Here is a 57671-nt window from a genome sequence, read left to right as displayed (position 1 = left end):
AGCGCGGCCTGGATCGCGGGACGCAGGCGGCCATCGCCGCATTGCGCGCAATGGCAAAGCCCGTGAAATCCAGAGCGGAGAAAGCGCAGGTCGCCACCATTTCGGCCCACAACGATCCGTCGATCGGGGAGCTCGTAGCCGATGCGATCGAAAAAGTCGGCGGCGACGGCGTGATATCGGTCGAAGAGTCCAAGACGACCGAGACCCTTCTCGACGTCGTCGAGGGCATGAAGTTCGATCGGGGCTTTCTTTCGCCCTATTTCGTCACCGACGCCGACCGGATGGAATCGGTCTTGCAGGATCCCTACGTCCTGCTCTGCGATCACAAGATCGGCGCGCTGCGCGATCTGGTTCCCCTTCTCGAGCAGGTCGCCAAAAGCGGCCGGCCGCTTCTGATCGTCGCCGAGGACATCGAGGGCGAAGCATTGGCCACGCTCATCGTCAACCAGCTGCGCGGCGTCCTCAAGGCGTGTGCCGTGAAGGCCCCCGGATTTGGCGACCGGCGCAAAGCCATGCTCGAGGACATTGCGATCCTGACAGGCGCCCAGGTGATCTCGGAAGAAATCGGCCTGAAACTGGAGAACGCCACCCTGCAACAACTCGGCCGCGCCGCACGCGTGGTCGCCGACAAGGAGAATACGACTTTGATCGGCAGTGGGGGCGATCGTACCCGCATTGATGCCCGACTGGCGCAGATCCGGGTCGAAATCGATAAAGCGACCAGCGATTACGACCGCGAGAAACTCGAAGAGCGCCTCGCCAAGCTGTCGGGCGGGGTCGCAGTGATCCGGGTGGGAGCGCCGACCGAGGCTGAAATGAAAGCAAAGAAGGAAGCTTTGGACGACGCCATCAGTTCGACGAAAGCTGCAGTATCGGAGGGTATCGTGCCCGGTGGCGGGCTGGCTCTGCTCCGCGCCATCGCCGCCGTAGCCAAGGAGGAAGCGGCCTGTGAGGGCGACGAGCGGACGGGCGTGCAGATCCTGCGGCGAGCGCTCGAGGCGCCTGCCCGCCAGATCGCCGAAAATTCCGCTGCCGACGGTGGCGTCGTGGTTGCCCGGATGCTCGAAAGTCAGGGCAACTTCGGCTTCGATGCCGCTCGCAAGATCTACGTCGATCTCGTCGAAGCTGGCATCGTCGATCCGGTCAAGGTGGTACGGACGGCCCTCGAAAACGCGGTTTCCGTTGCAAGCGTGCTCCTTCTGACCGAAGCGACGATGACAGAAATCCCGGAGTCGAAACGCGAGCGGCTTCCAGAGCAGGAGATGGCGATGCCGTGACAGCCTGAGCGATGCCTTATCGGTCAAACGATGATCTTCCCGCGAGATTGCAACGTCACTTGCCGTCGCACGCCCTCGACATCTACAGGGAAGCGTTCAATCACGCCTTTGACTCGCATGCCGGAGATATCCGCCAGGAAGAGATCGCTCACCGAACGGCGTGGTCCGCGGTCAAGCGCTCCTACGTGAAGCTCGCAGACCGCTGGGTACCAAAATCGGTGGCATAGGATCGAACTTGGCGCGTGCCAACGGACAAGAACGTCTGCCTCCCTGCCGCATCGTGGACGAACCCACGAAATAAGTTCGCAACACGCCGGGCCTGCAATTCAGCAAGCGCTTCCTCACATCGCCGCCTGCCAAAGCGAAGAATTTCGACGGCCCAACAGCAGGTTTTGAGCGAAATCAACTTTCCAACCAGCACCCATGGCTACTCTTTCCGACGACCGAGATGGTCAAACCTCGAAGGAGAAATCATCATGGCAACCGAAACCAAATTACCCGTCACAAAAACCTCGGCCGCTCCCGCTGTCGCGGGCGAGCCTTGGCATCCATTTCTGGCGTTGAGAAACGAGATCGACCAGATCTTCGACGATTTCGGCAGCGGCTTCTGGAATCGGCCGTTCCGTTCGCTCGCACGGCTCGAACGCGACTTCTCGAAGGCGATCTCCGCGCCCGCCGTCGACGTCGCCGAGAGCGACAAGGCCTTTGAGATTACGGCCGAGCTTCCGGGTCTCGACGAGAAGAACATCGATATCAAGCTCGTCAATGGCGGCCTTACGATCAAGGGCGAGAAGCGCGAGGAGACGGAAGAGAAGCAGAAGGACTACTACGTCTCCGAGCGCCGCTATGGCACGTTCGAGCGCTATTTCACCCTGCCGGAAGGCGTCAACGCCGACAAGATCGAGGCGACCTTCAAGAACGGCGTGCTGAAAGTCGTGCTTCCGAAGACCGAGGAAGCCCAGAAGCCGGCCAAGACCATCAACGTGAAGGCGGCTTGACTGCCTGCCGGGCGAGGCTGCCTTGCGGCCTCGCCCAAATCTGCATCCCCGCGAGATAGAGGGCTCGTCATGCACGCAATTCATGTGATGACCAGAGACGTTGTCGCCGTGACGCCGCATACGACGATCGAAGAAGCCGCCAAGATCATGCTCCGGATGCACATCAGCGGCCTGCCCGTCATCGACGATGCCGGCAATCTCGTTGGCATCGTCTCGGAAAGCGACTTCCTTCGCCGCAGCGAGATTGGCACCGGTCGCAAACACGCCGCTTGGCTGAAATTCTTCATGGGACCGGGAAGGGCCGCGGCCGAGTTTATTCACGAAAGCGGCCGAAAGGTGGGAGATGTCATGACGCGGGAAGTCGTCTCCGCTCAGGAAGAGACTTCCCTGGCCGAGCTGGTTGAGCTGATGGAGAAGCACGACATCAAGCGCATCCCGGTCATGCGGGGCAAGGCGACGATCGGCATCGTCACAAGAAGCAATCTGCTTCAGGCGATGGCAAGCCTCGCGCATGAAATTCCGGATCCGACTGCTGATGACGAGCATATTGCCGATCGCATCACGCGTGCGGTCGATAAAGCCGACTGGCGTCCAATCAGTTTCAGGGTGGATGTCCGTAAAGGCGTCGTCCATCTGCATGGCCTGATCACGACCGACGAGGCCCGGCGGGCAACGATTATTGCTGCCGAAAACACCAGCGGCGTCAGGGAAATCCATGACCACCTCGGCCTGGTCGACTCGTACTCCGGCTATTACGTGGAGTCGCCAGAGGACCTGAAGGCGGCAGGCTGAAAGCGGCGGGTCGGGAGCGCTCATGCTTGGATGGATCGTCCGGATACTCTTCACCATCGCGGCGCCGATCACCGCGCTGTTCGTGTCGCGAGACGCGCTGAACTTTGGCCTCATTCAAACCATTGTTACGATGCTCCTCGTCACAGCCATCGTCGGATTGATCGCGGCCTACACGGGACGTAGCCGGAACCCGAGAGCGTCATAATGAGCGGAGCCAGATACGATTTGAGGGTTCTCAGATCTCCTCGCGCCTTCGCGCCTCGGAGCCCTACGGACATTTCCTTAGGTGACGCACCCGAATTTTGATCGCGCTCCCGCTACGGTAGAAACGGTTCGTCAATAGACATTCGGCTCACGACCAAGGGAGCCTGCGATGAATCATTCGATATACACGGCAGACAAGGCAACTCATTTGAAAGTGGTCGTCGTTGCTCTGCTCGCAGGCACCGCAATCATGGCGGCGACGCTGGGCAATCGGGTGGCTCGTCCAGGTATCAACGCGCAAACGATGACGACGCGGACCGTCTACAAGCCTCTCCCAAGCCCCATCCTCACCGAAATGACCCGAATTGGAAAGCACGCCATCTAGATCGATTGGCAGAGGACATCGACATGACGAACGAACTCATCAAAGTCTTGATGTTATTCGCTCTCTACGGGGCACTTGAGATTGCGCTGTTCTCCTCATCGATCGGGAGACTGGTCTCCCGCGCAGTCCGCTCGCCGCGCCCCTCCATGAGGAAGCGAGCCACACATCCGTCGCGCGAGACATGACGAATCGAGATGCTCGGCGGGGCTAGCGAGCAGGAGCGATTGGCCGTCATCGAAGAATACGCCGAGGATCTTCGGGCAATCATCAAACGAGACCGTGGGCCCAACTGACGCAGCCGGCGGATCAGACGCTACAGCGGTTCATCATCCAGCGTGGACGGCTCCGTCTGAAGCGAAACGAAATCGCCTCCGCCGTAATCTTCCTCCGCGTCGGGCTGGGTGGACTGAACGCAAAGACGGTCATCTACTCGCCGAACACCGGTAACGTTCTCGCAAGTCACGACGACAGCCCGGTGGGCGTTCTCACCCCTGATGACGCCACGAAGCGTCACCGCGCCGTCCTTCACACTGACGTTCAGGCCGATTGGCTGCCACGGTGCCCTGGCCAGCGCGGCGAGAACCGACCGGCGCAGCTGGTTGTCACTTCCGGAATATCCCGTAGCGCCCGTCAGTGGCCCGGCAACAGCTGACACGAAGTCAGAGCGTGTGATCATTCCGACGATGCGATCATCGCGCATAACCGGGACGTGGTTGATGTGCCGGCGCTCCATCATGTCCGCGACTGCATCGAGCGGTGTTTGCTCGCCAACGGTGACAGGCTGACGGGTCATCACCTCTTCAACCTTCCGTCCGTGCTCTTTCACGAACTCACCCGCGAGCCGCTCGGTCCCGAGCAGCAGCGAAAGCAACCGATTGCGCTCGTGCTCAGTTCCGATCTCGCTGCGCCTGAGGAAGTCGCTCTCGCACAGGATGCCGACGAGATTTCCCATGGAATCCACGACCGGCAGGCCACTGATATGATGTCCGAGCATCAGTTTGGCCGCATCGGCGACCGGCGCCTCGGGCCGTATCGTCAGAACTCGCCGGGACATGATGTGGTGCGCGCGCATATCGTTCACTCCGGAAAGGCCCAAGAGGTATTTCCTGTGCTCAAAGGCGTCTTGATGGAGATCAACGTCGGGACCGGTGGAGCTGCCAATTTGATCATTGACATCGGAAAAGCCTGATCATGCGTCTGCGAACCCTCCCGTTGGTCGCGATACTTGTATCGCTGTCGGCCTCGAGCGTCGGAGCACCAGCTGACGTGCCCGCCGCGCTGTCCGATCTTATGAACAGGCTTCAGCTTCAGCACGCAAAGCTATGGTTTGCCGGCAAGCTGAGCAATTGGGGCCTGGCGAACTACGAAATTCAGCAGATCGAGGCCAATCTTGAGGCTACCGGAAAGTTGTTGGCCGACCCATCGCGGGCCGACCATGCCAAGCAGCAACTTCAGGCAGTTCGCCAGGCGCTACAGTCAAAAGACCTACCCGCATTCATGAGTTCGTATGCCGCCATGACGAACGAATGTAACGGCTGCCACCGCAGCAGCGGCTATGCGGCGATCACAATTCAGATTCCGCTCACCTTGCCGGTCCCCAATCAATCGTTCGTCGACCAGGTGGCGGAGGGTCGGGCTCTCGCCCACTCATTCTGCGCGACGTGCCATGTCGTCCCTGACGCGACAAAGGTGACGCCGGCCCTGCGCCCACCGGCTCCAGCCTTCCAGGAGATCATCAACCGGCCGTCGTTCACTGCTGATGGCCTGCGACAATTCTTGGCATCCAACCATCGTCGCCTTGGGCCAGACCAGGCCATGCCGAACCCAAGGCTCTCCGAGTATCAGATAGAGGCTGTCGTGGCTTATCTGGAAACGTTAAGAGCCGACCAGCCTCGCTGACCCGCATATCCAGCGCGTCGCCATCGCTCCTGGTGGATCAGGGATTGATCTGCCGCAAGCGCATCTCCCGACTGAGCTCTATCCTTGCGCAAATTTCGAAAAGAAGTATCGATGAATCCCACTCCACCCGGCCGCGCTCAGCTTAAGTCCCGCCATGTCAACCTCGACACCGGGCGCGAAAATGTCGTGGTGATCTCTCGCCGCTCAACAGCGCTGCGTCCCGAATTGTTTCGCGGCTTTTCCAGGGTCGAGCTGCGCAGTGGTTCGCAGACGCAGCTCGCGACCATGCTTCTCACCGACGACGACAGCCTGGTTGGACCCGACGAGCTCGGCATGGCGGAACCTGCGTTCCGGCGCTTCGGACTGCCGGTGGGGAGCTACATCGCCGTTGCCCCGGCCCCCTCGCCTTCAAGCCTTGACGCAGTTCGCGCCAAGATCCAGGGCAAGACGCTCGAAGCTCCCGACATCGGCGCAATCGTCGATGATCTCGCCCACTATCGTTATTCGGACATGGAGACCGCCGCGTTCCTGGTCAGCTCGGCGAACTTCATGACGTCAGGCGAATTGATCGCTCTCACGGAGGCTATGGCAAGAGCCGGCACACAACTCCGATGGAGCGCGAAGACTGTTGTCGACAAGCATTGCATCGGCGGTATTCCCGGGAATCGCACCTCCATGATCGTAGTTCCGATCGTCGCCGCACACGGTCTGACGATCCCAAAAACGTCTTCGCGGGCCATCACGTCGCCCGCCGGAACAGCTGACACCATGGAGGTGTTGGCGCGGGTCGATCTCAGCGTGGAAGCAATGAAGGAGGTCGTCGCATCATGCAACGGCTGCCTCGCATGGGGCGGTCACGTCAATCTGTCGCCGGCCGACGACATCCTGATCAGCGTCGAGCGGCCCCTGGCTCTGGATACGCACGAACAGATGGTCGCGTCCATCATGTCGAAGAAACTTGCCGCAGGATCGACCCACCTTCTCATCGATCTCCCCGTCGGACCTAGCGCAAAGCTCACGACAGCGTCGGAAGCCATGCGCTTACGCAAGCTCTTCCAGTTCGTTGGCGATCGCTTTGGGCTCGAGGTCGAGATCGTGACCACCGATGGGCGGCAGCCGATCGGCAACGGAATTGGTCCTTCGCTCGAGGCGCAGGACGTCATGGCAGTCCTGGCCAACGAGCCTGAGGCTCCACGTGACCTCCGCGAGAAATCGCTGCGCCTTGCGGCCCATCTTCTGGAACACGATCCTAACCTGAGGGGCGGCGCAGGCTATGCGCTAGCATCTGAGCTGCTGACGAGTGGAGCGGCGCTCCGGCAGATGGTGAAGATCATCGAAGCCCAGGGGCCCGCGCCGTCCAAGAGCGAGCTCGGGAATCTCACCGCCGACATCCGGGCCAATAGAAGCGGAGTCGTTTCGACGATCGATTGCTTACGTCTCAATCGGCTGGCCCGGACTGCAGGCGCCCCACTCGATAAGGGCGCGGGCATCAAACTGTTCAAGAAACTGGGCAATCGCGTCGAGCAGGGCGAGCCGCTTTATCGGATTCATGCATTCGAACCTTCCGGCTTCGACCTTGCCGTCGGCATGGCCGAGCTGGATTCAGCCTACCGGCTGGAGACGGAAGTTGGAGCCTCGCCATGACCCCGATCACAGTCCAATGGCTTCCCAGTTCCAGCCATTTCGGGCCTGCGCTCGCCGAAAGCCTCGGACTCGCGGGTCACGCGATCGAGCTCCATCGATTTCCCGATGGAGAGTTGAGAGCCACTGTCGGCCCGGTGGCGACCACCACGATCGTCTGTTGCTCGCTCGATTACCCCAACGAGAAGCTGATTGCCCTGTTGCTCACGGCAGAAGCCTTACGGCGCAACGGAGCTTCGCGGCTGGTTCTTGTCGCTCCGTATCTCGGCTACATGCGCCAAGATACAGCATTCCATCCGGGCGAAGCGATCAGCCAGCGCGCCATTGGAACGCTTCTGTCAAACAACTTCGATCGTGTCGTGACATTCGACGCCCATCTGCATCGCACATCCAATCTTGCCGATATCTTCCCTGGAGCCGAGGCGGACAATCTGTCTGCTGCTCCGGAAATTGTGGCTTTGCTTCGTGCAGACCCGGTTGCCGCGGCCTCGGTCGTTGTCGGGCCCGATGAAGAGTCGCGAAACTGGGTCGCCGATATTGCAGGCCAGCTCGGCTTGTCATACAGCGTTGCCCAGAAGGTTCGCAAGACCGATCAGTCCGTGCAGGTCACATGGTCCGACCGGACGCAATTTGCGGGACGCCCGGTCGTTTTGATCGACGACATCGTGTCATCCGGCGGGACGCTAATTGCCTGCGGGGAGGCTCTTACCGCGGCGGGAGCATCCTCCATCCAAGCAATCGTCGTGCACGCATTGTTTCCGCACCCGCTCATGCCGCTCTTCGGCCGTGCAGGCATCCGGTCCATTCGCTCCACCAATAGTGTGCAACATCCTACCAACGCCATGAGCCTGAACAATCTTCTCGCTCATGCATTGCGAAACGAGCTGGATAGTCTGCGGCTCATCGGGAGCCAGGCGTGAGCGTCACAATTCAAATCTGCGGTGCTGCGCGTACGGTGACCGGCTCCTGTTATCTTTTCGACGTTCCCACGGGACGCTTCCTGGTCGATTGTGGGTTATTCCAGGGACCGAAGACGCTCAAGGCGCTGAACTATGGCGCCTTCCCGTTTCGTCCGGCGGACGTCGATGCCGTCCTGCTGACACACGCTCATATCGACCATAGCGGCCTCCTTCCAAAGCTGACACGCGAGGGTTTTGCCGGCCCAATCCTCGCAACTCGCGGCACGATCGATCTTTGCTCCTACATGCTTCCCGACGCCGGCAACATCCAGGAAACGGAGGTTGCGGCCCTCAACCGAAGAAATGCCGCTCGCGGACGGGCAGCCGTCAGCCCTATCTATACGCAAGCCAATGCGATTGCGGCCCTCGATCAGTTCCGGCCCGTCGAATATGACGCATGGTATCCGGTGATACCAGGCGTGCGCACCCGCTATTGGAATGCGGGCCATTTGCTCGGATCGGCTTCGATCGAGCTCGAGTTCGCGGGTCAGGGCGATGATGGACGCCCTTTGCGCGTTCTGATGTCGGGTGACATCGGCCCGGACGCCAAACTCCTGGAGCTGGATCCAGAGGGCCCCACCGGCCTCGACTACGTCTTCTGCGAGTCGACGTATGGCGATACAGACCGTCCATCCACGACGCCTGCACTTCGTCGGTCTCATCTGGCACAGGAAGTTCGCGACGCTGCCGCAGGACGTGGTGCACTGCTGATCCCCGCTTTTGCAGTCGAACGCACCCAAGAACTGATCGCCGATCTCGCCGACCTGATGGCGCAGGGCGACATTCCCGCCGCTCCCATCTTCCTCGATTCCCCGTTGGCGATCCGCGCCACGGAAGTCTTTCGGAGAAATGCCGCCAGCCTCGATCCAGCGGTCGATCTCGACCGGCTTCTCACATCAACTCAGCTGCATTTCACGGAGACCGTCGACGAGAGCAAGTCGATCGCCAGGCTCTCCGGCTTTCATATCATTATTGCCGCGAGCGGCATGTGCGATGCCGGCCGCATCCGCCATCACTTGAAGAGGTGGTTATGGCGCAAGGAATGCACTGTCTTGCTTACGGGTTTTCAGGCTCAAGGTACGCTAGGCCGCTTCCTGCTCGACGGTGCAAAGGCGGTCAGAATCCAGGGCGATGAAATCAAGCTCGAAGCGAGAATTCGGTACATCGACGAATATTCCGGGCATGCCGACGGGCCGGAGCTCGAGCGCTGGATCGCCGCGCGGCGCCCCATTCGCCGTGGACTGTTCATTGTACATGGAGAAGAGCACGCCCTCGGAGGCCTTCAGAACCGGATCGCGGAGCGAACCCTGCCGACCGCGCGAATATTCGCGCCGATGCTGGACGATGTCTACGACCTGTCGACAGCAGCTCCGACATCGATTGATGTCGCCCGCCGCCGCAGGCTCGCCCCAGACGCCGTCGTCAATCTCGACTGGCACAACGACATGTCGAAGCTCATTCTTGACATCAATGATCAGATTGAAGCTGCGGCCGACGATCGGGCACGTGGTGTTATCGTCCGGAGGCTGCGAAGGGCGCTCGAGCAAGCATGACACAATGCCTCAGCGGCGGCTTACTGGTCGATTCCTTGCAGTGAACATCTCAAGCGCTGCTCGAGCGCCGCGAGCATCTGCGTCTTACCTAGGATACCCGCCAACTTCTTGTCCCGGAGGACGAGCACCTGCGAGATCTGGTAGATGTCCATCTGCTTGACGACCTCTTCGAGCGTTGCGTTTTCGTCGACGCAGACGGGATGCCGGCTCATAACAGCATCGACCCGTAGACCACCGGTTCGCTCGCGAGCGAACTGCCCTTCGTCTCTCCCGAACAGCCACTCGAGCCAAAACCCCTCCGGGTAGTCGACGCCCAACTCTTGCCTGTGAAGGAAATCACCTTCAGAAATGATGCCTAACAATGCCCCGTCACCATCAACGACCGGCAGGCCACGCTGATTGGTTTCGAGCAGCAGATGGATGGCATCGAGCAGCGGGGCGCCTGGCTTCACCGTCGCAAACCAGGTTCGCATGATATCTGCTGCTTTCATGGCCGCCTCCATCTAAGCCGGCTGAAGGGATACTCTCTGCTCTGCGCTAGTGAGACATCAGCAAACATACATTTGCCTCTTCCAGCAGGCTGCGGGTCATTCCGCCGAAAATCCATTCTCCTAACCTGCTATGGCCGTAGCCGCCCGTAACGATGAGGTCGGCACCAACCTCGGTGGCCAGCCTGGCGAGATAACCGCCGTCCGGCTCAGCCGTGTGGACACGCACCTCATGCTGGCATTGCACCCCGTGCCGCTGAAGATAGCCGGCCACGTCTCGAACCCGCCTGCGAGCCGCGTCCTGTTCGTCCGATGTGCAGACCTCCGCGATCGTGACCTGCGAGGCCCTGGTCAGAAAGGGCAGCGCGTCGCGAACGGCGAGGCGCGCCTCCCTCGTGTCTTTCCAGCCGATCACAATGCGATCGCCGGAGAATTCCGTCACCCGCTCCGGCACGAAGAGCGTCGGGCGCCCCATGCGCAGCATGGCTCCGGACGGATCGAAGAAGTGCGAGTGGCTGGTCGTGCGCGGCTTGCGCTTGACGACCACAAGGTCCGCCGCCCTTGCCTGCTCGACCAGGAAGTCGGTGGGATAATCGAGGGCCCAGCGCCATTCGACGGTTTCGGTCGGCAACCGGACCACCTTTCTGAACCAGGCTTCCTTTGCCGAAAGCGCGGCCTTCATACGTTTGACGTCTTCCTCGGTGGTTTGCTCGATGATGACGCCTTCGGCCACGAACGGAGGCTCTACAGCCACCGCCGAGACCCCCAGGAGGGATGCTCCGAAACGTTTCGCGATACTCTCCGCAACGGCGACCTGACCCGACGCCTGCTGCTCGGAATCGACGTACACCATGACGCTTGCGACAGACATGACGATGCTCCGACGGGTTGGAAATGATTACGCTGCGGCGAGCAGATGCTTCTCGATCTCGTCAACAGGATGCTTGGTGAGATCCTTGTCGAGTTCGCCGATAATTCGACGCTTCACATCGTCATGAAAGGCCGAACGAAGCTCCGCCAGCGCGCGGGGTGGCGCGACGACGATGAGAGAGGTCGAATGTTCGCCCCGAAGGAGGCGCTCGGCAGCGGCCGCGACGTGTCTTACGAAACGACTCTCCTCAATCTCATGCCAATCGGTCATCTCCACCGCGCTTCGCCGACCTGAACCTTTGCCGACCCGTCCGGGGCGATCGCTCCCTTGGGCGTGCGAGGGTGGATTTTCTTCCTCGAAGACCGCTTCCGTCTTCAAATTCGGAAACTTCTCGTCTCCCTCGTTGCGCAGGAACAGCGCTTTCCGACCATCCCCGACAAACACGATCGCACGATGCGGTATCCTGATCATTGCCGCTCTCCTTCTGACATATGGATGATTTCTATCGCCGCGCAGGCCGCGAGGCTTGATCCCGATCAAACCGGCCCATTCGCGATAAGGCAGGATCAGCAAAAATCGAGCGAACGAGGTCTGCCATGCAAGCACGAGACGTGATGGTATCCCCTGTCGTCACAGTTGGACCAAACGCAACAGTCCGCCAAGTCGCGCAAATCCTGATGGAGCGACGGATCAGTGCCGTGCCTGTCGTCGACGCCGACAACAAGGTTCTCGGCATCGTGAGCGAGGGAGATCTGATCCACAGAGCCGAGAGCGGAACCGAGCGCTCCCCCTCCTGGTGGCTGCGCCTCTTGACGAGTGATGCCGAGTCCGCAGCCGACTACGTCAAGTCGCACGCCGTCAAAGTTCAGGACATCATGACCCGCGATGTCGCAACCGCCGCGCCCGAGATGCCATTGGCTGAGCTTGCGATGCTGCTCGAAGAGCGCCAGATCAAGCGCGTCCCGATCGTCAACAAGGAAGGACAGATCGTCGGGATCGTCAGCCGGGCCAACCTGCTCCAGGCCATCGCGAGCGCCCGGCCAAAGCTCGATATCTCGCTTCCGGATTCGGCCATCAGGAAGAGGTTTTTCGAGGAACTCAGGAAGCAGCCTTGGTCTCATACGTTCAACGTGAACGCGACCGTGCAGGGCGGCGTCATCGATATCTGGGGTTTCGCGCCTTCGCGTGCCGAGCGAACGGCCATTCGTATTGCCGCAGAGGCAATTCCCGGTGTCGTGACGGTGAACGATCACCTGCTGGAAACGCCGGTCTTCGTTTACTGACCGATACGTGAGCGCCGGCTCGCTCTCAGTCCAGTGTCACCAATGTGATGACGAAGTGAAAGAGCTCCCAGCCGAACGTCATCAGCAATGCTCCGATGATGAGTATTTTGCCATACCAGGAGACCGTTGGCCTGATACGCGTGCGCTTTTGCGAAGACGACGCGATGGCTCCCGGTCGAGGAGGCAGCGACGTCACCTGATCCGAAACCTTTTCGTCCGGAGATACGACCTTCCGCTCTGACGGCATCGATTTCATGACTCGCCTGTGGGCGGTGTGGCGTGTGCAGCATCTGACATCGATCAGCTCGCGACGATCGGTGGTCTTCAGGCCAGCAATAATCAGTCAGCCGGTGTCAGGATTTGCGGTGGCTTCACGCCATCGAGAGCGTGCGTTGCGGCTGACAGGTAACGCGAGGAAATGTTTTTCATCAGGTCCATCTGACATGCCACGATCTCGGCGGGCGTTGTGCACTCGGCGAGCTTGAGCAGGTAATCCGCGTGGTCATGGAGACAGGACGCGCCGACCTCCAACAGACCTTTTGTCGCCTGCCCATAGGCAGACGTCGCGGGCGTGTAGATGAGCTTTGTCCAGTCGACGCTATTCACCCCCGCCGTCATCTCAAAGGGAGATTCACTCGCCATTTCAGCCTCCGAGCCTGTTTGAGGGGTTCAACCGCATAGGTGTAAACCACACCGGTCGCACGCAGACCTCCTCATTTAAGACTTGAAATGCTGCGCCTGGCCGCAGCACGTCGTATTGCGCTAGATCAAACAGGCGCCGATCATTCGTCGATGTGCGCTTGATCGATCGGAACCGCGACGAAATTCATTGCGTCGGCGCGTTTGATACGGATCAGCAACGTTCGCTTGGCGCGGCCCCGGGCCTCACCCACCAGCCGGTTGAAATCCGCGACAGCAGCGACTGGCCGTCCGCCGATGCTGAGCACGATGTCGCCGACCTGCAAGCCGCCGGCTGATGCCCCGCCTTCGGGATTGATCTCGAGAACAACAACGCCAACCTCGCCCGCACCGGGAACCAGAGCCGCTGGAGCGAGAGTGAGCCCGAGCACTGCTTCTTTTCCCAGCTTCTCCTGTTTGTCCGAAGGGCCTTTCGCTGCTTGCGACAGCTCGCCTGCGGTGACCGTCACGGATAGTGCCTGACCGTTTCTCAAGACGCGGACATTGACGTCGGAGCCGGGAACGACCGCCGCCATCGTCCGGGCGAAATCGCGCGGACTTGTCACTTCGTGATCGTTCAGGAACACGATCACATCGCCCGCCTCAATGCCTTGCCGGGCGGCGGGCCCGCCCACATCGAGCTGGGCAACGAGAGCGCCTTGCGCTTTCTTCATATCCAAGGCGTCCGCGATGCCGGGCGTCACCTCCTGGAGGTACACGCCAACCGAGCCGCGCGTCACCCGCCCTTTTTCCCTGAGTTGCTGCACGACAGCCTTTACAGTCTCGGCCGGGATATCGAACGCCACGCCAACAGAACCGCCCGATGGCGAATAAATTGCCGTATTGACCCCGACCACCTCGCCCCTCACGTTGAAGGTGGGCCCGCCCGAATTTCCTTTGTTGACGGGCGCGTCAATCTGAATGAAATCGCTATACGGCTCCTCGCCGAGATCGCGACCGCGCGCCGAGACGATGCCTGCGGTCACCGTGCCGCCAAATCCGAAGGGATTGCCGATCGGCAGCACCCACTCACCGATCCTGGGCTCCGTCGTGGCCAGACGGACATATGGCAGGTCCGCAGCCGCGGAGATCTTGATCAGGGCGAGATCGGTTTGCGGATCGGAACCGATGAGCCTGCCCGAGTAGATCTTCCCGTCATCCAACGTCACTTCGATGTCGATGCCATTTGTCACGACATGCTCATTCGTGACGATGTAGCCGTCTCCGGAGATGAGGAATCCCGCACCGACCGATGTATCGGGTTCAGATCCCTGATCCGGAGTGATCTGGATGCCGAACTGCCGGAAAAACCGATCCAGCATCGATCCCTGCGGGATCGGGCGCGGGCGCGGGACATCGGACGTTCGCTGGTCCGTCTTCACACGAATGCCGACGACGGCTGGCCTCACGCGTTCGACGATCTCGGCGAACCCGATCGGAGCGACGACGCCGACGGCATCGACCTCCGCGGCACGTGATCGGTTCATTTTGTCGGGTACAAACAGCGCTCCGATCATGGCAACGAAAAACGCAAAGCGAATTGCCTTGCAGACGCGGGCGGCCGCAACGATACGCAAGTTATGGTCTCCAAGCATCAATCTCGCGCCCCAAGGTTGGATTCAGCATGCATGCTATGGACGCTTGTCCAGGGAACGGAGTCCAAGCGTCTCTCTTACCTCATCGTCCTCAAGGGCATCCTTGATCGCCCGATCGGCCTGCTTTGTCGCGAGGTGCCCACCCCGGTCCGGCGCGGGCACCTTCGGCGTGCGCTTCGCCAAGCGCTCCCGCGTCCTCTGATCATTCTTGCTCATTTCGCTTTCCCTCGTCGAACTGCTCCACTGGCCGACTGACTGCTCGTAACGCGATCACACCCCGAACGGATAAGTGTCCGGAAGCCCGGCGATCTCGGCGGTATCCAGCGGAGTTATCGCCCGCGTGTCGTCAAACCAGATGTATTCGTCGAACTGTCGCGGCAGGCTGGCCCGGAAGTAGTGGCTCGCAAATTCGGATTCGGGCCTGTAGATCACGCCAATGGCTCGCTCGAGCCGTTCCCTGCCAAGGCCCTTTGGACCGCAGAGATCGCCGCGACCGCGCAAGCCCAGCATGAAGCGCGGAAGGCCCACCGCGTGACATAGCCGTTCATAGCTACTGGGCAGCGATGGCCGAATGGTCTTGACCTCCATCGGGCCGCCCCAATCGGACGCCGCGGCGACCGTGCCGCTGTGGGTGCCGAAGCCGACCAGATACGCCTGGTCGCCAAACGCCCTGCGGCAGTGCTGCCCGATATTGTGCTCGCCACGAACGGCCATCTCAGTCGCCGCGGCGTTACCGACATGCGAATTGTGTGCCCAGATTACTGCCTTGCTGTCCGGCCCATGGAACGCCAACAGGTTCTTGAGGGTGTCGAACATATGACTGTCGCGCAGGTTCCATGACGCGCGGGAGCCGTAGTACATGATCCGGTAATAGCGCTCGGCGTTGGTCACGAGGCGCGCATTCTGCTCGGCGTCAAGAAAGCGCTCACCATCGTGCTCGGCATAGGCCCGGCGCTTTGCCAGGAGATCAGTGAGCGCATGGGCCACATCGGATTCGCAAGTCGGGTAGGATCCGGTCAGCGCGGCATGGCCGTACGTAGCGGGATCGCGCTGCCACGGAGTCAGGCAACCATAGCGCTCGCGGGCGACGCGCGCCGAGGCGGGATCGACTCCGTCGAGGTAATTGAGGACCGACCGAATTGAATCGTAGAGGCTGTAGAGATCGAGACCGTGAAACGCGACGCGCGAACTCTTCTCCACCGTGCCGTTGTGCTTGCGCAACCAGCTGACAAAATCGCGCACCTCGGTGTTTCGCCACATCCAGGTCGGAAACCGCGCGAATGCAGTCCACTCCGACGGAGGATATTCGAAATGCCGCACATAGTGATCGACACGAGCGGCATCCGGCCAATCCGCCTCGATCGCCACGAGGCGAAAACCCTTCTTGACGATCAGATCGCGCGTGATGCGTTCGCGCATCCGGTAGAACTCGGACGTACCATGGGTCGCCTCGCCGAGCAGGACGACGCGCGCCGACCCGATACGTTCCATCAGTGGGCCGAGATCGGCCGCCTCGATGGATGGAAACGATTCAGCGGCGTCAGCGAGATCGCGGACTAGCGTCTCCTCCTCCGGAGCAGCCGGACGAAGCGCTCGTCGCATGGACGCCCGAGCCTCGCCCTTTTTAGTTGCCCACCCTTCCTCTCCGATCAATGGAACAAAGCGGACATCGGCAATATCTTCGCTGCGATACTCGTCCTTCGAAATGCGGATGACGCATACCAATTCCTGCGTATTTTGATCGGCGCCAACCGGAATCACCAGCCTGCCACCGATCTTCAGCTGCTCCTTGAGCGCCTTTGGAACCTGCGGACCGCCGGCGGCCACCACGATGGCGTCGTATGGCGCATGTTCCGGCCAGCCTTTGGTACCGTCTCCATGCAGGACGTGGACGTTATCGTAACCGAGTTCGGCAAGTGTGACCGCCGCCCTTTCGGCAAGGGGACCGAGGCGTTCAACCGTGTAGACATCGGCCGCGATCTCCGACAGCACCGCGGCGGCGTAACCGGAGCCTGCGCCGATCTCGAGCACTTTCTCGCCGCCCTTGAGCATGAGCGCTTCCACCATGTAGGCGACAATGTAGGGCTGAGAAATGGTCTGCTCTCCGGCGATCGGGAGCGGCGAATCTTCGTAGGCAAATTCGCGAAGCTTTTCCGGCAGGAATAGTTCGCGCGGCACCTTTCCCATTGCCTCGAGAACGAGCTCGTCACGCACACCGCGCGCGGCGATATTGCGCTCGACCATCTCTGCCCGGAGCGCGGGAAACGACCTCACCACATCAGAGCGATCCGGATTCTGCGCTAACGATCCCATGAAGGCGGCTCCTGCATCTCGCTCACGTGGAGTGCTCCTGCAAACGTCTCCGCTATCTGCAATAACGCCGTCGACCGTCGCGCCCGATCGTCGCACGAATGGCAGCGCGTCCATGCATGATCAGCCTCCAACGGCAACCTAGGATCAATGTGCCTCCATCGATTTGATCGACATCAAACCGAGAAATGGCGGGTGCGTCAGGATTATTGAATGCAAATGGAGACGGCCATGGATCTCAAAGAAGCCATCTATCGTCGGCGCGCGGTACGCGAATTCACCTCGCAACCGGTGGACGAGCAAGTGTTGAGGCAACTCATTGATGCTGCCATCCAGGCGCCTAGCGCCGTCAATCAACAGCCATGGCTGTTTACCATCGTGCAGGACAAGGCACTACTCGCCCGCATTTCGCGCGAAGCAAAGGCGCATATGCTCAGGACCTCGGCCGCGGCGTTGGCATCGCATCACTTCCAAAGCATCCTCGAAAATCCCGATTTCGACATATTCTATCACGCGCCGGCATTGGTCGTGATCTCGGCACCCGAGGGTCCCTGGGTCGTTGAGGATTGCGCTCTCGCGGCGGAGAACTTGATGTTGGCGGCCTGCGCCGTGGGATTGGGGACATGCTGGATCGGGTTTGCGCAAGCCTGGCTTGGAACGTCGGAGGGAAAGTCGTCGCTTAAGCTTTCCGGCATGACCGTGCCGGTCGCGCCCATCATCGTAGGGCATCCCAAGACAGCGGCGGCGCCGGTTCCCAGAAAGGCCGCGAAGGTTGACTGGATTTCGTAGACCTTCGGGGATCAGGTGAAATGAAAGACCCTTACGAGACGCTTGGCGTAACCCGATCCGCGACCGAGAAGGAGATCAAAAGCGCCTTCAAAAAACTCGCGCGCAAATTTCATCCCGACCTGCATCCGGGCGACAAGGAGGCAGAGGCCAAGTTCAAGGCCATCTCGGCTGCCAACGATCTGCTCAAGGACAAGGAGAAGCGACGGCGGTTTGATGCAGGTGAGATCGACGCCAGCGGCGCAGAGCGGCCGCAGGAGCCATTCTATCGCGACTTCGCCGACGGACCTGCCTACACCGGCCATGCCGCGCAGGATGGATTTGACAGCAACGAAGATCTGGAAGAATTCCTGGCAAAAGCGTTTGCCGGCAGAGGGCAACGATCAGAGAGGGCATTCCGGGCGCGCGGTCAGGATGTGAGCTATGTGCTGCCGGTGGCCATCGTGGACGCCGCCAGCGGTGCCACGCGCGCTGTCACGCTGCCGGACGGCAAGACCCTGGAGGTGATCGTTCCCGAGGGCGCCGAGGACCGGCAGATGCTGCGGCTGAAAGGCCAGGGAATGCCAGGCTATGGCGGCGGGCCGCCAGGCGATGCCTATGTCGAGTTGCACATCCAGCCGCATCCGTTCTTCCATCGCAAGGATGACAACATCCATGTCGAAATACCCGTGACCCTGCGCGAGGCGGTGCTGGGAGGCCAAGTCGAGGTACCGACAATCACTCAACCGGTGACGGTGACGATCCCGAAGGGTTCGAATTCCGGCACCACGCTGCGGCTGCGCGAAAGAGGTATCCGCAACCGAAAGTCCGGGCAGCGCGGACATCAATTGATCAAGCTGAAGGTCATCCTTCCCACTGCCGAAGAACCCGAACTGGTACGATTTCTGGAAGCATGGCGGCCGAAAAACCCTCAGTATCCACGCAAGGAGATGGAGTCATGATGGCTGTTGACGATCTTTTGGCGACCATCTCCTCGCTCCAGCGCGCCGATCTCGAACGTTGGGTCAACGAAGAACTGGTCGTGCCGGAACAGGACGGAGGGTCTCTGACGTTCTCGGACATGGAATGCGCGCGGATCCGCCTCATCTGTACGCTGACCTATGACCTCGACGTTGATGACAGCTCACTTCCACTCGTGCTGTCGCTGCTTGATCAGCTTTACGACACGCGCCAACGGTTGTTTTCCCTGACCCGGGCCATCAAGACGCAGGACGAAGCCGTTCAGCTCTCGATCGCAGCCGCGACATCGCCGGAAAGCAAGCTCAAAGCCTGACCTTCAACGCATCGGCCGCGCGTGTCGGACATTTGCTTCGGAATGTTATCGACGATCGGGCGACGCGCTAATCGTTCGAAAGGTTGACCTGCCTCAAGGCCGAGCAGGCGGGGCGTGATCTGCTCGTTGCATGTCGGGATATATCAGATCTTTCCTCGAAATCGGATTGGGCGACGTCGGACTGGTCGGCGGCAAGACCGCTTCGCTTGGCGAATTGTATTCCGCGCTCGCATCCCAAGGGGTTGCCGTCCCCAACGGCTTCGCCATCACGGCAGACGCCTATCGCGAAGCGCTATCGCGGGACGGCGTAGCCGACGCGCTTCACCGACTTCTCGATGGGATCGACAAGAGCAAGATCAAGCAGCTCGCGAGTAAGGCCGCCAAAGCCCGCGAGATCATATACGGGGCGATGGACACGCCGCTGCTGCGCGAACAGATCGTGGAAGCCTATCGACAGCTTGAACGCGACGCCGGGAGAGGGGTCGCCGTCGCCGTACGCAGCTCCGCGACGGCAGAGGATCTACCGACGGCGAGTTTTGCAGGTCAGCACGAAAGCTTTCTCAATGTGCGCGGGCCCACGGACTTGTTCGAAGCTTGCCGGCGCTGCTTTGCCTCCATTTTCACCGATCGCGCGATCTCCTATCGCATCGACAACGGCTTCGATCACTTCAAGGTCGCGCTCTCCGTCGCCGTGATGAAAATGGTCCGGTCCGATCTGGCAGCCAGCGGCGTCATCTTCACGCTCGATACCGAATCCGGCTTTCGCGAGGTGGTTTTCATCACCGGCTGCTACGGTCTCGGCGAGACCATCGTGCAAGGCCAGGTCGACCCGGACGAATTCTATGTTCACAAGCCCACGCTGAGCCAGGGATATCGCCGCGTGCTGCGGCGCCGGCTGGGCGCCAAGCAAATCCGCATGATCTACGGCAAAGGTGGGGGTAAGCATGCGACGCTGACCCGCAACGTGCCTGAGGCGGAACGCCGGACGTTCTGCATTTCCGACCCGGAGGTGCTCAGCCTTGCCGAGAGCGCGGTCCTGATCGAGGCTCACTACTCCAAGCACGCCGGGGTCGCGATGCCGATGGACATCGAATGGGCCAAGGACGGCGCCGACGGAAAGCTCTACATCATTCAGGCTCGCCCTGAAACCGTCGCCTCGCGGCGCGCCGCGGACGTCTACGAGACCTACAACCTGAAGGGGCGTGGCCCGGTCATCGTCACCGGTCGCGCGGTGGGTGAGAAGATCGCTTCGGGACGGACGCGTCGCATCGTGACTGCGCGCGACCTTGCAGCCTTCAGGCCCGGCGAGATCCTGGTGGCGCCGGCTACCAGTCCGGATTGGGAGCCGGTCATGAAGATTGCGGCCGGCATCATCACCGACAAGGGTGGCCGCACCTGCCATGCCGCCATCATCGCGCGAGAATTGGGCATCCCCGCCGTGGTGGGCACCACTCTCGCGACGGAGAAGATCAAGACCGGGACCGAGGTGACGATCTGCTGCGCCCAAGGCGACGTTGGCAGCGTATATGAGGGAACGATTGCTTTCGACGTGACCAGAACGCCGGTCAGCGAGCTTCGGCGGCCGCGCACGGCCATTATGGTGAATGTCGGCACACCGGAGATGGCGTTCCGCACCGCGATGCAGCCACAGGCCGGCGTCGGCCTTGCCCGCATGGAATTCATCATCAGCGAGCATATCGGCGTTCACCCGATGGCCCTGCTCAAGCCGGACAAGGTCAAGTCAGCCAGGGCGCGCGCCGAGATCGCGCGCCTGGTGAAGGGCTTCACCAGCCCGGCCGACTTCTTCGTTCAAAGACTGGCGGAAGGCGTCGGCACCATCGCCGCGGCATTCTATCCGAAGCCCGTGATCGTGCGTCTTTCGGACTTCAAAACCAACGAATACGCCAGCCTGATCGGTGGCGAAGGCTTCGAGCCCCGGGAAGAGAACCCGATGCTCGGTTTCCGGGGCGCCTCCCGCTACAGCCATCCTGCCTATGCCGAAGGATTTGCGCTGGAGTGCGCAGCACTCCGCCGGGTGCGGAAGGAGATGGGTCTCTCCAATCTGCGCATCATGGTGCCGTTCTGCCGAACCGTCGAGGAAGGCCGGCGCGTTATCGCGACGATGGCTGCCAATGGACTGAAGCGCGGCGAAGACGGTCTCGAGATTTACGTCATGTGCGAGATCCCGAATAACGTCATCCAGATCGACGCATTTTCCCAGTTATTCGATGGCTTCTCGATCGGCTCGAACGACCTCACCCAACTTACGCTGGGGGTCGACCGGGATTCCGATATCGTCGCCTTCGATTTCGACGAGCGCGACCCCGGAATGCTGGAGATGTTCCGACAGGCCGTGGTGGGCGCCAAGCGCAACGGCCGTCATATCGGCATCTGCGGCGAAGCACCGGCGAACTACCCGGAGGTCGCGCGATATCTGACGGAGCTCGGCATCGACTCGATCAGCGTCAATCCCTCGAGCGTATTTCGCACGATGGCCGTTGTATCCGATGCCGAGGCCAATCTGCCAAGATCCGGGACATGACGCTTTTGCGCATTGCGGCGATCAGATCACCGCTGGGACCGCAGCGGCGTGAATGTGTTCCACGGCCGCATTGACTCTGGTCATGGTTCTCGTCAGTTCGCCATAGACCTCGTCGTCGATGGTCACCGTGCCGAAATTCGAATCTTCTCCGTCAAAGCGCCCCTCCGCTGGCTGGTCGGCATGCTCGAACCAGTGGTAGCCGACCACATTCGGCTTGCTGAGGGCCATCGCAACATAGCCCTCGAAGGCCCGGGCGCGCTCGGTCTGAGTGGCAACGCGCGGTCCCGCCCCTTTGGAATTTGGCAGGCCCGCGTCATCACCGCGAAAGGAGAATTCAGAGATCAGGCATGGCTTGCTGGTGGCGGCATAGGCGTCAATGATTGGGCCCGGGTTGAACTCGTAGCAATTGAAGGAGATGACATCGAGGTGACGACCGGCTGCGGCAATGACGCCCGCCAGCGGTTGATAGCCGAACCGGGATCCGAGCACGAGATGATTGGGATCGGCCGTCTTGATTGCCGAGACGCACAGTTCGAAATACTTGTCGGCCACGACCGCCACGAAGGCATCGCAATCTGCCGAAAACGCCTCCCGGGCTTGATTTGCCAGGTTGGCCTTGGTTTCGAGCGCATCGTTCAAGATACCAGGGCGAAGCCTGACGAATGGCGCCATGACATGTTCGATCCTGCCAAGCTCCTCCCAGGATCGCGCCGTTGTACGCCATACCGCATTGAATTGGGCAAAGTCCCGATAACGCGCCTGCAGACCCGAGAGGGCGGCGACTCTGCCTGGTCGGCGAGGCGGCAGGTTCATGAACAGCGTCAGGAGCTCGTCGGTACCGCGCCAGTCGGGCGACCAGTAGAGTTCATTGTCGATGAAGGTGCCGAGCAAGCCGGGATCGTTGCGCCGATGCCTGCAACGCTGATCGGCGACTGCGCGGATATGCGCCGAAAACTCCGGATCGAAGACATCCGGAAAGATCTGATCGCGGCGATGAATGCGAAAGGACATACCGAGCTCCGCGGTTGGCGCGTCCGCCAGTAGTTGCGACCCCGCACTGGCGACGCCTTGGTCCGACCAGCAGCCGACTGTGTTGAATTGCCAGCTTGCAAGGCGGTTGGACGCAGCGGCGCGCCAGGTTGGCAGGCTGCCGTATTTGGCCCGACAGGCCTCGGCATAGGGCACGCGCTCGCTGCGCCCGATGTGGTCCTGATCGAAGCGGACCGTGTTGATTCCCTTCGAGATGAAGCGGCCACCATCGGGATCGACGAACCAGAATACGCCATTGCGCTCGGCGATGCGGAAGAAGCCGCTTCCCTCGAGGCCGTCGTCGACGACCCCTCCCCATCCGGTCCTTCGCAAGCGTGCCCCCGGGCTGTCTGAAGTTGCCATTCCATCGCACGGCCAAGCCAGGGGTTCTTGACCTATCTCAATACCAGCCGGGGCCACCCTGATTACCAATTCCGGAGGGAGACAACGCGCCTGAAATCCAGCCGGCCGGTCGCGTGACGCGTAACCAGACACCGGCTGAGCAGGACCAAGCAGGTCGCTCATGCCGACAACGCCACTGCCGAACATCGCCAGCCTGCGCCCTGACTTCATCTGGGGCGTGTCCACCTCCAGCTTCCAGATCGAAGGGGCAACGCAGGAGGATGGGCGCGGATTGAGCGTTTGGGACATCTATTGTCGGACCGGTTCAATCAAGAACCACGACACCGGCGACGTCGCGTGTGATCACTACCATCGCTACCGCGAAGATGTCGGTCTCATGAAGGCACTAGGCGTGCAGGCGTACCGGTTCTCGGTGGCCTGGCCGCGCGTCCTGCCGCAGGGGCGCGGCCCTATCAACGAGGCCGGCCTTGCATTCTATGACCGGCTGGTCGACGCGCTCTTGGCCGACGGCATCGAGCCGTGGCTGTGCCTGTATCATTGGGACCTCCCCCAAGCCCTCGAGGAGCAAGGCGGATGGCTCAATCGGGCATCGGCCACATGGTTCGCCGACTATGCAGCTTTGATCGCCACGCGCCTTGGCGACCGGGTCAAGCGGTTTGCGACATTCAACGAACCGTCGATGTTCAGCCTGTTCAGCCGTTCGCTCGGCAAGCAGGATAGCAGCAGCGAAGACAAGCTCCACCGTATGATCCATAACGTCAATCTTGCCCACGGAGCCGCGGTGGATGTGCTCCGCGCTGACGTCGTCAACGCCTCGATCGGCTGCATTCACAATCGGCAGCCATGCCGGCCTTCCAGTGCAAGCGAAGTCGATGCGGCGGCGGCAGCGCGCCTGGATGTGTACTGGAATGCGGCCTTTCCAGATCCGCAATGCCGCGGCGAGTATCCGCCGTCGATGCGAGATGCGATCGAACCGCATATGCAACCCGGCGACCTTGCGCGAATTTGCCGTCCGCTCGATTGGTTTGGATTGAATCACTACAGCCCGGTCTACGTGAAGTCGCGGGCGGACTCGATGCTGGGCTACGACTTCGGCGACAAGCCGGCCGACGCTGCCTTGACCCCGATCGGATGGCCGATTGATCCCGACGCTTTCAGCGAGACGCTGCTGGCGGTCCATACCAGATATGGCCTGCCGATCTATGTGCTCGAGAATGGATACGGCAATTCCGACGAACCTGACCGGACCGGTGCTGTCATCGACCCGGGCCGAATAGAATTTCTCAAGGCCTATATCAACGCGATGAATGACGCCGCTGCAGGCGGCGTCGATGTTCGCGGCTATTTCGTCTGGTCGCTGCTTGACAATTTCGAATGGGATTCCGGCTACAGCATCAGGTTCGGCTTGACGTACGTTGATTATGCTTCTCTGCGGCGAACTCCGAAATCGTCGTTCGGCTGGTATGCCGGGTTGATCAGGGCGATGCGGCCATGATCAAGACGACACTGCGGGGCCGATTGCACCACATGCCAGACTATCTTGCCGCCTCCCAGTTTCGACGGCGCTTCGAGGAGAAGGGGCGGCTCCGAAACTTCCTGGAACCAATACCGGCCTATCTGATCCTGGACGAGGACGTCGCCTTCGTCGGTCTTCGTAACCTGATGGAGGTCGAAAGCCTTGGCTGAGACACCGCAACTCGACATCGTCACCTTGACCATCAACCCGGCTCTCGATGTCTCGACCTCGGTCACGAAGATGGTGCCCTTCACGAAGATGCGCTGCGCCGAACCTCAACGCGATCCCGGCGGCGGCGGGATCAATGTGGCGCGCGTCCTGAAGCGACTGGGCTTCGAGGCGACCGCGGTCTATCCGGCCGGCGGCGCCACCGGGCAGACATTGGCAGCCCTGGTTGAACGCGAGGCCGTGCGCAGCATCGTCATTCCGACATCGAAGGATACCCGCCAAGACATCACCGTCTTCGATGAGACGAGCAAAGAGCAGTTCCGGCTGGTGTTTCCCGGAGCCCCCCTCAGTGAATTCGAATGGCAGCAGTGTCTCGACACAATTGAACGCCTCAGTGCGCAGGCTGCGTTCGTTATCGCAAGCGGCAGCCTGCCACCAGGAGTTCCGGACGATTTCTACGGCAGAGTGGTTCGGGCTTCCAAAGGGGCGGCCAAGGTCATCGCGGATACATCTGGCGCCGCGCTCAAGGCCGCGCTGGAAGCGGGCGTTTATCTCATCAAGCCCAACCTTCGGGAGTTTCAGGAGCTGGCCGGGATCAGCTGCGCCAACGAGCAATCGCTCCTCGAAGCGGGACGCCGCCTGTTCAGCCGTTATCGCATCGACATTATCGCACTCTCAATGGGCCCGAGCGGCGCTCTGCTGCTGACGCGAGATATCGCCTTGCGTGCGAGTGGCCTTGCTATCGAGCCCGTTAGTGTGTCCGGCGCAGGTGACAGCTTCCTGGGAGCGATGGTTTCGCGGCTCGCCCATAGCGACAAGCTCGATGATGCCCTGCGCTATGGAGTTGCCGGCGGTTCGGCGGCGTTGCTCAGTCCCGGCACCGGACTCTGCTTCGGTGCGGATGTTCATCGGCTCGCATCGCGCGTGAACGTCGCAGCCATTACCGGCTATCATGCTTAGCAACGAAACATATCACGCGCCCAGTGAACGGCAGTTGTTGCTGCGTTTCTGGAAAAGCGCGCGCGGCTTCTGGACAGGCAAGTCGGCGGTCTTGGCCTGGTTGCTGACAGTGTTGCTGATTGCGACAGTTCTTCTGCAATTGCTGACCCAGTACTATCTGAATTTCTGGAACCGCGACTTCTTCAATGCGGTGGAGCGCAAGGCTGGGACAGAGCTTCTCAGCCAAGCCTTGCGCTTCATACCGCTCGCCGCAGCCAGTCTGTTTCTCGCCGTCTTCTCGGTTTGGGGGCGGATGACGGTGCAGCGGACATGGCGGGCGTGGCTCAGCGATGAGCTTTACCGCTACTGGCTGGGACGGAATCGCTTTGTGCGGCTGAACTTCGTGACGGGAGACTATCAGGCCCCGGAGTACCGGATAGCCGAGGACTGCAGAATGGCAACAGACCTTCCGGTCGACCTCGTTCTCGGGCTCGTCAGCTCGCTGCTGACAGCGGCCACCTTTATCGGCATCCTCTGGGTGGTCGGAGGCAATCTCACGATTGATGTAGCAGGCCTTCCTCTGACCATTCCCGGCTACCTGGTCGTCGCCGTCGTCGTCTACTCGATCACCGTGGCAGTGGTAACGATGTTGATCGGCCGCCGTCTGACAGACGTCCTGGAGGAGAACAAGCGGGCCGAGGCCCAGCTGAGGGCCGTGGGCACCCATGTGCGTGAAAGCGGGGAAGGCATGGTGCCCACCATGAAAGGTGAGGACGGAATTCGCGCGATCCAGCCTGCCCTCACGGCGGTGATTGTTTCGTGGCTGAAGTATTGCTGGGAACTCGTGCGTCTCACGATCATAACCCACACAAATTCACTGGTAGCGCCGGTGATCGGCCTGCTGCTTTGCACGCCGAAATACGTTGCCGGCACGATGCTGCTCGGCGAGGTCGTTCAGGCGGCCGCAGCCTTCGTCGTGGTCCAGGGCGCCTGCAGCTGGTTTACGGACAACTATCCTCGTCTCGCCGAATGGGCCGCTTCGGCCAATCGTGTGGCGTCGCTTCTTCTTGCGTTGGACAAGATCGGTCCGTCGCAAGAGAAGGATGAATAGCACGCATGCGCGTCTGACGGGGGCGCCCACGAAGGCCAGTGGGCAAAGCCCGCCATTCGCGCGTTGTCCGTCTCGCGTGTCGACCGGGAGTTTCCGGGCCGCGCCCGCTTGGCACCAGCAAGCTCCGAGCCACACCAGACGCGCATGTTCTGGCCGACGAGACACCCCGCCCGTGAACGAGGCTCGGACGGGGCTGGGGTCCGAGCCTCGTTACTTCCGAACAGCCAACAGGTTACCGGGGGCAACTGTTCGGGCGGCGCCTATGGCTTAACTCGCCTAGCTGAACCTGACCTGAAGGAAAGTTCGGGTTCCAAAAAAAAGCGGCGGGTACACTCCGGGGTGGATGCAAGGGCGCAAAGAGCGCTCGCGCCATTGCATGGCTTGTTCGGCTTACTCATCGCGACAGCGGAATCCCAATGCGATCCCACACTTCTGACAAGGCCTGTCCAAGTTGATCAACGAGCCGATCGTCATGCAAGGGCGACGGCGTGATCCGAAGCCGCTCGCGGCCCCGTGGCACAGTCGGATAGTTGATCGGTTGGATATAGATGCCGTAGTCGGACAGCAGCATGTCCGAAGCGAGCTTGCACCGCTCGGCATCGCCGACGTAAAGGGGTACAATATGCGTGTCGCTTGGCATGAGCGGCAACCTTGCAGCTCTGAGCATAGACTTTACACGAGCCGCGCGGTCCTGGTGGCGATCGCGCTCCTTTTGCGAGATCTTGAGATGCCGGATCGCCGCGGTCGCCGCGGCACAAATTGCCGGCGGCAGCGCGGTTGTGAAGATGAATCCTGGCGCATAGGACCGCACGGCATCGATGACGTTCGCGTTCGCCGCGATGTAGCCGCCGAGACAGCCAAACGCCTTGGCGAGCGTTCCTTCCAGAATGTCGATACGCGACGCGACGCCGTCGCGCTCGGCGATCCCGCCGCCCTGCGCTCCATACATTCCGACGGCATGGACCTCGTCGACATAGGTCATTGCGCCATAGCGCTCGGCGAGGTCGCAGATTTCGTGCAGCGGCGCAACGTCACCGTCCATCGAATACAGACTCTCGCAGAGGATCAGCTTGGGTCGGCCCGAGTCGGCGGCGCGCAGCAACTCTTCAAGATGCCCGATGTCGTTGTGGCGCCAGATCTGCCTTTCGGCGCCGGATTGGCGGACGCCCTCAATCATGGAGTTGTGATTCAGCTCGTCGGACAGCAGAAGACAGTTCGGCAACAGCTTCGCGATCGTTGCAATGCCAGTCTGGTTCGACACATAGCCGGAGGTGAACACGAGGGCGGCCTCCTTGCCGTGCAGAGAAGCGAGCTCGCGCTCCAGCTCGATGAGCGGATGATTGGTCCCGGCGATATTCCGGGTGCCGCCGGCGCCGGTTCCCATGCGCCAGGCCGTCGATACCATCGCGCTCACGACGGCGGGATGCTGCGCCATCCCGAGATAGTCGTTCGAGCACCAGATCACGACCTCCCGAGGTCCTGTCGGCGAATGCCAGATCGCGCGCGGAAACTGTCCTGCAAGCCGTTCCAGATCGGCAAACACGCGATAGCGGCGCTCGTCGCGCAGCCGCGCCAAAGCGGCGTCGAAGGACACATCATAGTCAAAGCTGCCCGCAATCGACCTGTCGAGATAGTTCATGGCCTCGCTCCCGTCCTTTGTTGGTTAGTTGAACTTGTAGGTTCCCTGAACGAACACGCCGTATCGGTCGGTCGTGTAGCGCAGCATCTGGTCGAAGGAATCGATCGCGTCCGTGTTGAAATGCCACCAGCGCCCACCGATGCCGATCTCGAAACTGTCGTTCAGCTGATATTTGAGAGTCGATTCCGTCTGGAAGCCCTGTCCGCGACCCGACGCAGGATCCCGGCCGAACGTAAGATAGTGCGTGTCGGTCGCATGCTGCGTGGTCCACGCATAAGCGATTTCGGCTTGCCAAGTCAGCCGATCCAACAGGCGCGCCTCGACCGAAATGCCGGCACGGCCGGTTTCCCAGCGGTCCTGCTCGGTGATGACTTTCAGATTGGCGGGCAACGCTGGCGCGCAGATGAACGGATTGCCTCCGATCTGGGTGCAGCCCCGCACATCCACCGTCTCGAGCCAATGGTGATATCCGACGAACGCGCCGAAGCGGAAACGATCGATCTGCAGGAGATTGTAGCCGAGATCGATGCTGGCATACTGCAGGTTGCCGCGAGCGCTGCTGCTCGTCTTCGACGACGGATCCACAAAGGGCTGGAAATCCTCGTCGAACAGCTTGCCGCTTGTGATCTTGCCGGCCCCGACAAATCCCTTGACGAACATGTTGGTCAGCGGCCCATCCAGCGCATCGACGCGGAAGAATACTTCGCCCGAATGGCCCGCCAGGCCACCGTAGCTCAGGCGCGAGACTTCGGTGCTGGGAGTCGAATCGGCGAAATAGCTGTATCGGTTCTTCGCGGAGCTGAACCAGTATCGCAATCCGGTCTCGATGGCGTAGCCCGCAACCAGCGGCGGGGAAGTCCCTGCTCGCCCCGCAGCCGCCGGAGTGCCGGCTGGCTTCGCCCACGCGCAACTCACAGCCGACGCGTGGCATTGCGTGACGCCGTCGGTGCCGAAATCCTTGCGAATGCCGAGCGTGGCAAACAGATCCTTGGTGGTCGACTTGACGCCGGACAGCGTGCTTTCCAGATATTTGGTCCCGATCTCGGCCTCCAGGCTGACGCCTTTCCACCAGATGTAGTTGACCAGGAACGACGGCAGCACCGTGATCTCCCTGAGATCTGTCCCGACACCCCTGCGGTATCCGAGACGCAGCCGTGGGCTAACGCTGAGATCCGGCGTCACCGGGTAGCGCGTGTTCAGATCGAGGACGTAGATTTTTGAATCGGAAAGGCTGGCGTAGCGGACCGCGCCCATCAGGAGGTCACCGGGTTTGAAGATGCCGGTCCCTGTGAGCTGGGTGGACACGTAATATTCAAGCCCGCTCGCCGGCGTGCCGTCGACGCCGCCGGACGGCATGGTGCCGGAGAGATTGGTCACCGTCGCGTCGGCGCCGATCTGGTAGGTCTCGCTGAGCGGACGCGAGTAGCTCACCATTGCGGATTCGAAGGTCGGCGTGCGATCGATCGCGAACTGCCTGACCTCTTCCGCCGTGTTGAACTTCATCATGTCGTACAGGGTCAGGAAGGGCTGGCCCTGGAGCGCGTTCCAGGTCGACAGATACGGCACCTTCCGATAGTCGAGAGCGGTGTTGATCACTGACTTGTCCTCCAGCGTATAGGTGCCGGAGAAGATCGCAGCGTTGAGCCGGTTGAAGTGAACGTCGTAATCGAGGGTCCCCAGCGCCGACTTGTTCCTGTCGAAATAGCGGAACTCGGCGCCTACGGCGCGGCGATCGATGATGTCGCGATCATACTGCTCGATTGCGAACAGGCTGGTCTCGAGCACGCCGAACCATTTGCCGAAATCGACGCTCGTTCCGTATAGGCTCTTGCCGTTCGCAAACGGCGCATCGAAGCGGCTCCAGTTCGGAGATCCAGCCAGGACGTTGAAGCGCAGATCGGGACTTTGCTGCCAGCTCACGACGGCGCCATCGAACCGGCCGATCACGCCGCCCGTATTGCGCGACTGGCGACCGACCCTGGCGGTCACGTCGTACTCCTTGAGCGTATAGTCCACGCTCGCGGTCGAGACACCGTACTTGTCTGTCCGGTTGTCGAGCTGATGTTCCTGCGTGAATGCAAGCTTGAACTTGGCTTTGATCTGGTCGTTGTCGGCGGTGCCGAACATGTCGTAGTTGGCGAGCAGCGTATTGAGGTGCGAGCGGTGCGCATCAGGATCGGCGTTGGGGTTCGGCGCCGTCGACAGATCCTTCGCCGTGGTCGCACTGTCATTGGTGATGTAGAAACCCGAGACGCTGCCGGACACCGACCACCGGGTCTCCCCGGTCGATCCCGTCTTCTTCGGCTCGCCCGCGCCGGGTGAGACATCGATGCTGCCGCGCAGCTTCTCGGGCGCCGCTCCCTCGGCGGTGAGCAGGGCCGCGAGGCGCTGGCGAACGCGCTCCGCGCCCTCGCCATCCGGGTATCGTCGCAGATAGTCCTCGAATTCGGCCCTCGCGGCCGTGCGTTGTCCGGCCTTCAGCCTGACGACGCCGAGCAATTCCTGCGCCTCGGCGCTGGACTTGTTTTCCGGATATTTCAGAACCTTCTTCAGGAGGTCGGCGGCTTCGGCGAAGTTGCTTTTCTTGATCGCCGCGCGTGCCTCATCCATCGAGGCGTCGATTGCCTTCGCATCACTCTCCGACACGCCGCCGGCGCGTGCGGGCGCGCTTCGCACGGACTTGCCGACATCGGCCCCGAGCTTATCCGGGCCAGCGCCGCTCGGCAGGCCCGACTTTCCAACCCCGCTCACCTTGCACGTCGCGGCCGACCCGTTCTTCGAGATCGCGACCGCCACCTGCTCAAAGCTGCCCGACTGCACGACCTGATAGGCGGTCGGTCGGGCGAACCGAATCTCCAGCACGGGACCAATCGACTGATCGAGCGCAAGGTCGACCGCGACAATTCCGGCTGCGGCGCCGTTGTCGACTCTGACGCCTTCCCGGGGGGTCAGGCGGCCGTCGACCACGGCGTCCCGATCGACCAGCTGAAGCGAGATCCGCAACTGGCTGCCGCGATCCGGGGGAAAGTGCCCGGTATAGCGAACACGCCAATTGAAGTTGACGCGCAGCACGCTGCAATTGCCGGACGCAGTTACGGCGGCGCTTGCCACGAACTGGTCGATCACCGGCTGGGCCAGCGTACCGGGCGTGGGCAGCACGACCGCCGCCAAAAGGGCTCCAAATACGACCGCTGTGCGGCCGTAAGCAGATCTCAGGCGAAGCCTATTGGAAGCGTATGCGATCACCAGCCGCCTCCGTTGACACGATGTGATTTGGGACGGCGTGTCAGGATCGCCGTCAGTGACTTGTCCGCGTACAGGTGGCAGGCACCGGCGCAGTCCTTGAGCTCGGCAGCCGTGTAGTAGACCGGTACGGGCTTGGCGGCCTTGATGTGCTGCTGCGGCCTGAATTCGGCGGCATGGCACGCAGCGCAGTCGGGCTTGTAGGACGCAAGCTTCCAGGGCACGACCTGCGCGTTGCTGGTGTGGCAACTCCCGCAGGCAATCGTCGCGCCGTGATTTGGATACGTCGCCGATGCATGGCGGTAGGTCACCGATGTCCAGCTGCTGGTGCGATGACAGCTGTCGCAAGGCTGGGTCGTAACGAAGTGCTTTTGGCCCCTGCCCTGGGCGTTCGTCCCGTTGTGGCAATTGGCGCATGGGACGGTGACGTTGCTGTGATCCATCCGCGCACCGCCAAAGGACACCGTGCTCTTGTGGCAGCTATCGCATGCGGCCGTCGTGAGCACGTGCTTCGGCGGCTTGCCGACGGCGATCGTCCCATTGTGGCAGCTCGCGCACGTTGCCGTCACCGCCAGGTGATTGAAGCGTGCGCCGGCAAACGTCGTCGTGCTCTTGTGACAGGATTCGCAGGCTGCGCTGGACGGGACGTGCTTCGGCGGCTTGCCGCCAGCAACTGTGCCGTTGTGGCAAGAGGCGCATGCGGCCGTCGCGGAATTGTGCGTGAACTTGGCGCCGCCGAAGGTGACAGTGCTCTTGTGGCAGGTTTCGCACGGCGCGTTGGTGACGACGTGCCGCGCCGGCTTGCCGGCTGCATCGCGGCCGTTATGGCATGTGGCACATGGTCCTCGCGCGGTCGCGTGGTTGAACCTGCCGGACAATCCCAGAGCTGAGGGACCCGTCGCTCCGTTCCCTGCAGCCGGCGATGGCGAGCCGAAATTCTGCGCGGTCGCGGCCGGGGGACCGATGGCGGGAGGCAACATGTTTCGTACCGGGTTGGGAACCTGGGCCGAATTTTGCGCGAGCGGGGACGGCGCCGAGGCCGACGGCGGGAGAACCGCCGGCGCTGACGCCGCGACGCCGGGCTTGGACGTGCCGCTCGGTCCGACCGGCGCAACCTTGGTGAAGTTTGACGCGGCCGGATTCGCTTTGGCCTGCGTCGAAGGAGCAAGCGCCGCGGCGGGATCGGCCGGCTTGGCCCCCGGTACGAAGGTCGAGGTCGACACCGGCTTGTTGTTGAACAGGAGCGTGCTGGCCGGATTCTGCGCAGCCGCGGCGCGCATCGTGGGCGCGGGGGCAGCCGTCGGCACCGGCGTGGGTGTCGGCGCAGTCTTGGGCGTTGCAGCGACGCCCGTCTGATGAGGCGGTTGCGGCGCGGCGCCTCCAAGCTTCGAGGCCGCCGAGCGCACCATCGCGGTCACGTCGGAGATCGTTCGCGTGACGACGGATTGGATCGACTTGGTCATCGTGGCGAGCCTGGTCTGTTTGGCGGGGACCAATGTTTTCGCGGTGGTGACGCAGCCGGCTGCGGGCTGCTGCGGGTCGCTCCAGCTCGAGAAACTCGTGGTCGACCTCACGTGGCAGCAACCACAATCCTGCGTCTTGGCGCTGTGATCTGGCCCTTGCGCACCCTGGCTGCCCTGGCTCCTGTAGGCGCCGTTATGGCAGGAGTCACACCGCGTGGCATGAACCGCCGCATGGGACATCGTATAAGTCGTGAAGCTCGTCGCACTCGACGTGTGGCAATTGCTGCATTGGATTCCTGTCACAGGAATGTGCGGCGGCGTGGTCAGTCCGGTTGCGGTCGCGCCGTTGTGACAAGACGAGCAATTGGTGTCGGCCGCCGTATGGACGTAGGTGCCGCCGGCCCAGCTCACATAGCCGCCACTCACCGCCTTGGCATGGCAGGTGGCACAGTCGTTGGCATTGGTAGGAACGTGGCCGGCATAGGAGGCTGTGCCGTAGGCGCCCTTGGTACCTTGCGAGGTGTAGGAACCGCTGTGACAGGAATCGCAGCGCGAGCCCGTCACCGCCGCATGACTCATGGTGTAGGTCGTGAAGCTTGTTGCCGAATTGTTGTGGCAATTGCTGCACTGGATGGTGGCGGTCGGAATGTGCGGCGGCGTCGTCATTCCGGTCGCCGTGGCACCGTTGTGGCAGCCGACACAGTTGGTATCGGTGGCAAGATGGATGTACGCGCCTCCGGACCAGCTCGCGAAGCTGGTCGCGGCGCCGGCGTGGCAAGTGATGCAGTCGCGTCCACCAGTGGCGACGTGCCCCGGATAGGATGCGGTGCCCATGGCCCCCTTGGTCCCTTCCGACGTGTAGGAGCCATTGTGGCAGGCGTCGCAGCGGCTCGCGCTCACCGTCGCATGGTTCATCGTGTAGGTGACGAAGCTGACGGCCGAGCTGGTGTGACAATTGCTGCACTGGGCGCCGGCCGTAGGGATGTGCGGCGGCGTGGTCAGACCGCGTGCGATGCTGCCGTTGTGGCACGTGCGACAGTTGGTGTCGGCTGCCTGGTGCGCATAGGTTCCGCCGGACCAGCTCGCAAAGCTCGTGGTCGAGCTGGCGTGACAAGTCATGCAATCCCGGCCGCCGGTCGCGACGTGATTGGCATAGGACGCCGTTCCCTGCGCGCCCTTGGTGCCTTCCGACGTGTAGGAGCCGTTGTGGCAGGAATCGCAGCGGCTGGCGCTGACCGCCGTGTGGTTCATCGTGTAGGTGACGAAGCTTGCGGCCGTATTGCTGTGGCAATTGCTGCACTGGACCGCCCCGACCGGAACGTGCGGCGGTGTGGTCAGGCCAAGCGCAATGCTGCCGCTGTGGCAGCTCGAGCAGTTTGTGTCCGTCGCCTGGTGCACATATCCGCCGCCGGCCCAGCTCGTGTAGGTCGAAGCAGCGCTGCTGTGGCAGGTCACGCAATCGCGGCCACCGGTGGCGATATGGTTGGGATAGCTCGACGTGCCGAGCGCACCCTTGGTACCTTCGGTCGCATACGAACCGTTGTGGCAGGCATCGCAGCGCGTGCCGGTCACCGCCGCATGGTTCATGGTGTAGGTGACAAAGCTTGCCGCACTGCTGTTGTGGCAGTTGCTGCACTGGACCGAGCCTGTCGGAATGTGTGGCGGCGTGGTCAGCCCCAGCGCGGTGCTGCCGTTATGGCAGCTGATGCAATTGGTGTCCGTGGCTTGGTGCGCATAGGTGCCGCCCGTCCACGCCGTGAAGCTCGCAGCCGCCGATGCGTGGCACGTGACGCAGTCCCGCCCGCCGGTCGCGACATGGCCGGCATAGGCCGTGGTCGCGTAGGCACCTTTGGTGCCTTCCGACGTGTATGAGCCATTGTGGCAGGCATCGCAGCGCATCGTAGAGACCGCGCTGTGGCTCATCGTGTAGGTGACGAAGCTCGCCGCGGTATTGGTGTGGCAATTGCTGCACTGAACGGTGGCTGACGGAATATGCGGCGGCGTTGTCATGCCGAGCGCATTGGTGCCGTTGTGGCAGCTCGCGCAATTGGTGTCCGCCGCCTGATGGCTGTAGGTCGCTCCGGCCCAGCTCGAGAAGCTCGCGGCGGCGGCCGCATGGCAGGTGACGCAGTCGCGCCCGGCCGTCGCGACGTGGTTCGCACGAGATGCCGTTCCCTGCGCTCCCTTGGTGCCTTCGGATGCATAGGAGCCGTTGTGACAGGAATCGCAGCGGCTGACACTGACCGCCGAGTGGTTCATCGTATAGCTGACGAAGCTTGCCGCCGTGCTGGTGTGACAGTTGCTGCACTGGACCGCGCCGACCGGAACATGCGGCGGTGTCGTCAAGCCGAGTGCAGTCGAGCCGTTGTGGCAGCTCGAGCAGTTGGTGTCCGTCGCTTGGTGCACATATCCGCCGCCCGCCCAGCTCGTATAGGTCGAGGCCGCGCTCGCATGGCACGTCACGCAGTCGCGACCGCCGGTCGCGATGTGGTTGGGACGGCTCGATGTGCCGAGCGCGCCCTTGGTGCCCTCGGTTGCATATGAGCCGTTGTGACAGGCGTCGCATCGCGTGCCGGCGACCGCCGCGTGGTTCATGGTGTAGCTGACGAAGCTCGCCGCGCTGTTGCTGTGACAGTTGCTGCACTGGACCGAACCGGTCGGAATATGCGGCGGCGTGGTCAGGCCGAGCGCGGAGGTGCCGTTGTGGCAGCTGACGCAATTGGTGTCGCTAGCCTGGTGCGCATAGGTGCCGCCGGTCCAGGAGGCATAACCGCCACTCACCGCCGAGGCGTGACAGGTCGCACAGTCTCGGCCGCTGGTCGCGACGTGCCCCGGATAGCTGGCCGTCCCGTACGCGCCTTTGGCGCCCTGGCTCGTGAACGATCCATTGTGGCAGCTATCGCACCGCGCCGCACCCACCGCCGCATGGTTCATCGTGTACGAGATGAAGCTCGTCGCGGTATTGCTGTGGCAGTTGCTGCACTGGACGCCGGTCATCGGAATGTGCGGCGGCGTGGTGTTGCCGGTCGCCGTCGTCCCGTTGTGACAACTCGCGCAATTGGTGTCGGTCGGCTGGTGCGGATAGGTGCCTCCGGCCCATGATGCGTAGCCACCGCTCACCGCTGTCGCGTGGCAGGTGGCGCAGTCGCGGCCTCCGGTCGCAACGTGGCCGGAATAGTTCGCCGTACCGTACGCGCCCTTGGTGCCTTCGGCCGCGAAGGAGCCGTTGTGGCACGAATCGCAACGCGCCGCGCTCACCGCCACATGGTTCATGGTGTAGGTGACGAAGGAGACCGCACTGCTGGTGTGACAATTGCTGCACTGGATATTGGTCGCCGGGATATGCGGCGGCGTGGTGTTGCCGGTCGCCGTCGTTCCGTTGTGACAATTCGCGCAGTTGGTATCGGTCGGCAGATGCGAATAGATCGCCCCGGACCAGCTGACATAGCCGCTGCTCGCGGCAGTCGCATGGCACGTGGCGCAGTCCCGCCCGCCAGTCGCGACATGGCCGGCATAGGCCGTGGTCGCGTAGGCACCTTTGGTGCCTTCCGACGTGTATGAGCCATTGTGGCAGGCATCGCAGCGCATCGTAGAGACCGCGCTGTGGCTCATCGTGTAGGTGACGAAGCTCGCCGCGGTATTGGTGTGGCAATTGCTGCACTGAACGGTGGCCGACGGAATATGCGGCGGCGTTGTCATGCCGAGCGCATTGGTGCCGTTGTGGCAGCTCGCGCAATTGGTGTCCGCCGCCTGATGGCTGTAGGTTGCTCCGGCCCAGCTCGAGAAGCTCGCGGCGGCGGCCGCATGGCAGGTGACGCAGTCGCGCCCGGCCGTCGCGACGTGGTTCGCATAGGCTGCGGTGCCGAGCGCTCCGCTGCTGCCTTGGCTGGCAAAAGATCCATTGTGACAGGCGTCGCAACGCAACGCGCTCACGGCGGAGTGCGTCATGGCGTAAGTCGTAAAGCTCGCCGCCGTGTTGGTATGGCAATGGCTGCACTGGACCGCTGCGCTTGGAATGTGCGGCGGCGTCGTCATGCCGAGCGCGATCGTGTTGTTGTGGCAGCTCGAGCAATTGGTGTCGCCGGCCTGGTGGGTGTATTTGCCGCCGGCCCAGCTCGAGAACGTCGTCGCCGCACTCGCGTGACAGGTCGCGCAATCCCAGCCGTTCGTCGCAACATGTCCGGAGAAGGACGCCGTGCCCTGCGCGCCCCTGCTTCCTTCGCCTGTGTAGGTGCCGTTGTGACAGGAATCGCACCGGCTCGCGCTCACCGCCGAATGGGACATGGTGTAGGCGGTGAAGCTTGCGGCGGTGTTAGCGTGGCAGCTGCTGCACTGAACCGTGCCGACGGGCACATGCGGCGGCGTGGTCAGCCCGAGCGCGGTCTTTCCGTTGTGGCAATTCGAGCAGGCGGTGTCCGCGGGCTGGTGCACATAGGTACCGCCCGTCCATGCCGTGAAGCTCGCAGCCGCCGATGCGTGGCACGTGACGCAGTCCCGCCCGCTGGTTGCGACGTGGCCGGCATAGGCCGTGGTCGCGAGAGCGCCCTTCGTACCTTCCGACGCGTACGAGCCGTTGTGGCAGGCATCGCAGCGCATCGTGCTGACCGCGCTGTGATTCATCGTGTAGGTGACGAAGCTCGTCGCCGTGCTGGTGTGGCAGTTACTGCACTGAACGGTTGCTGACGGTATGTGGGGCGGTGTTGTCAAGCCCAGCGCATTGCTGCCGTTGTGGCAGATCGAGCAATTGGTGTCCGCTGCCTGGTGGTTGTAGGTCGCGCCTGCCCAGCTCGAGAAGCTCGCGGCGGCGGCTGCATGGCAGGTGACGCAGTCGCGCCCCGCGGTTGCGACGTGGTTCGGATGGGCTGCGGTCCCGAGCGCGCCGCTGCTGCCCTGGCTGGCGAAGGAACCATTGTGGCAGGCGTCGCAACGCATCGCGCTCACGGCGGAGTGCGTCATGGCGTAAGTCGTAAAGCTCGCCGCCGTGCTGGTATGGCAATGGCTGCACTGCACCGTTGCGCTTGGAATGTGCGGCGGCGTCGTCATGCCGAGCGCGGTCGTGTTGTTGTGGCAGCTCGAGCAATTGGTATCACCGGCCTGGTGGACATACTTGCCGCCGGCCCAGCTGGTGAAGGCTGTCGCCGCGGTCGCGTGACAGGTGACGCAATCCCAGCCGTTGGTCGCAACATGTCCCGTGAACGAGGACGTGCCCTGCGCGCCCCTGCTTCCTTCGCCTGTATACGAGCCGTTATGGCAGGAATCGCACCTGCTCGCGCCCACCGCCGCATGCGACATCGTGTAGGTGACGAAGCTTGCGGCGGTGTTGACGTGGCAGTTGCTGCACTGAACGGTCCCGACCGGCACATGCGGCGGCGTCGCCAGTCCGAGCGCCGTTTTCCCGTTGTGGCAGGTCGAGCAGGCGGTATCTGCCGGCTGGTGCACATAGGTACCGCCCGACCATGCGGTAAAGCTCGCGGCCGCCGATGCATGGCAGGTGACACAATCTCGCCCGCTGGTCGCAACGTGATTGGGATAAGAGGCGGTTCCCTGCGCGCCTTTGGCACCCTCGGTCGTATATGATCCGTTGTGACACGCGTCGCAGCGCACGGCGCTCACGGCCGCGTGGTTCATCGTATAGGTCGCAAAGCTCGCCGCGGTGTTGCTGTGGCAGTTGCTGCACTGAACCGTTCCTGAGGGAATGTGCGGCGGTGTGGCCATCCCGGTGGCTGCGCCTCCCCCATGACAGCCGATGCAGTTGGTGTCGGAGGCCTGGTGCACATAGGTGCCGTTCGCCCAGCTGGTGAACCCCGTTGCGGCCTTGGCGTGGCAGGCGATGCAGTCCTGACCGTTGGTGGCCACATGGCCCGGATGATTCGCCGTGCCGTAGGCGCCCATGTTGCCCTGACTTGCGAAGGATCCATTGTGGCAGCTGTCGCAGCGGCTCGCGCTGACGGCGGCGTGGTTCATCGCATAGGTGACGAAACTCTGCGCCGTGTTGGTATGGCAATTGCTGCACTGGAGCGTGCCGACCGGCACATGCGGGGGCGTCGTGTGTCCTGTCGCAATCGTGCCGTTGTGGCAGTTTGCGCAATTGACGTCGCCGGCCTGGTGCACGTAGACGGCGCCGGCCCAGGTGACGTATCCGCCGCTCGCCGCCTTGGTATGACAGGTCGCGCAATCATTGCCGTTGGTGGGAAGGTGTCCGGCATAGAATGTCGTGCCGTAGGCGCCCTTCGTTCCTTCGCCCGCATAAGATCCGTTGTGGCAGGAATCACACCGCGTGGCCGCCACCGCGGTATGGTTCATCGTGTAGCTCGCAAAGCTCGCGGCGGTATTGCTGTGGCAGCTGCTGCACTGGATCGTTCCGGTCGGAATATGTGGCGGTGTGGTCAACCCTGTCGCCGTCCTCCCATTGTGGCAGGAGTTGCAGTTCGTATCGCTCGCCTGGTGGACATAGAGGCCGCCGGCCCAGCTGGTGAAACCGGTGTTGGCATGACAAGTGACGCAATCGCGTCCAGCCGTGGCGACATGATTGGGATAAGACGCGGTCCCCTGGGCGCCGCTGGAGCCCTGACTTGTAAACGACCCGCTGTGGCAGGCATCGCAGCGGACCGTGGCAACCGCAGCATGATTCATGGTGTAGCTGACGAAGCTCGCGGCCGTGTTGCTGTGGCAATTGCTGCACTGGGTCGACGCTGTCGGAACGTGCGGCGGTGTCGTGAAACCGGTTGCCGTCTTCCCGTTGTGGCAGTTCACGCAGTTGGTATCGGAAGCTCCGTGGACGTATGAGCCGCCCGACCAGTTGGTGAAGCTCGCCGCCGCCTTGGCATGGCAGGTCGCGCAATCCCAACTGTTGGTCGGCACGTGCCCCGGATATGATGCCGTGCCCAACGCGCCCTTGCTACCCTCGCTGCCATAGGCGCCGTTGTGGCAGGCGTCGCAACGCAGCGCGCTCACCGCGCTGTGGTTCATCGTATAGCTGGTAAAATTCGCCGCCGTATTGCTGTGACAGTTGCTGCACTGGGTGGATCCCGACGGCACGTGCGGCGGCGTCGTCATTCCGGTCGCCATCAGCCCGTCGTGGCAGCTCACGCAATTGGTGTCCGACGCGGCGTGCACATAGGCGCCGCCTGCCCAGCTCGAGAAGCTCGTCATCGCGCTCGCGTGACAGGTCGAGCAATCGCGCCCCGCGGTGAAGACGTGGCCGGGATAGGCCGTCGTCGCGAACGCGCCCTTGGTCCCCTGGCCGGTGAAGGAGCCGTTGTGACAGGAATCGCAACGGCTGGCGCTCACCGCCGCATGATTCATCGTGTAGGAGGTGAAGCTCGCCGCGGTGTTGCTGTGGCAGCCACTGCACTGAACTCCGGACGCCGGAATGTGCGGCGGGGTCGAATTCCCCGTCGCAATCGTACCGTTGTGGCAGCTCGCGCAATTCGTATCGCTCGGCTGGTGCACGTAGACCGCCCCAGCCCAGGAGACAAAGCCCGCGGTCGCGGAGGCGTGGCAGGTGATGCAATCTTGTCCGTTGGTCGCGACGTGTCCGGGATACGACGAGTTTCCCAACGCACCTTTGGTGCCTTGGCCGACATAGGACCCGTTGTGGCAGCTGTCGCAGCGATTCGAACTCACGGATGCGTGGTTCATCGTGTAGGCGACAAAGCTGACCGCCGCGCTCGTGTGGCAGCTGCTGCATTGAACGGTGCCCACAGGAACATGGCTTGTTGCCTTGCCGGTCGCCGTGGTCCCATTGTGACAAGACGAGCAGTTGGTGTCGGTCGCAAGATGCACATACACAGCGCCGGCGAAGCTCGCGAAAGCGGGGGCCGCGTTGGTATGGCAGGTTGCGCAGTCGCGACCGGCCGTCGCGATATGTCCCGGATAGGACGAGGTGCCGAACGCGCCTTTGCTGCCTTCTCCCGTATACGCTCCCGAATGGCAGGCATCACAGCGGACCGCGGTGACCGCCGTATGGTTCATTGTGTAGGTCGCGAAGCTCGATGCCGTGTTGGTATGGCAGTTGCTGCACTGCGCCGAGCCTGATGGGATGTGCGGCGGCGTGGTCATTCCGGGCGCCGTCGCTCCGTTGTGGCACGAGGAGCAATTCGTATCCGAGGCGGCGTGAAGATACTTGCCGCCGCTCCAGCTCGTGAAGCTCGCGGCTGCTCTGGCATGACATGTGATACAGTCGCGGCCGCCGGTCGCAACATGGTTGGCGAAGGACGAGCTGCCCTGCGCTCCCGCCGTGCCTTCGTTCGCGAACGATCCGTTGTGACAGCTATCGCAGCGGCTCGCGGATACCGCCGCGTGATTCATGTTGTAGGTCGCGAAGCTCGACGCCGAATTCGTGTGGCATTGGCTGCACTGAACCGCGCCGATCGGAACATGCGGTGGGGTTGTCTGGCCCAGGGCCACCGCCCCATTGTGGCAGCTCGCGCAATTGGTATCGGCCGCCTGATGAACAAACGTCGCCCCGGACCAGCTGATGTAGCTGTTGGCGGCGGATGCGTGGCAGGTCACGCAGTCCTGGCCGCTGGTCGCGACATGATTTGGATGCTGGGCAGTGCCGAAGGCCCCCTTGCTGCCCTCGGCGGTATAGCTGCCGTTGTGACAGGAGTCGCACCGGGTGCCGACCACCGCCGCATGGTTCATCGTATATGATGTGAAGCTCGGCGCCGTGTTGGTGTGGCATTGGCTGCATTGCACGCCGCGCGCCGGGATATGCGGCGGTGTCGCCATGCCCGACGCAACGACGTTGTCGTGACAGCTCGTGCAATTCGTATCCGACGGCTTGTGCCGGTAGATTGCTCCCGCGAAGCTGACAGTGCTCGCGTGACAGGTCTCGCAGGGCAGGTTCGTCGGCACATGATTGCCCGGCTTGCCGAGCGCCGTCACGTTGTTGTGGCAGCTCGCGCATCCGGACGTGATTCCCGTATGATCGAACTTCGTGACGATGGCGAAGCTGACCGTGCTGGTATGGCAGGTCTCGCAAGGCATGACGGTCGGCACATGGGTGGCCGGCTTGCCAAGGGCAGTCGTTCCGTTGTGACACGTCGCGCAACCACCGGTGATTCCCGTGTGATCCATTCTGGTCGCAAGGGCGAAGCTCGCCGTGGTCTTGTGACAGGTTTCGCACGGCGCGACGGTGGGCATGTGATTTGACGGCCTGCCGCGCGCCATCGTGCCGTTGTGGCAAGCCGCACAGGTGTCAGTTGCCTGAGTGTGGTCGATGACGCGGATATCGTTCCATCGCGTGGTCTGGTGACAGACCCCGCAGAGCGGACTCGTTCTCGGATGGTTGACCGGTTTCCCCGAGGTTTGCGCCCCGTTGTGACAGCCGACGCAGGCGGTCGGCGTTGCCTTGAAGCGTCCCGACCCATGACATGAACCGCAATCGACTGTTTGGTGGCTGCCGGTCAACGGAAAGCCGGTGGCGAAGTGATCGAACGAGCTCCCTTGTGCCAGAGCATGGTGCAAGCCGCCGACGACGAGCAGGCAAGCGACGGCGGCGCCCAACAGCACGGCGCGCGCGCGACGCATCAAGCGCGTCAGATGACTAAGGCACTCAGCCAACCCCTTCTCCAATAACAACTCAACTGAAACGCTCACCGGGACCGCGGATGAAGGCCACTGATTGGGCACACGAGACCTCATCGGCGGAATCGCAAAAGCCCGCCGCAAGGCATCAGCCAGCACTTCTACGCTTACTCAGTTCTGCGGGCGGCTTCCTGAGAGTCCCGCCACCCGCGCCTCGAACGCTCCTTCGCCTCGACAGCCGCGCGTCCCCAACGCGCGCAGCAGGTGATCGAATCTCCTGCGGTGATCCGGTCACCCGACAACTAGACGACCGATCTGAGAGAGACCTGAAAGCTGGCCGGAAAATTGACGGAGCTGAACGGCAGCTGAAATGTGCGGAGCGATTCAGCTATTTGCTGCGGCTTGTGTCGCGAAAGGCTCGCGGGTCAGCCGCACCATCATCTCTTCAGATCGAGCCTGCGCCACTCCGCCGTGTTGTGGCAGCGCTGGCAGTCACGGCCAAACGATCCGTAATGCGGGTCGACGCCCCGATGGCAGCTGTAACAGTCAGTCGCCAGCTTGAGCGATGGCGGAGACTTGGCCTTGTGGCAATTCTCGCAAGCGGCCTTCTGATGCGCGCCTGTCAGCGGAAACTTGGTTTGGCGAGCGTGGTCGAAACGCCAGCGGGCCCATCCATTCGGATTATGGCAGGTCGCGCAACGGCCACCGAGCCGCCCCTGATGGAAGTCCTCGTGGCACTTTTCGCAGGCCACGGGCGCGTCCTTGTAACTCGGAGAACGATGACACTCCTCACAGGGGACCTGCGCGTGCAGTCCGACCAGAGGAAAACGCGTGAGATCGTGGTCGAACGAGACGCTCTTGCGCCAGTCGACCTCTCCATGACAGGTCTCGCACCGTGGGCCGAGCTTTCCGCGATGGGGATCGTCCTTGCGATGGCAGGAAACGCAGCTTGTTGCGAGCTTGTCCTGGTACAGCGATCCGGTGTGGCAAGTATCGCATTTGACCTTGGCATGAGCGCCACGCAGCGGATACTTCGTCTTGTCGTGATCGAAGCGCCCACTCGCCCATCTGAGCTGATCGTGGCACGTCTCGCAGCGCGCGCCGTAGCGATCCGCATGCACGTCCTGCAGGCGATGACACGAGACACAGCTCGTCCCCATGTCCTTGTAGACCTGGCCGGCATGGCAGGTCGCGCACGCGATTTTTGCATGCGCTCCCTCCAGTGCGAAACGGGTCCTGTCGTGATTGAACGGCTTGGTGTCGCGCCATTTGACCACGCCGTGGCAATTGTCGCAGGCTTCGCCGAGCCTCCCACGGTGCGGATCCGACTTCTTGTGACATTCGAAACAGACCGACGGCGCCTTGCGGAATTTCACCTTCTCGAGATGGCAGCCCGTGCATGGCACATTTCGATGAGAATCGACCAGCCGATAGTTGGCGAGATCGTGATTGAACGTTTCCCGGTCAAGCTGCGTGACGTCGAACTCACGTCCCTTGTGATCTGAATGACATTGGCGGCATGGCGCCGCGACGGCCTCACGCTCTCGCCCGTGAAGGCCGGTGCGATTGCTCCGATCGGCAGCGACCTCCTTGTGGCAATCGAGACATAGATTGGACTGGGAATGTCGCGCAAACGGCTCGTGACATTTCGAGCACTCCGCCTCCAGCTTTGCGTGTCCCTCCACCAGCGGCCCCGGCATGACCAGCCGTTCGAGCAGGGTCTGGGCGGATGCAGGCATCGCCAGCCACAGCGTCGCGAGACCCGCGATCGCCAGGAGCACAGCGCGTCGTCGCATCACTTGCCTCTCCCCTCAGTAATGGTGGACCGCCCAAACATGGATGATCCCGGTCCCCACCATCAGAAAGAACAGCGGCAAGTGCAGGACGTGCCATAACGCAAACAGCCGTTCATAGAAGCCGAGTTCCGCGGCCTTGATCACCGCCGCCGAATAGAGCCGCACAATCTGCGTGATCTTTCTGAGCCCTTGACGTCGCTGCCACCATGACCATCCCCGAGCCTTGCCTTCGATACGGATCAGACGTCTGGCCTCGGCAATCAGATGGTGACGGAGCGCGCGCGCACGCACGGCAATGATCGCACCAAACCACAGGCTGCCGATGGCGGTTGTCGGCGTCTTGCCCTTGATCTCGTTGCTGAACGCGTTGAGCTCCCGCGAGACGAATTCGGCTGCCTTGAGCTCCTCGCCAAGCTCGCGTTTCAGCTCATCGGCCTGAGCCAGGATTTCCTCAACCCTCGCCTTGTGCCCGTAAAGACCCATGTGGATCTTGCCATAGATATATTTCCCGACGATCCCACTGCAGGCGACCAGCAGCATCGCAAACAGAGCGACATTACTGTTCATCGGACCGAGCTTGAAATTCGTGTGAAACAGGACGAGGACCGGGCCAGCGATCCCTAGTAGCATATGCGTACGAAACCAGAAGCGAACCGATCCGATGATCCGCGCTGCCCTGTATCGCTTGCGAAGGGAATAGACGAGAAGCGACAGCATCGCCATACTGCCGCCGATTCCGAGCCAATATCCGGGACCGGACTCCGGCACCAGATATTCCTCACCACGTTGCAGCCATCCCGCGACGATCACCCCGAGCACCGCCACAGCGGTGATCGCCGGCAGCATCTGGGTGATCGGGCTCATGACATAGGCTGCGACCGATTCTCCTCTCCCCATGCGACGTACGACTGGTCCTAGAGATGTTCGGGATGATTCCTGATCAGCCAACAGGATATCTGGAATTTTGCAGCCGATCCTGAACGTCAGCTGAAAGTCGCCCTGCTCGCTGCCACGCGTACTGCATGGTTGAGTCTTATTTCCTCCACGACGATTTGATTAAGGTTGTAATGAGCGCGCGTCCTTAACGTCCTGCCAACGGAGTTCGAGCATTTTGCGGATCGCCGGCGGCTTCTCGAGAAGAGGATTGTCGTAAGAACGCTGCCTGCCGATTTCGAAAGCCGCACGACGCGAGGCGACGGAGAGATCGGTCTCGACGCACCATAACGACGAGCTCAGCAACGCGGCTGAGGTTCGATACAATACCGGGACACCAGCCGATGGCCCTTGATACCATCCTTGTCTATGCAGTGCCGATGGTCGGCGTCTGGGCCGCCTATCTCGCGACGCGCCGAAAGCGCGAAGCACATAGTCTCGCCAAGTTGTCCGCGGCCAAGGAGGCCGGCATGATGGAGCCGGCTTCGCTCCATCCGGTCATCGATCCTTCGAAATGCATCGGCTGCGGATCGTGCGTGCGGGCCTGTCCGGAGGGAGACATTTTGGGGCTCATCGGCGGCAAGGCCGAGCTGGTCGAGCCGTCGCATTGCATCGGCCACGGCGCTTGCAAGGCAGCCTGCCCCGCCAATGCCATCACCCTCGTCTTCGGCACCGCGACCCGGGGAATCGATATTCCCAACGTCGACGAAAACTTCCAGACCAACGTACCCGGGATCTTCATTGCAGGCGAGCTGGGAGGAATGGGCCTGGTCCGCAACGCGATCGAGCAAGGCCGCCAGGCGATCGATTCCGTTCGCAAGCTAGTCGCTGCTTCCACCTCGGAGCCGGGCCTACTTGATCTCGTCATCGTCGGCTGCGGTCCAGCCGGCTTTTCAGCCAGCCTTGCGGCCATGCAGCACAAGATGCGTTTCGTGACGCTCGAGCAGGATACGCTCGGCGGCACGATCACACACTTCCCCCGCGGCAAGCTGGTGATGACCGCGCCGTTTACGTTGTCGCTAGCCGGAAAGTTCAACTTCACTGAATTGAGCAAGGAAGAGCTGGTCGGACTTTTCGAAAAGATCGCGGCCGAGATTGGTCTCAAGGTGAATGAGGGAGAGCGCGTCGAGACCATCGCGGCAGCGGGCAACTGCTTCGAGGTGAAGTCGGCTCGTGGCGTGTACAAGACACGTGCCGTGCTGCTGACCATCGGCCGCCGCGGAACGCCGCGCATGCTCGACGTCCCGGGCGAGGACCAGTCGAAGGTCGTCTACCGCCTCATCGATCCCGAGCAATATCGCGGACAGCGCGTCCTCGTGGTTGGCGGAGGTGACGCCGCCTTGGAGGCCGCATGCGCCGTCGCGGATCAGCCGGATACCGTGGTGACACTGTCCCACCGCAGCGGATCGTTCAACCGGGCCAAGCTGAAGAACCGCGACCGGGTTGCCGATGCGCAGGAATCGGGCCGGCTGAACGTCATGCTGAACTCGTCGATACAACGAATCGGACTAGATGACGTCGACGTCAAGCTTGGCGAAGAGACCTGCACGCTCGAGAACGACGCGGTCATCGGCTGCGTTGGCGGCATCCTGCCCACCCCGTTTCTCGAAAGCATCGGCATCAAGGTCGAGACAAAATATGGCACAGCCTAGAAGCGTCCTCTCCGCCGGCCTGCTGACCATTCTGCTGGTGCTCTGTTCAGCCTCTCGCCCAGCGTCCGCCCAGCAAGACGCAAACCGCGATCGCGGCGTTCAGCCCGCCAACGGCGCCATTCGCATGGGACACTACCATGAGGCGCTCAAGCTGCTCGAGCAATCAGCACTCGCGGGCAATGCCGAGGCTCAATATCGCCTGGCCTCACTTTACCGCTCCGGCCTGGGGACCAAGCCGGATCCGGCGCTTGCGTTCAAATGGATGAAGCTGAGCGCCGAAAAGGGGCACGCCAAGGGCCAGTACAATCTGGCACTGATGTATCTCGCAGCGCGAGGCGTGCCGTATGACGGCGTCCAGGGGCAGGAATGGCTGCGCAAGGCGGCAGCCGCCGGCTATCGGCCTGCGGCGAGACAGCTCGCCGACATCACGGCGCACCCACCTTCTCCACCACGCGGGCCAACCGCGCCGGCCCAGATCTCAACTGGCCGGACCGCGACCAATGCAGCCCTGAACACCGCACCCGAGGCAGCTTCACGCAATGGCCAATCGGGGCTGATCGACGCGGCGACGCGCGGGCAGGTCACCGCCGCTCGCCAGCTGATCGAGGCGGGAGCCGACGTGAACGCCGCAAATGATAACGGCGACAGCCCGCTCACAATCGCCGCGGCCGCCGGCCGAACCGAGCTGGCCGAGCTGATCCTGGCGGCCGGTGCAGATTCGAATGGCCGCAACCGCGCCGGCGAGACTGCGTTGATCCTCGCCGCACAAGGCGGGCACGCGCCGATCGTCAAGGCGCTGCTTGCAAAGGGCGCGGATGTTTCTGTCCGCGCTGCGACCGGACTAACCGCCATGGCTGCCGCGGTCGGCAGTTGCAACAGCGAAACAATCGCGGAGCTTCTTCGATCGGACACGCCGCCCTCATCGAGCGACGATCGAACCGCCCTGATGGTTGCGACGACCTCCTGCCCGCAGTCCGTGATCGAGCTGCTCGTTGCGGATCGTTCATCGATCGAAGCGACCGACAAGCACGGACGAACGGCGCTCTGGTACGCGGTGGATCGCGCCAACGTCGCTGCGGCCGAGGTGCTCCTGCGCGCGGGCGCCAGCGCACGCCATGCGGACGCCGATAGCGCAACCCCTTTCCTGCGGGCGCTGGAACATCACGACGCGCCGCTTTGCGCTATCCTGCTCGACCATGACGCCGATCCGAAACGAACGACCGCAAACGGCAACTCACCCCTACTCCTGGCGGCCCAGGCCGGCATGATCGATGTCGTGCGCAGATTGCTGGATCGCGGCGCCGACCCCAATGTGCGCAACAGTCAGGGTTTGAGCCCGTTGATGATGGTCGCGCACGAGGGACGACCCGAGATTGCCAAGCTCCTCATCGAAGCCGGGGCGGACAAGGGGCTCAAGAACAAGAAGCGAAGGACTGCTGCGGATATCGCGGAGATGTCCGGTCATCCGGAAATCAAAAAACTGCTCGATTGATTCGCGTGGTGTGCGCTGCGATCTGCACCTATCTCGCCAACTGCCTCTGTGAAAAACACATGGCCACGCCACCGGCCACCGAACTCAGCGTACCGCGCCGGCACGCTTCTCGCGCAGCTGAGAATGCATCGCAGTTCTGCGGCCGGAAAATTGGTACATTGCTGCAGCTACATACGCTCCCACAAGGCGCTCGGGTCCGATTTTACCGCTACCCTTGGCCGCCTTGCGCCTCCCTTCTTGCGAAACGATCGCAGCCATCTCTTCCTGAACGCAAGCTGAAATGCCTTCGGCATCATGACGAAATGTCGAACTATTAATGCCTCAATTCGCATCTTCAGTCATAGGTGGGTGGCGTAGCAATCAACGTCGATTGCTGCTGCAGATCATTGTTTGGGGGACAAAGGAATGGCAGCAGAGGCTGGAAGCTTCGCGCTAATTCTCGCGCTGTTCGTTGCACTGTCGCAGTCATTCGTACCATTCGTGGCGCTGCGACGCCGCGAGTCTGCGATTACGTCCTTCGTGCGCCACGCCGCTGTTGCCCAATTTCTCTTCATTGCGACCGCGTTCGCCTGCCTGACCTACGCATTCGTAACCTCCGATTTCTCGGTCCAGGTGGTCGCTGCGAACTCTCATACGTTGAAGCCGCTGCTCTACAAAGTCTCAGGCGTGTGGGGCAATCACGAGGGATCCATGCTGCTGTGGGTCCTTATTCTTGCGGTGTTCGGCGCTGCCGTCGCCTTGTTCGGCGACAATCTGCCTGATCGACTGCTGACCAACGTGCTCGCGGTCCACGGCATGATCGGTCTGGGCTTTCTGGTCTTTATTGTCGCGACGTCAAATCCGTTCACGCGGCTCGCCGATCCGCCGGCGGATGGCAACGGCCTCAACCCGATCCTTCAGGATCCGGGGCTCGCAATCCATCCTCCATTTCTTTACCTCGGCTATGTCGGCTTCTCGATGGCCTTCTCTTTCTCGGTCGCCGCACTGATCGACGGTAAGGTCGATGCGGCCTGGGCCCGTTGGGTGCGGCCCTGGGTGCTCGCCGCCTGGTGCTTCCTGACCATCGGTATCACGCTCGGCAGCGCCTGGGCCTACTACACGCTCGGATGGGGCGGCTGGTGGTTCTGGGATCCGGTCGAGAATGCCTCGTTCATGCCCTGGCTCGCCGGCACGGCCTTGCTGCATTCGGCACTCGTGGTGGAGCGACGCAACGCGCTGATCAGCTGGACCATCCTGCTTGGCATCCTGACCTTTTCTCTCAGCCTGATCGGTACGTTCCTCGTGCGCTCGGGGGTTCTGACCAGCGTGCATTCGTTCGCCCAGGATCCCGCCCGCGGTGCGTTCATTCTGGCCTTGATCCTGATTGCGACCGGCGGCGCGTTGACGCTGTTCGCGATCCGCTCGCCGCTCCTCAAGCAGGGCGGCGCCTTTGCGCCGGTAAGCCGCGAGAGCGGCCTGACGCTCAACAACCTCTTGCTCACCACCGCAGCCGCCACCGTGTTCCTCGGCACGTTCTATCCGCTGGTGGTCGACACGCTCGGCAACGACAAGATCTCGGTCGGACCGCCCTACTACAACAGGACGTTCGTGCCGATCATGGCCCCGCTGCTCATCGTCATGGCGATCGGTCCCGTGCTGAAATGGAAGCGCGATGGTTTCCGCGCAGCGCTCGGTCGATTGAGACTTGCAGCGCTGGCGGGCCTGCTTGTCGCCGCAACCGTCCTGACGCTGAGCTTCGGCCACGCCTGGCTCGCAGCCTTCTTCATGGCGATCGCCGGCTGGCTCGTCGTCGGCTCTCTGGCGGTGCTGATCCATCGAATCCGCCTGGGATCCGCACCGCTGGCAACCTCACTCGGACTCGCGCGCACGACGCCGCTCGCGGTCTACGGCCTGGTGCTTGCGCACGCCGGCATGGGGGTTGCCGTTGCCGGCATCACAGGCATGTCGTCATGGGCGACCGAACGGATCGAGATGCTGCGCCCCGGACAGAGCCTACACCTCTCCGGCTATGAGGTGCGGCTGCGCTCCGTCGGTCCTGTCCCCGGACCCAACTACGAAGCGGAACGAGGCACATTCGAGATCGCGCGCAAGGGGCGTCCTTTCACCCAGCTTTATAGCGAGCGCCGCTTCTATCCGGTACGCCAGCAGCAGACCACGGCGGCTGGAATCCGCACCAACCTGGTTTCCAACCTGTACGTCACGCTGGGAGATCCCGACGGCAAGGGAGCGTGGGCGGTGCGCTTCTACTATCACCCGTTCATGCCGCTGGTCTGGATCGGCGCGCTGATCATGGCGCTGGGCGGATTTGTGTCGTTGGCGGATCGAAGGCTTCGGGTCGGCGCGCCACAGCGCTCCGTACCGGCGCTCGCCGTCGTTCCCGCGCAATAGGAGACCAAGATGCCGCCTCTCTCCCGCACGGCTCCGCTTGCGGTCTTCGTGCTCCTGGTCGCGGGCTTCGCCTACAGCCTGACCAACGATCCCCGCAGGCTGCCCTCGACACTGATCGACAAGCCCGTTCCCAGCTTCAATCTCGCGGCACTCGATGGCGGCAACGCCGGACTGTCCGACCAGGATCTGAAAGGCGGCATCACGCTGCTGAACGTCTTCGCGTCATGGTGTCCTGGATGCCGATACGAGCATCCCACGCTCATCGAGCTTGCCGAACGGTCCGACATCCGGATCGTCGGGTTGAACTGGAAGGACCGCCAGCGCGATGCTGCGCGTTGGCTGCAGAGCAACAAGAGCCCGTATGCCCGCGTGGGCCTCGATGAATCCGGGCGCGTCGGAATCGATCTCGGCGTGACCGGCGTTCCCGAAACCTTCGTCATCGACCGCGGCGGTCGCATCCGCTTCCGCTATCCCGGACCGCTCACGGAGGACGTCTGGCACAGCGAATTCGAACCCCTGCTGAACACGCTGCGGAGCGGCTCATGACTTTGTCCCCTCGTATTGCCCTGTTGAGCGGAGGCATCTTGGTGCTCGTGCTGATGTCGCTCTCTGCTCCCTGCCGAGCGGTGACGCCCGACGAGATGCTGCAAGACCCAACGCTCGAGGCGCGGGCGCGCGTGCTGAGCCAGGAGTTGCGCTGTGTGGTTTGCCAAAACCAAAGCATCGACGACTCCAATGCCCCGCTGGCGCATGATCTCCGGGTCCTGCTGCGCGACCGGTTGGCGGCCGGCGACAGTGACCGGCAGGCGATCGACTTCCTGGTCGCGCGCTACGGCAACTTCGTGCTGCTGAAGCCGCCGATGCAGTTGAATACGGCGCTGCTTTGGATCGGACCGCTGCTAGTCCTCGTCCTCGCTGCCCTGGGCTTCGGACGATATGTCAGGAATGCGGCGGGCGAGATCAAGACGAACGAGGTCGCCACGCTGCTGACGGATGACGAACGCGAACGGATTGAAGCCATTCTCGGTGAACGGAGTGCTGGATGACCCTTTGGCTGGTATTGACGGCGATGATTTCTGCGGCCGCCGTACTGCTGTCGGCTCCCTTCATCCGCAGCCGTGAGCGGACGCGACTGCAAGCAACTTCCAATCTCGCGGTTTATCGCGATCAGTTGAAGGAGGTCGAGATTGAGCTCGCCCAGGGGCTGATCGACAAGACCCAGGCAGAGAGTGCCGATACCGAGATAAGGCGACGAATTCTCGTTGCCAGCGGCGTCGAGACGCCGACTGCAGAAGTCCTCAGTCGTCCCGAGCGCAACTTCGCCGTGACGTCCGTGTCCGCGATCGTGATCTTCGGATCCATTCTGCTCTACGCTATCGTTGGCAGTCCCGAGCTGCCGCCGGCTGGTCCTTCCCAGACCGCACCCGATCAGGGGCCGGTCGCCGCGGCGTCGAGCGCGGCGGCCGCCAATTCTGCCTCGCCCACGGCGAAGTCACCGAAGATCACAACGGCCAATCAGCCGACCACCACGACCGGAGGACAAGTCCAGACCAATCTGCCGCCGGTCGAGGAGATGATCGAACGGCTGCAAGCGAGACTGCAACGCAATGCAGCCGATCCTGAGGGCTGGCGCATGCTCGGCTGGTCCTATTTCAGCGTTGAGCGTTTCGCCGATGCCGCCAACGCCTATGCAAAGGCCATCGAGCTGCGCCCCGCCTCCGCCGACTATCGGAGCGCGCGCGGCGAGGCTCTCGTGCGCGCTGCCGACGGAATCGTAACGACGGAGGCCAAGGCCGACTTCGAGCAAGCGTTGCTCATCGACGCGAAGGATGCACGCGCTCGTTTCTTTGTCGGCTTGGCGAAGGAGCAGGCAGGAGACAAGCAGGCTGCGCTGGCCGACTGGAATGACCTGCTTGCAGCTGCAGATCCCTCCGAACCATGGCTCACCGAACTCCGGCAGCGCGTGACAGATCTCCGTAAGGAGCTCGGCGACGCCTCCGCCCCGGCATTCCGCTCAACGCCGGACCTTTCGGTAGCGGCCTTGCAGGACTTCCTCCAATCCGAGAAAGCCAGGCAGGCGCCCTCCGCGCCGCGCGGACCGAGTGCCGACGACGTCCGCAAAGCCGAAGGCATGACGCCGCAGGACCGCACGGCGATGATCCGGAGCATGGTCGACGGTCTCGCCAGCCGCCTTGACCAATCACCGGACGATGCCGAAGGCTGGATCAAGCTGATCCGCTCGCGCATGGTCCTCGGTGAGGCCAAGCAGGCGAAGGAAACGCTGCAGCGCGCGCTCACTCAGTTCAGCAAGGATCGGCCGGAATACCAGCGTATCGTCGATGCGGCGGGGCAACTTGGCATCGCGCCCTGATCCCTCACGAGAGTACTGCGGTCAACAACAAGAAGTAGCCATCAAGCGGTGACATCATTCGTATCCTTGTCATAGAAGATGAGGCGACGCTCGCCCAGCGGATCAGAGCCAACCTGACCGCGGCGGGATTTGTCGCGGACCTCGCAAGCGACGGCAACAAGGGCTGGCTGCTTGGCGATACGCAGACCTACGACGCTGCGGTGCTTGATCTCGGTTTGCCGGCGATTTCCGGGCTCGACGTGCTTCGGCGGTGGCGGGACGCTGGTCGGAATTTGCCGGTTCTGATCCTCACGGGCCGAAGCGGATGGGTCGAACGTGTCAATGGTCTCAACGCAGGGGCAGACGACTACCTCGAGAAGCCCTTTCAGCCCCAGGAGCTCATCGCCCGCATTCGATCCCTGCTGCGTCGCTCCACCGGCAAGCCGGATCCCACTATCCGCTACGCCGATATCGAGCTGAACGCCGCGCTCGGTCGCGTGATGAAGGGCGGCCGCACCGTCGAGCTTACGGCGCTCGAGATGCGTATCCTGGAATATCTCATGCACCGCATCGAACGGATCGTCTCGCAAAACGAGCTGCTCGATCATGTCTATTCCGTCAACGATTTTCGCGATTCGAACAATGTTGAAGTCTATATCGCGCGGCTGCGCAAGAAGCTTGGACGCGATGCCATTCGCACCATCAGGGGGATGGGGTACCGCATGGGGTAGGAAGATGCTCCGGCAGAATTTTCGCGCGAGGCTGATCATAGGTGCCGCGCTTTGGATCAGCGTCGGGCTGTGTGCGAGCGGCCTCGTCGTCTACGAGATCCTGCGGGGCGTCGTGGTCTCGCAATTCGAGCACGACCTGACGGACCACGCGGCAGAGCTCGCCGCCCTACTGGATGTCGAGCCCGGATCTCGCCCCTTGCTCCGTCATCCGCTCAGCGACGCCCGATTCCAGCCGCCGCGATCGGGACTCTATTGGCAAGTCCAGCTGGAGAACGATGCGACGCTCCGCTCGCCGTCACTGGAGGACGCACTGTTCTTGCCGGTCGGAGCCGAGGACACGATCGACCAGAGCTCGAAAGTGGACGGGCCGACCGGCCCGATGCGGCTGATCCGCAGGATCCTGCATCCATCCCGTTTCGCACGGCCGATCGAGATCAGAATGGGAGCCGACGAGAGGCTCATCGACGAAGAGATGTCACGAGTCCAACTTCCGCTTGTATTCTCTCTTGCAACGCTGGCCCTCGGCCTGATTGGAGCCGCGTACGCTCAGGTAGCATTCGGACTGCAGCCGTTGACGCATATTCGTCGCGAAATAGGTGCCATACGATGCGGGAAGTCGAAGCAGCTGTCCACGGATCTGCCAAGGGAAGTGCTGCCCCTGGTATTCGAGCTGAATGGGATGATCGCCGCAAATCTCAACATGGTCGAACGCGCCCGCACCCTTGCAGGCAACTTCGCTCATGCACTCAAGACACCGCTCGCGATCCTCGCCGGGGAGGCGAGAACTCTCGAGCATCAGGACCGCAGCGAGACCGCGCGCGTGTTGCTGGAACAATGTTCGAGAATCACGCTTTTGATCGACTATCAGACGGCACGCGCCCGAGCCTCGGCCCTCACCAATGCCGGGGCGATCTCGCGACCGGCCGAGATCACGCGACAGATCATCGATGCACACAGGCGCCTCTACAGTGGCGATCAAAAGTCGTTCGAGTTCGAGGCCGCAAGTGACGTGGCCGTTGCATGCGATCCACACGATCTGACGGAGATGATCGGGAATATCATCGACAATGCCGCCAAATGGGCAAAAGGCCGTATCGTGGTGACGATGAACGACTTCGCAAATTGCGTTGAGCTGATCGTGGAAGATGACGGCCCCGGAATTCCAGCCGAACGCAGAACCAGCGTCTTCGGCGTGGGCGTGAGACTTGACGAAACAATGCCTGGCACGGGGCTAGGGCTGGCGATTGCTCGCGATCTTGCGACGCTCTATGGCGCTCAGATTCGAATTGAATGCTCACGGTTCAGCGGCGCTGCCGTCCATCTGGTCCTGAACAAGCCGACGTCCGTCGACTGATGCGGAAGCGCGGATCGCGACGGCACGCAGCGCCCGAATCTTGGCCTGGGATCTTCTCCGAGCGCGCACAGGTTCGTCATCTCGTCGGTCATCGATGGTTCCTCGGTTGCTTTGGCGTTTCGCAACCCGATCCTACCGGAGAACCGTCGGTGACCACCGCAAAGCCGCCCGCCCACCAAGGCGCTGTCTGAGACGCGCGTCCGGGCGGCTTTGCTCTACCGAGCTACACCATCACCGGGGACACGACCGGCAAACAAACAGCCCATCGCGTAAGGATTTGAAATACCTACAGTTCGTATTCGAGTCCTTCAGCACAAAGGTTGAGATCCGTGGGACGGAGCGTAGTACGAAATTGAGGTTGCTGCGAGAAGAGAGCGAAAAGCCCAGGTTTTTCTTGGTAGCGGGGGAGGGACTCGAACCCCCGACCCCAGGATTATGATTCCCGTGCTCTAACCAGCTGAGCTACCCCGCCACAGGGTCGCGGATGCCTGTTACGGCCGATCTCGCGAACGCGCGGCATATAATGAGGGGGGCGGCGGGAAGTCAATCCGAAAAGCTTCCGCCTTCGCAAAGGCTCTGGCCGGACAAGTCCGCGGGAAAATTGGCCTTTTCAGGCATCGGATTCGGAGAGGCCCCCTCACCCGAAATTCGCGCGGATTTCGGCCTCGCCCCGGCGAGGGAGAGGCGAAGGAAGAGCGCGGCGAATTTCCTTATTTCGGCTTCACATTGGGGTCGCCGCCGGGGCTGCCGGGGGGCGGGATAACGGGCATCCTGCCGTCGGTGCTCGGCGCGGGGGCATGCATGTCGGGGTCGACGCCAGCGGGCGGGCAGAGCACGCCGTCGGATTTTGCCAGCTTGTCGCCGAGCGGTTCCCTCGATTGCCCGGTGGTGGTGCCGTCGGGCGCGGTGGCGCGGTTCGGGCGATCCTGCGGCGTGCAGTCGGCGGTGCGTTGCGGAGATGGCGGCGCGGTTGCTTGCGGCGGCGTCGCAGGCAGCGGCGGGGCCTGCGCGATCGCAGCGCCAGAGGCTGCGATCACGAGGCCCGCAAGGATGATGTTTGATGTCGTGCGCATAGAGTCAAAACGCACGAGCGATGGCGGTGTTCCGCCTGCGAAGATTACGATTTGTGGTAGCGGATCAGCGAGAAATGGCCCATCGGCGGCATAGGGCGGCGCTCGGCCAGCGTAACGCCGCCGTGCCTGGCGGCCCAGTTGACGAGGCGGGCCCACGGGAATTCCGGGCGCCAGCCGAGGCGGCGCGCGAGCGGCGCGAACGCGAGCTCGGAGAGTTTGCGCAGGCCCTTTTCGGCGCCGATGTGGTTGACGAGGATCAGCTCGCCGCCGGGCTTGAGCACGCGCACGAACTCGTCGAGCGTGCCTTCGGGATCGGGCACCGCTGTGATGACATATTGCGCGACCACGGCATCGAAGGAATTGTCGGGGAACGCGAGATTCTTCGCGTCCATCACCGAGAGCACTTCGACATTGGAGAGGCGCTGGGCCCGCACGCGTTGTTGCGCCTTGCGCAACATCGGCTCGGAAATGTCGACGCCGCAGATCTTCGTGGTGCGCGAATAATCCGACAGCGACAGGCCGGTGCCGACGCCGACGTCGAGGATGCGGCCGCCGATGCGGTCGGCCTCGGCGATGGTTGACTGCCGTCCGGCATCGAACACCTTGCCGAACACGAGATCATAGACCGGCGCCCAACGGCCATAGGCCTTCTCGACCCCGGCCCGCGAGATGTCTGCTGCCATGCCCCCTGCCCCGGAAATCATTCAGCCGCGCACGGCTTCAGCGAGCGGCCTCGCTGTGTTGCTCGCGACCTTCGCGGCGGCGCTCTGGATGAAGCCGCCGCCGAGCACGCGCGCCTGCCCGCTCGCTGCGTCGTAGAACACGCAGGCCTGGCCGGGCGAGACGCCCTCTTCGCCGGCGACGAGCTCGACTTCGTAATGACCGTCTGCGCCGCGCAGCCAGGCCGGCTGGGGGCTGCGCGTCGAGCGGACGCGGACGAACAGTTCGAGGCCGCCTCCGATGGCGCGGTCGATGTCGCCGCCGCCGATCCAGTTGACGTCGCGCAAGGTGATGCGATGCATCTTCAGCGCTTCGCGCGGGCCGACGACGACGCGGCGATTGGCGGCATCAAGACGCACCACGTAAAGCGGCGCGGCGGCCGCAATGCCGAGGCCGCGACGCTGGCCGATGGTGAAATTGGCAATGCCATGATGCTGGCCGAGCACGCGGCCGTCGAGATCGACGATGTCGCCGGGATCCATCGCGTTCGGGCGCAGGCGCGTGATGATGTCGGTATAGCGGCCCGTCGGCACGAAGCAGATGTCCTGGCTATCGTGCTTGTCGGCAACGGAGAGACCGAAGCGGCGCGCGAGCTCGCGCGTCTCGGGCTTGGTCATGTCGCCGAGCGGGAAGCGCAGGAAATCGA

The 57671-nt window shown here is 62.4% G+C and carries 44 protein-coding genes and 1 tRNA gene (2 of these 45 running past the window's edge); 27 read left to right on the top strand and 18 right to left on the bottom strand.

All coding sequences use genetic code 11. From position 1 onward, the window contains the following. From groL to M2427_RS01810, 6 genes are all read left to right on the top strand, one after another. A protein-coding gene (groL, locus tag M2427_RS01835) for a chaperonin GroEL (protein WP_280704364.1) crosses the window boundary here: on the top strand, positions 1-1277 show its 3' portion. It extends 349 nt beyond the left edge of the window; the window shows 1277 of its 1626 coding nt (coding positions 350-1626); its start codon lies beyond the left edge, outside the window; its stop codon occupies positions 1275-1277. 11 nt (positions 1278-1288) lie between these two features. Continuing rightward, complete coding sequence (locus M2427_RS01830; RefSeq protein ID WP_280704363.1) at positions 1289-1504, top strand: ChaB family protein; 216 nt, start codon at positions 1289-1291, stop codon at positions 1502-1504. Positions 1505-1753: 249 nt separating this feature from the next. After that, positions 1754-2275 carry an Hsp20/alpha crystallin family protein gene (locus M2427_RS01825; protein WP_280704362.1) on the top strand — a complete coding sequence of 174 codons (522 nt, stop codon included), beginning with the start codon at positions 1754-1756 and terminating at the stop codon, positions 2273-2275. Between the two features lie 69 nt (positions 2276-2344). Further along, positions 2345-3067 (top strand): CBS domain-containing protein, encoded by a 723-nt coding sequence (locus M2427_RS01820; RefSeq protein ID WP_280704361.1) that lies wholly within the window; start codon positions 2345-2347, stop codon positions 3065-3067. 22 nt (positions 3068-3089) lie between these two features. After that, positions 3090-3272, top strand: coding sequence for a hypothetical protein (locus tag M2427_RS01815; RefSeq protein ID WP_280704360.1), 183 nt, complete (start codon positions 3090-3092; stop codon positions 3270-3272). 168 nt (positions 3273-3440) lie between these two features. Continuing rightward, positions 3441-3656 carry a hypothetical protein gene (locus M2427_RS01810; protein ID WP_280704359.1) on the top strand — a complete coding sequence of 72 codons (216 nt, stop codon included), beginning with the start codon at positions 3441-3443 and terminating at the stop codon, positions 3654-3656. 313 nt (positions 3657-3969) lie between these two features. Here the strand turns inward: M2427_RS01810 and M2427_RS01805 are convergent, their stop codons facing one another. Further along, positions 3970-4752 carry a CBS domain-containing protein gene (locus M2427_RS01805; protein ID WP_280704357.1) on the bottom strand — a complete coding sequence of 261 codons (783 nt, stop codon included), beginning with the start codon at positions 4750-4752 and terminating at the stop codon, positions 3970-3972. Positions 4753-4847: 95 nt separating this feature from the next. Here M2427_RS01805 and M2427_RS01800 point away from each other — a divergent pair, with 95 nt between their 5' ends. From M2427_RS01800 to M2427_RS01785, 4 genes are all read left to right on the top strand, one after another. After that, positions 4848-5555 (top strand): cytochrome c, encoded by a 708-nt coding sequence (locus M2427_RS01800; RefSeq protein ID WP_280704356.1) that lies wholly within the window; start codon positions 4848-4850, stop codon positions 5553-5555. A 111-nt stretch (positions 5556-5666) separates the two neighbouring features. Beyond that, a complete protein-coding gene (locus tag M2427_RS01795) occupies positions 5667-7199 on the top strand; it encodes a thymidine phosphorylase family protein (RefSeq protein ID WP_280704355.1) in 1533 nt (510 codons plus the stop codon). Next, entirely contained in the window at positions 7196-8116 is a 921-nt protein-coding gene (locus M2427_RS01790; protein ID WP_280704354.1) for a ribose-phosphate diphosphokinase, read from the top strand. Before M2427_RS01795 ends, M2427_RS01790 begins: the two co-directional genes overlap by 4 nt. After that, complete coding sequence (locus M2427_RS01785; RefSeq protein ID WP_280704353.1) at positions 8113-9708, top strand: MBL fold metallo-hydrolase; 1596 nt, start codon at positions 8113-8115, stop codon at positions 9706-9708. Before M2427_RS01790 ends, M2427_RS01785 begins: the two co-directional genes overlap by 4 nt. 20 nt (positions 9709-9728) lie before the next feature. On the opposite strand, the gene M2427_RS01780 is transcribed toward M2427_RS01785, so the two are convergent. The 3 genes from M2427_RS01780 to M2427_RS01770 are packed head-to-tail and all read right to left on the bottom strand — an operon-like array spanning position 9729 to position 11583. Continuing rightward, on the bottom strand, positions 9729-10199 hold the full coding sequence (locus M2427_RS01780) for a CBS domain-containing protein (protein ID WP_280704352.1): 471 nt from the start codon (positions 10197-10199) through the stop codon (positions 9729-9731). Between the two features lie 46 nt (positions 10200-10245). After that, positions 10246-11067: a universal stress protein gene (locus M2427_RS01775; RefSeq protein WP_280704351.1), complete on the bottom strand. Its 822-nt coding sequence runs from the start codon at positions 11065-11067 to the stop codon at positions 10246-10248. 27 nt (positions 11068-11094) lie between these two features. Beyond that, positions 11095-11583: a host attachment family protein gene (locus M2427_RS01770; RefSeq protein ID WP_280704698.1), complete on the bottom strand. Its 489-nt coding sequence runs from the start codon at positions 11581-11583 to the stop codon at positions 11095-11097. A gap of 80 nt (positions 11584-11663) precedes the next feature. Here M2427_RS01770 and M2427_RS01765 point away from each other — a divergent pair, with 80 nt between their 5' ends. Beyond that, the gene (locus M2427_RS01765) at positions 11664-12350 is read left to right on the top strand and encodes a CBS domain-containing protein (protein WP_280704350.1); all 687 of its coding nucleotides are present in this window, start codon (positions 11664-11666) and stop codon (positions 12348-12350) included. 25 nt (positions 12351-12375) lie between these two features. On the opposite strand, the gene M2427_RS01760 is transcribed toward M2427_RS01765, so the two are convergent. The 4 genes from M2427_RS01760 to M2427_RS01745 all read right to left on the bottom strand — a co-directional run bounded on the left by M2427_RS01760 (position 12376) and on the right by M2427_RS01745 (position 16936). Next, positions 12376-12606, bottom strand: a complete 231-nt coding sequence (locus tag M2427_RS01760; protein WP_280704349.1) for a hypothetical protein — start codon at positions 12604-12606, stop codon at positions 12376-12378. 83 nt (positions 12607-12689) lie between these two features. Then, the gene (locus M2427_RS01755; RefSeq protein WP_280704348.1) at positions 12690-12992 is read right to left on the bottom strand and encodes a hypothetical protein; all 303 of its coding nucleotides are present in this window, start codon (positions 12990-12992) and stop codon (positions 12690-12692) included. Positions 12993-13132: 140 nt separating this feature from the next. After that, a complete protein-coding gene (locus M2427_RS01750) occupies positions 13133-14605 on the bottom strand; it encodes a Do family serine endopeptidase (protein WP_280704347.1) in 1473 nt (490 codons plus the stop codon). A gap of 288 nt (positions 14606-14893) precedes the next feature. Then, positions 14894-16936 carry a protein-L-isoaspartate(D-aspartate) O-methyltransferase gene (locus M2427_RS01745; protein WP_280704346.1) on the bottom strand — a complete coding sequence of 681 codons (2043 nt, stop codon included), beginning with the start codon at positions 16934-16936 and terminating at the stop codon, positions 14894-14896. Between the two features lie 228 nt (positions 16937-17164). On the opposite strand from M2427_RS01745, the gene M2427_RS01740 reads away from it, so the two are divergent. The 4 genes from M2427_RS01740 to ppsA all read left to right on the top strand — a co-directional run bounded on the left by M2427_RS01740 (position 17165) and on the right by ppsA (position 21534). Next, entirely contained in the window at positions 17165-17722 is a 558-nt protein-coding gene (locus M2427_RS01740) for a nitroreductase (RefSeq protein WP_280704345.1), read from the top strand. A gap of 20 nt (positions 17723-17742) precedes the next feature. Beyond that, on the top strand, positions 17743-18660 hold the full coding sequence (locus tag M2427_RS01735) for a J domain-containing protein (RefSeq protein ID WP_280704344.1): 918 nt from the start codon (positions 17743-17745) through the stop codon (positions 18658-18660). Then, the gene (locus M2427_RS01730) at positions 18657-18992 is read left to right on the top strand and encodes a MerR family transcriptional regulator (RefSeq protein ID WP_280704343.1); all 336 of its coding nucleotides are present in this window, start codon (positions 18657-18659) and stop codon (positions 18990-18992) included. Before M2427_RS01735 ends, M2427_RS01730 begins: the two co-directional genes overlap by 4 nt. 130 nt (positions 18993-19122) lie before the next feature. Then, positions 19123-21534, top strand: coding sequence for a phosphoenolpyruvate synthase (gene ppsA / locus M2427_RS01725; RefSeq protein ID WP_280704342.1), 2412 nt, complete (start codon positions 19123-19125; stop codon positions 21532-21534). A gap of 21 nt (positions 21535-21555) precedes the next feature. Here the strand turns inward: ppsA and M2427_RS01720 are convergent, their stop codons facing one another. After that, positions 21556-22926: an agarase gene (locus M2427_RS01720; RefSeq protein ID WP_280704697.1), complete on the bottom strand. Its 1371-nt coding sequence runs from the start codon at positions 22924-22926 to the stop codon at positions 21556-21558. 160 nt (positions 22927-23086) lie between these two features. Here M2427_RS01720 and M2427_RS01715 point away from each other — a divergent pair, with 160 nt between their 5' ends. From M2427_RS01715 to M2427_RS01700, 4 genes are read left to right on the top strand one after another with little or no spacing between them, the layout of a single operon-like run. After that, positions 23087-24421 (top strand): GH1 family beta-glucosidase, encoded by a 1335-nt coding sequence (locus M2427_RS01715; protein WP_280704341.1) that lies wholly within the window; start codon positions 23087-23089, stop codon positions 24419-24421. After that, positions 24418-24612 (top strand): glucokinase, encoded by a 195-nt coding sequence (locus M2427_RS01710; protein WP_280704340.1) that lies wholly within the window; start codon positions 24418-24420, stop codon positions 24610-24612. Before M2427_RS01715 ends, M2427_RS01710 begins: the two co-directional genes overlap by 4 nt. Further along, complete coding sequence (locus M2427_RS01705; protein WP_280704339.1) at positions 24605-25570, top strand: 1-phosphofructokinase family hexose kinase; 966 nt, start codon at positions 24605-24607, stop codon at positions 25568-25570. The genes M2427_RS01710 and M2427_RS01705 overlap by 8 nt, the downstream gene beginning before the upstream one ends. 34 nt (positions 25571-25604) lie before the next feature. Next, positions 25605-26660, top strand: coding sequence for an SbmA/BacA-like family transporter (locus M2427_RS01700; protein WP_280704338.1), 1056 nt, complete (start codon positions 25605-25607; stop codon positions 26658-26660). A gap of 394 nt (positions 26661-27054) precedes the next feature. On the opposite strand, the gene hemA is transcribed toward M2427_RS01700, so the two are convergent. The 5 genes from hemA to M2427_RS01675 all read right to left on the bottom strand — a co-directional run bounded on the left by hemA (position 27055) and on the right by M2427_RS01675 (position 45196). Beyond that, entirely contained in the window at positions 27055-28299 is a 1245-nt protein-coding gene (hemA, locus tag M2427_RS01695; RefSeq protein ID WP_280704337.1) for a 5-aminolevulinate synthase, read from the bottom strand. 24 nt (positions 28300-28323) lie between these two features. Beyond that, a complete protein-coding gene (locus tag M2427_RS01690; protein ID WP_280704336.1) occupies positions 28324-31458 on the bottom strand; it encodes a tetratricopeptide repeat protein in 3135 nt (1044 codons plus the stop codon). An 83-nt stretch (positions 31459-31541) separates the two neighbouring features. Next, positions 31542-42572: a hypothetical protein gene (locus M2427_RS01685; protein ID WP_280704335.1), complete on the bottom strand. Its 11031-nt coding sequence runs from the start codon at positions 42570-42572 to the stop codon at positions 31542-31544. Positions 42573-42973: 401 nt separating this feature from the next. Beyond that, complete coding sequence (locus tag M2427_RS01680; protein ID WP_280704334.1) at positions 42974-44332, bottom strand: cytochrome c3 family protein; 1359 nt, start codon at positions 44330-44332, stop codon at positions 42974-42976. A gap of 15 nt (positions 44333-44347) precedes the next feature. Continuing rightward, a complete protein-coding gene (locus M2427_RS01675; protein WP_280704333.1) occupies positions 44348-45196 on the bottom strand; it encodes a pyridine nucleotide-disulfide oxidoreductase in 849 nt (282 codons plus the stop codon). Positions 45197-45609: 413 nt separating this feature from the next. On the opposite strand from M2427_RS01675, the gene M2427_RS01670 reads away from it, so the two are divergent. From M2427_RS01670 to M2427_RS01635, 8 genes are all read left to right on the top strand, one after another. Then, positions 45610-46917, top strand: a complete 1308-nt coding sequence (locus M2427_RS01670; protein ID WP_280704332.1) for an NAD(P)-binding domain-containing protein — start codon at positions 45610-45612, stop codon at positions 46915-46917. Next, positions 46904-48409, top strand: a complete 1506-nt coding sequence (locus tag M2427_RS01665; protein WP_280704331.1) for an ankyrin repeat domain-containing protein — start codon at positions 46904-46906, stop codon at positions 48407-48409. Before M2427_RS01670 ends, M2427_RS01665 begins: the two co-directional genes overlap by 14 nt. A gap of 405 nt (positions 48410-48814) precedes the next feature. Continuing rightward, positions 48815-50797, top strand: coding sequence for a heme lyase CcmF/NrfE family subunit (locus tag M2427_RS01660; RefSeq protein WP_280704330.1), 1983 nt, complete (start codon positions 48815-48817; stop codon positions 50795-50797). Between the two features lie 9 nt (positions 50798-50806). After that, on the top strand, positions 50807-51343 hold the full coding sequence (locus tag M2427_RS01655) for a DsbE family thiol:disulfide interchange protein (RefSeq protein WP_280704329.1): 537 nt from the start codon (positions 50807-50809) through the stop codon (positions 51341-51343). Further along, positions 51340-51843 (top strand): cytochrome c-type biogenesis protein CcmH, encoded by a 504-nt coding sequence (locus M2427_RS01650; RefSeq protein ID WP_280704328.1) that lies wholly within the window; start codon positions 51340-51342, stop codon positions 51841-51843. The genes M2427_RS01655 and M2427_RS01650 overlap by 4 nt, the downstream gene beginning before the upstream one ends. Continuing rightward, entirely contained in the window at positions 51840-53168 is a 1329-nt protein-coding gene (gene ccmI, locus M2427_RS01645; protein WP_280704327.1) for a c-type cytochrome biogenesis protein CcmI, read from the top strand. The genes M2427_RS01650 and ccmI overlap by 4 nt, the downstream gene beginning before the upstream one ends. Positions 53169-53221: 53 nt before the next feature. Then, positions 53222-53878, top strand: a complete 657-nt coding sequence (locus tag M2427_RS01640) for a response regulator transcription factor (protein ID WP_348521906.1) — start codon at positions 53222-53224, stop codon at positions 53876-53878. Positions 53879-53882: 4 nt separating this feature from the next. Continuing rightward, a complete protein-coding gene (locus M2427_RS01635; protein WP_280704325.1) occupies positions 53883-55232 on the top strand; it encodes a HAMP domain-containing sensor histidine kinase in 1350 nt (449 codons plus the stop codon). 395 nt (positions 55233-55627) lie between these two features. On the opposite strand, the gene M2427_RS01630 is transcribed toward M2427_RS01635, so the two are convergent. The 4 genes from M2427_RS01630 to mnmA form a co-directional block, all read right to left on the bottom strand. After that, positions 55628-55704 (bottom strand) — tRNA-Met (locus M2427_RS01630). Positions 55705-55942: 238 nt separating this feature from the next. Continuing rightward, positions 55943-56305, bottom strand: coding sequence for a hypothetical protein (locus tag M2427_RS01625; RefSeq protein ID WP_280704324.1), 363 nt, complete (start codon positions 56303-56305; stop codon positions 55943-55945). 44 nt (positions 56306-56349) lie between these two features. Continuing rightward, entirely contained in the window at positions 56350-56988 is a 639-nt protein-coding gene (locus M2427_RS01620; protein ID WP_280704323.1) for a class I SAM-dependent methyltransferase, read from the bottom strand. Between the two features lie 21 nt (positions 56989-57009). Then, positions 57010-57671: the 3' portion of a tRNA 2-thiouridine(34) synthase MnmA gene (gene mnmA / locus M2427_RS01615; RefSeq protein WP_280704322.1), read on the bottom strand. 520 nt of this gene lie beyond the right edge of the window; only the last 662 of its 1182 coding nucleotides appear in the window; the start codon falls outside the window, past its right edge; the stop codon is at positions 57010-57012.

This window comes from Bradyrhizobium sp. BR13661 (assembly GCF_029892425.1).
Lineage (GTDB): Bacteria > Pseudomonadota > Alphaproteobacteria > Rhizobiales > Xanthobacteraceae > Bradyrhizobium.
This window is presented reverse-complemented; position numbering and strand designations above follow the sequence as displayed.

Coding starts and splice junctions, on each gene's coding strand:
- M2427_RS01825 (WP_280704362.1), top strand. CDS start 1,754: ATGGCAACCGAAACCAAATTACCCGTCACAAAAACCTCGGCCGCTCCC.
- M2427_RS01820 (WP_280704361.1), top strand. CDS start 2,345: ATGCACGCAATTCATGTGATGACCAGAGACGTTGTCGCCGTGACGCCG.
- M2427_RS01780 (WP_280704352.1), bottom strand. CDS start 10,199: ATGAAAGCAGCAGATATCATGCGAACCTGGTTTGCGACGGTGAAGCCA.
- M2427_RS01670 (WP_280704332.1), top strand. CDS start 45,610: ATGGCCCTTGATACCATCCTTGTCTATGCAGTGCCGATGGTCGGCGTC.
- M2427_RS01775 (WP_280704351.1), bottom strand. CDS start 11,067: ATGTCTGTCGCAAGCGTCATGGTGTACGTCGATTCCGAGCAGCAGGCG.
- M2427_RS01635 (WP_280704325.1), top strand. CDS start 53,883: ATGCTCCGGCAGAATTTTCGCGCGAGGCTGATCATAGGTGCCGCGCTT.
- M2427_RS01625 (WP_280704324.1), bottom strand. CDS start 56,305: ATGCGCACGACATCAAACATCATCCTTGCGGGCCTCGTGATCGCAGCC.
- M2427_RS01720 (WP_280704697.1), bottom strand. CDS start 22,926: ATGGCAACTTCAGACAGCCCGGGGGCACGCTTGCGAAGGACCGGATGG.
- M2427_RS01710 (WP_280704340.1), top strand. CDS start 24,418: ATGATCAAGACGACACTGCGGGGCCGATTGCACCACATGCCAGACTAT.
- M2427_RS01740 (WP_280704345.1), top strand. CDS start 17,165: ATGGATCTCAAAGAAGCCATCTATCGTCGGCGCGCGGTACGCGAATTC.
- M2427_RS01675 (WP_280704333.1), bottom strand. CDS start 45,196: ATGAGCCCGATCACCCAGATGCTGCCGGCGATCACCGCTGTGGCGGTG.
- M2427_RS01800 (WP_280704356.1), top strand. CDS start 4,848: ATGCGTCTGCGAACCCTCCCGTTGGTCGCGATACTTGTATCGCTGTCG.
- M2427_RS01620 (WP_280704323.1), bottom strand. CDS start 56,988: ATGGCAGCAGACATCTCGCGGGCCGGGGTCGAGAAGGCCTATGGCCGT.
- M2427_RS01765 (WP_280704350.1), top strand. CDS start 11,664: ATGCAAGCACGAGACGTGATGGTATCCCCTGTCGTCACAGTTGGACCA.
- M2427_RS01755 (WP_280704348.1), bottom strand. CDS start 12,992: ATGGCGAGTGAATCTCCCTTTGAGATGACGGCGGGGGTGAATAGCGTC.
- M2427_RS01760 (WP_280704349.1), bottom strand. CDS start 12,606: ATGAAATCGATGCCGTCAGAGCGGAAGGTCGTATCTCCGGACGAAAAG.
- hemA (WP_280704337.1), bottom strand. CDS start 28,299: ATGAACTATCTCGACAGGTCGATTGCGGGCAGCTTTGACTATGATGTG.
- M2427_RS01735 (WP_280704344.1), top strand. CDS start 17,743: ATGAAAGACCCTTACGAGACGCTTGGCGTAACCCGATCCGCGACCGAG.
- M2427_RS01795 (WP_280704355.1), top strand. CDS start 5,667: ATGAATCCCACTCCACCCGGCCGCGCTCAGCTTAAGTCCCGCCATGTC.
- ccmI (WP_280704327.1), top strand. CDS start 51,840: ATGACCCTTTGGCTGGTATTGACGGCGATGATTTCTGCGGCCGCCGTA.
- M2427_RS01650 (WP_280704328.1), top strand. CDS start 51,340: ATGACTTTGTCCCCTCGTATTGCCCTGTTGAGCGGAGGCATCTTGGTG.
- M2427_RS01660 (WP_280704330.1), top strand. CDS start 48,815: ATGGCAGCAGAGGCTGGAAGCTTCGCGCTAATTCTCGCGCTGTTCGTT.
- M2427_RS01655 (WP_280704329.1), top strand. CDS start 50,807: ATGCCGCCTCTCTCCCGCACGGCTCCGCTTGCGGTCTTCGTGCTCCTG.
- M2427_RS01680 (WP_280704334.1), bottom strand. CDS start 44,332: ATGCGACGACGCGCTGTGCTCCTGGCGATCGCGGGTCTCGCGACGCTG.
- M2427_RS01745 (WP_280704346.1), bottom strand. CDS start 16,936: ATGGGATCGTTAGCGCAGAATCCGGATCGCTCTGATGTGGTGAGGTCG.
- ppsA (WP_280704342.1), top strand. CDS start 19,123: ATGTCGGGATATATCAGATCTTTCCTCGAAATCGGATTGGGCGACGTC.
- M2427_RS01730 (WP_280704343.1), top strand. CDS start 18,657: ATGATGGCTGTTGACGATCTTTTGGCGACCATCTCCTCGCTCCAGCGC.
- M2427_RS01790 (WP_280704354.1), top strand. CDS start 7,196: ATGACCCCGATCACAGTCCAATGGCTTCCCAGTTCCAGCCATTTCGGG.
- M2427_RS01810 (WP_280704359.1), top strand. CDS start 3,441: ATGAATCATTCGATATACACGGCAGACAAGGCAACTCATTTGAAAGTG.
- M2427_RS01830 (WP_280704363.1), top strand. CDS start 1,289: ATGCCTTATCGGTCAAACGATGATCTTCCCGCGAGATTGCAACGTCAC.
- M2427_RS01665 (WP_280704331.1), top strand. CDS start 46,904: ATGGCACAGCCTAGAAGCGTCCTCTCCGCCGGCCTGCTGACCATTCTG.
- M2427_RS01815 (WP_280704360.1), top strand. CDS start 3,090: ATGCTTGGATGGATCGTCCGGATACTCTTCACCATCGCGGCGCCGATC.
- M2427_RS01715 (WP_280704341.1), top strand. CDS start 23,087: ATGCCGACAACGCCACTGCCGAACATCGCCAGCCTGCGCCCTGACTTC.